Origin of the sequence: Streptomyces sp. CoH27 (assembly GCF_020181035.1) — a bacterium.
GTDB classification, from domain to species: Bacteria; Actinomycetota; Actinomycetes; order Streptomycetales; family Streptomycetaceae; genus Streptomyces; species Streptomyces camelliae.
In genome coordinates, this window is sequence record NZ_JAIQYY010000011.1 from 254,658 (window position 1) to 301,289 (window position 46,632).

The 46,632-nt window shown below is 71.8% G+C and carries 40 protein-coding genes and 1 pseudogene; 21 read left to right on the plus strand and 20 right to left on the minus strand.

Annotated features, from left to right (window positions below):
• Positions 1-473: 473 nt before the first annotated feature.
• The 6 genes and pseudogenes from LE548_RS20525 to LE548_RS20550 form a co-directional block, all read right to left on the minus strand.
• Positions 474-1,043, minus strand: a complete 570-nt coding sequence (locus tag LE548_RS20525; RefSeq protein WP_225098353.1) for a hypothetical protein — start codon at positions 1,041-1,043, stop codon at positions 474-476.
• Positions 1,044-1,139: 96 nt separating this feature from the next.
• Entirely contained in the window at positions 1,140-2,378 is a 1,239-nt protein-coding gene (locus LE548_RS20530; protein WP_225098354.1) for an MFS transporter, read from the minus strand.
• 22 nt (positions 2,379-2,400) lie between these two features.
• Positions 2,401-3,818 (minus strand): annotated as a pseudogene (locus tag LE548_RS20535) (CitMHS family transporter).
• A 124-nt stretch (positions 3,819-3,942) separates the two neighbouring features.
• Positions 3,943-6,174 carry a molybdopterin oxidoreductase family protein gene (locus LE548_RS20540; protein ID WP_225098355.1) on the minus strand — a complete coding sequence of 744 codons (2,232 nt, stop codon included), beginning with the start codon at positions 6,172-6,174 and terminating at the stop codon, positions 3,943-3,945.
• A gap of 102 nt (positions 6,175-6,276) precedes the next feature.
• Positions 6,277-6,894, minus strand: a complete 618-nt coding sequence (locus tag LE548_RS20545) for a TetR/AcrR family transcriptional regulator (protein ID WP_225098356.1) — start codon at positions 6,892-6,894, stop codon at positions 6,277-6,279.
• 65 nt (positions 6,895-6,959) lie between these two features.
• A complete protein-coding gene (locus LE548_RS20550) occupies positions 6,960-7,574 on the minus strand; it encodes a hypothetical protein (RefSeq protein ID WP_225098357.1) in 615 nt (204 codons plus the stop codon).
• A 162-nt stretch (positions 7,575-7,736) separates the two neighbouring features.
• Between LE548_RS20550 and hmgA the strand changes: the two genes are divergently transcribed.
• From hmgA to LE548_RS20565, 3 genes are read left to right on the plus strand one after another with little or no spacing between them, the layout of a single operon-like run.
• Positions 7,737-9,047: a homogentisate 1,2-dioxygenase gene (gene hmgA / locus LE548_RS20555; RefSeq protein ID WP_225098358.1), complete on the plus strand. Its 1,311-nt coding sequence runs from the start codon at positions 7,737-7,739 to the stop codon at positions 9,045-9,047.
• Positions 9,048-9,092: 45 nt separating this feature from the next.
• Positions 9,093-9,842, plus strand: a complete 750-nt coding sequence (locus LE548_RS20560) for a GntR family transcriptional regulator (RefSeq protein WP_225098359.1) — start codon at positions 9,093-9,095, stop codon at positions 9,840-9,842.
• Between the two features lie 25 nt (positions 9,843-9,867).
• Positions 9,868-11,022 (plus strand): type ISP restriction/modification enzyme, encoded by a 1,155-nt coding sequence (locus LE548_RS20565; protein ID WP_225098360.1) that lies wholly within the window; start codon positions 9,868-9,870, stop codon positions 11,020-11,022.
• On the opposite strand, the gene LE548_RS20570 is transcribed toward LE548_RS20565, so the two are convergent.
• Both LE548_RS20570 and LE548_RS20575 read right to left on the minus strand, forming a co-directional pair.
• Positions 11,004-11,546, minus strand: a complete 543-nt coding sequence (locus LE548_RS20570; RefSeq protein WP_225098361.1) for a nucleotidyltransferase domain-containing protein — start codon at positions 11,544-11,546, stop codon at positions 11,004-11,006. The genes LE548_RS20565 and LE548_RS20570 overlap by 19 nt on opposite strands.
• A complete protein-coding gene (locus tag LE548_RS20575) occupies positions 11,543-12,265 on the minus strand; it encodes a TetR/AcrR family transcriptional regulator (RefSeq protein ID WP_225098362.1) in 723 nt (240 codons plus the stop codon). The genes LE548_RS20570 and LE548_RS20575 overlap by 4 nt, the downstream gene beginning before the upstream one ends.
• A 63-nt stretch (positions 12,266-12,328) precedes the next feature.
• Here LE548_RS20575 and LE548_RS20580 point away from each other — a divergent pair, with 63 nt between their 5' ends.
• The 3 genes from LE548_RS20580 to LE548_RS20590 are packed head-to-tail and all read left to right on the plus strand — an operon-like array spanning position 12,329 to position 15,331.
• A complete protein-coding gene (locus tag LE548_RS20580) occupies positions 12,329-13,285 on the plus strand; it encodes an ATP-binding cassette domain-containing protein (protein ID WP_225098363.1) in 957 nt (318 codons plus the stop codon).
• Positions 13,282-14,061 (plus strand): ABC transporter permease, encoded by a 780-nt coding sequence (locus LE548_RS20585; protein ID WP_225098364.1) that lies wholly within the window; start codon positions 13,282-13,284, stop codon positions 14,059-14,061. The genes LE548_RS20580 and LE548_RS20585 overlap by 4 nt, the downstream gene beginning before the upstream one ends.
• A gap of 46 nt (positions 14,062-14,107) precedes the next feature.
• Positions 14,108-15,331, plus strand: a complete 1,224-nt coding sequence (locus tag LE548_RS20590) for a CaiB/BaiF CoA transferase family protein (RefSeq protein ID WP_374116145.1) — start codon at positions 14,108-14,110, stop codon at positions 15,329-15,331.
• A gap of 73 nt (positions 15,332-15,404) precedes the next feature.
• Here LE548_RS20590 and LE548_RS20595 read toward each other — a convergent pair whose 3' ends face one another.
• The 3 genes from LE548_RS20595 to LE548_RS20605 all read right to left on the minus strand — a co-directional run bounded on the left by LE548_RS20595 (position 15,405) and on the right by LE548_RS20605 (position 17,227).
• Positions 15,405-15,686 (minus strand): hypothetical protein, encoded by a 282-nt coding sequence (locus LE548_RS20595; protein ID WP_225098365.1) that lies wholly within the window; start codon positions 15,684-15,686, stop codon positions 15,405-15,407.
• Positions 15,687-15,812: 126 nt separating this feature from the next.
• Positions 15,813-16,637, minus strand: a complete 825-nt coding sequence (locus LE548_RS20600; RefSeq protein WP_225098366.1) for an anti-sigma factor domain-containing protein — start codon at positions 16,635-16,637, stop codon at positions 15,813-15,815.
• Positions 16,634-17,227, minus strand: a complete 594-nt coding sequence (locus LE548_RS20605) for a sigma-70 family RNA polymerase sigma factor (RefSeq protein WP_225098367.1) — start codon at positions 17,225-17,227, stop codon at positions 16,634-16,636. The genes LE548_RS20600 and LE548_RS20605 overlap by 4 nt, the downstream gene beginning before the upstream one ends.
• Positions 17,228-17,393: 166 nt before the next feature.
• Between LE548_RS20605 and LE548_RS20610 the strand changes: the two genes are divergently transcribed.
• The 4 genes from LE548_RS20610 (at position 17,394) to LE548_RS20625 (ending at position 24,139) form a co-directional block, all read left to right on the plus strand.
• Entirely contained in the window at positions 17,394-18,938 is a 1,545-nt protein-coding gene (locus tag LE548_RS20610) for a DUF4331 domain-containing protein (RefSeq protein ID WP_225098368.1), read from the plus strand.
• Between the two features lie 98 nt (positions 18,939-19,036).
• Positions 19,037-20,962 carry a lipopolysaccharide assembly protein LapB gene (locus LE548_RS20615; protein ID WP_225098369.1) on the plus strand — a complete coding sequence of 642 codons (1,926 nt, stop codon included), beginning with the start codon at positions 19,037-19,039 and terminating at the stop codon, positions 20,960-20,962.
• Complete coding sequence (locus LE548_RS20620) at positions 20,959-22,497, plus strand: nickel/cobalt transporter (protein ID WP_225098370.1); 1,539 nt, start codon at positions 20,959-20,961, stop codon at positions 22,495-22,497. The genes LE548_RS20615 and LE548_RS20620 overlap by 4 nt, the downstream gene beginning before the upstream one ends.
• Before the next feature lie 43 nt (positions 22,498-22,540).
• Positions 22,541-24,139: a serine/threonine-protein kinase gene (locus tag LE548_RS20625; protein WP_225098371.1), complete on the plus strand. Its 1,599-nt coding sequence runs from the start codon at positions 22,541-22,543 to the stop codon at positions 24,137-24,139.
• Positions 24,140-24,177: 38 nt separating this feature from the next.
• Here the strand turns inward: LE548_RS20625 and LE548_RS20630 are convergent, their stop codons facing one another.
• Positions 24,178-24,981, minus strand: a complete 804-nt coding sequence (locus tag LE548_RS20630; protein ID WP_225098372.1) for an SGNH/GDSL hydrolase family protein — start codon at positions 24,979-24,981, stop codon at positions 24,178-24,180.
• Between the two features lie 264 nt (positions 24,982-25,245).
• Here LE548_RS20630 and LE548_RS20635 point away from each other — a divergent pair, with 264 nt between their 5' ends.
• The 5 genes from LE548_RS20635 to LE548_RS20655 all read left to right on the plus strand — a co-directional run bounded on the left by LE548_RS20635 (position 25,246) and on the right by LE548_RS20655 (position 32,427).
• The gene (locus LE548_RS20635; protein WP_225098373.1) at positions 25,246-25,656 is read left to right on the plus strand and encodes a hypothetical protein; all 411 of its coding nucleotides are present in this window, start codon (positions 25,246-25,248) and stop codon (positions 25,654-25,656) included.
• 395 nt (positions 25,657-26,051) lie between these two features.
• Positions 26,052-26,873: a glycosyltransferase family 2 protein gene (locus LE548_RS20640; RefSeq protein ID WP_225098374.1), complete on the plus strand. Its 822-nt coding sequence runs from the start codon at positions 26,052-26,054 to the stop codon at positions 26,871-26,873.
• Positions 26,870-27,859, plus strand: coding sequence for a glycosyltransferase family 2 protein (locus tag LE548_RS20645; RefSeq protein WP_225098375.1), 990 nt, complete (start codon positions 26,870-26,872; stop codon positions 27,857-27,859). Before LE548_RS20640 ends, LE548_RS20645 begins: the two co-directional genes overlap by 4 nt.
• Positions 27,852-28,661: a polysaccharide deacetylase family protein gene (locus LE548_RS20650; RefSeq protein ID WP_225098376.1), complete on the plus strand. Its 810-nt coding sequence runs from the start codon at positions 27,852-27,854 to the stop codon at positions 28,659-28,661. Before LE548_RS20645 ends, LE548_RS20650 begins: the two co-directional genes overlap by 8 nt.
• A complete protein-coding gene (locus tag LE548_RS20655) occupies positions 28,654-32,427 on the plus strand; it encodes a lipopolysaccharide biosynthesis protein (RefSeq protein ID WP_225098377.1) in 3,774 nt (1,257 codons plus the stop codon). The genes LE548_RS20650 and LE548_RS20655 overlap by 8 nt, the downstream gene beginning before the upstream one ends.
• Positions 32,428-32,448: 21 nt before the next feature.
• Here the strand turns inward: LE548_RS20655 and LE548_RS20660 are convergent, their stop codons facing one another.
• Positions 32,449-33,867 carry a xylan 1,4-beta-xylosidase gene (locus LE548_RS20660; protein ID WP_225098378.1) on the minus strand — a complete coding sequence of 473 codons (1,419 nt, stop codon included), beginning with the start codon at positions 33,865-33,867 and terminating at the stop codon, positions 32,449-32,451.
• 109 nt (positions 33,868-33,976) lie between these two features.
• On the opposite strand from LE548_RS20660, the gene LE548_RS20665 reads away from it, so the two are divergent.
• A complete protein-coding gene (locus LE548_RS20665) occupies positions 33,977-35,071 on the plus strand; it encodes a DUF5925 domain-containing protein (RefSeq protein ID WP_225098379.1) in 1,095 nt (364 codons plus the stop codon).
• A 15-nt stretch (positions 35,072-35,086) separates the two neighbouring features.
• Positions 35,087-35,857: a DUF72 domain-containing protein gene (locus tag LE548_RS20670; RefSeq protein WP_225098380.1), complete on the plus strand. Its 771-nt coding sequence runs from the start codon at positions 35,087-35,089 to the stop codon at positions 35,855-35,857.
• Between the two features lie 101 nt (positions 35,858-35,958).
• Here LE548_RS20670 and LE548_RS20675 read toward each other — a convergent pair whose 3' ends face one another.
• Positions 35,959-36,327, minus strand: coding sequence for a GntR family transcriptional regulator (locus LE548_RS20675; RefSeq protein ID WP_225098381.1), 369 nt, complete (start codon positions 36,325-36,327; stop codon positions 35,959-35,961).
• A gap of 84 nt (positions 36,328-36,411) precedes the next feature.
• Here LE548_RS20675 and LE548_RS20680 point away from each other — a divergent pair, with 84 nt between their 5' ends.
• Complete coding sequence (locus LE548_RS20680) at positions 36,412-37,341, plus strand: GNAT family N-acetyltransferase (RefSeq protein ID WP_225098382.1); 930 nt, start codon at positions 36,412-36,414, stop codon at positions 37,339-37,341.
• On the plus strand, positions 37,322-37,822 hold the full coding sequence (locus tag LE548_RS20685) for a DUF402 domain-containing protein (RefSeq protein ID WP_225098383.1): 501 nt from the start codon (positions 37,322-37,324) through the stop codon (positions 37,820-37,822). The genes LE548_RS20680 and LE548_RS20685 overlap by 20 nt, the downstream gene beginning before the upstream one ends.
• A 17-nt stretch (positions 37,823-37,839) precedes the next feature.
• Here LE548_RS20685 and LE548_RS20690 read toward each other — a convergent pair whose 3' ends face one another.
• Entirely contained in the window at positions 37,840-38,463 is a 624-nt protein-coding gene (locus LE548_RS20690; protein WP_225098384.1) for a bifunctional 2-polyprenyl-6-hydroxyphenol methylase/3-demethylubiquinol 3-O-methyltransferase UbiG, read from the minus strand.
• A 111-nt stretch (positions 38,464-38,574) separates the two neighbouring features.
• On the opposite strand from LE548_RS20690, the gene LE548_RS45505 reads away from it, so the two are divergent.
• Entirely contained in the window at positions 38,575-38,709 is a 135-nt protein-coding gene (locus LE548_RS45505) for a hypothetical protein (protein ID WP_263636313.1), read from the plus strand.
• Positions 38,710-38,976: 267 nt separating this feature from the next.
• On the opposite strand, the gene LE548_RS20695 is transcribed toward LE548_RS45505, so the two are convergent.
• Both LE548_RS20695 and LE548_RS20700 read right to left on the minus strand, forming a co-directional pair.
• On the minus strand, positions 38,977-39,840 hold the full coding sequence (locus LE548_RS20695; RefSeq protein WP_225098385.1) for a triacylglycerol lipase: 864 nt from the start codon (positions 39,838-39,840) through the stop codon (positions 38,977-38,979).
• A 168-nt stretch (positions 39,841-40,008) separates the two neighbouring features.
• A complete protein-coding gene (locus tag LE548_RS20700) occupies positions 40,009-40,455 on the minus strand; it encodes a MarR family winged helix-turn-helix transcriptional regulator (protein ID WP_225098386.1) in 447 nt (148 codons plus the stop codon).
• 97 nt (positions 40,456-40,552) lie between these two features.
• Here LE548_RS20700 and LE548_RS20705 point away from each other — a divergent pair, with 97 nt between their 5' ends.
• Positions 40,553-40,927: a cupin domain-containing protein gene (locus LE548_RS20705; protein ID WP_225098387.1), complete on the plus strand. Its 375-nt coding sequence runs from the start codon at positions 40,553-40,555 to the stop codon at positions 40,925-40,927.
• A gap of 291 nt (positions 40,928-41,218) precedes the next feature.
• Here the strand turns inward: LE548_RS20705 and LE548_RS20710 are convergent, their stop codons facing one another.
• The 3 genes from LE548_RS20710 to LE548_RS20720 all read right to left on the minus strand — a co-directional run.
• Positions 41,219-42,193 (minus strand): hypothetical protein, encoded by a 975-nt coding sequence (locus LE548_RS20710; RefSeq protein ID WP_225098388.1) that lies wholly within the window; start codon positions 42,191-42,193, stop codon positions 41,219-41,221.
• Entirely contained in the window at positions 42,190-45,636 is a 3,447-nt protein-coding gene (locus LE548_RS20715; protein WP_225098446.1) for a DNA polymerase III subunit alpha, read from the minus strand. Before LE548_RS20715 ends, LE548_RS20710 begins: the two co-directional genes overlap by 4 nt.
• 200 nt (positions 45,637-45,836) lie before the next feature.
• Positions 45,837-46,632: S1 family peptidase (locus LE548_RS20720; protein ID WP_225098389.1), on the minus strand; the 796-nt coding region annotated here is incomplete at its 5' end.

Here is a 46,632-nt window from a genome sequence, read left to right on the forward strand (position 1 = left end):
CGCCGTCACGGGCGGGCGCGCCGACTCGACCAGAGACACCAGACCGGACGGAGACGGCGCCCCAGCCAGAAGCAGCCACACGCGCAGCCGTAGGCGGAGCCACAGCCGTACGCCCGGCAGGCACGTCGGACCGGACGGGCGCGCCGTCACGGGCGGAAGCGGCGCTCCGGCCGGCGGCGGTGCGCCCGGCGGCCGACCGAACCGAAGCGGTGCGCAGGGCCGAGCCACCCCGCCCGACGGAGCCACCGGAATCGGCCGAAGCCCTCGACCCGGCCGCCCCACGCCGTGCGCCGTGTGAAGCGCCCGAGTCACCCCGCCGGCCCGAGCCCGCCCGGCCGGGCGGGCCGCCGGAGCCGGCCAAGGGCCCCGAGTCGGCCGGGCGGTCGAGGCCGGGTCGGCCGACGAGGTCGGTCGGTGACCCCGGGTCGGGTGGGGCGTCCGGGCGCGGGGGTGGCGAGGGCCTGCGAGGGTGGTTACGCGGCACCATGCGAGCGGCGGCGGAGGCGGAACCAGACCGCTGTGCCGACGGCGGCCAGGCCCACGGCGGCGGCGCCGACGACCGGGGTGAAGGCCTCGCTGCGGGCCAGGCCGCCCGCACCGGCCGGCGGGCCGCCGTTCGGCCTGCCCACCGTGTTCGAGCAGTGGATGCTCAGGATCTTGCTCTTGGCCGCGCCGGTGACGCCCGGGACGTTCCAGCTGAGTTTGTACTGACCGCCGGGCAGCACCAGGTTGGCGCTGATCGCGGTGCCCGTGGGCAGGGCGAGGGTGCCGGAGAGCGAGGTGTTGGGGAGGGCGGTGGCGGAGACAGCGGCCTGGGGGACAATGTTCCAGGTGACCGTCTGGTTCGGGGTGAAGTTGGTGGCGTCCAGGTAGAAACGGCACAGCTTTGCCTGGTTGGGTTGCGCACCGGCTACCGCGCCCAGTACGTGGACGCTGATGTCGGCGGTCGGCGCGGCCACGGCCGGTCCGCCCAGGAAGACGGTTCCCGTGAGGGTGAGGGCCGACCAGGCGGCGGCGCGACGGGGCAGGGACGGCGTCGGCATGAACCACACTCCGAATCAGGCGATTTACATACAAGTTGCGTCACCTGACTCTGTGTCACCTACGCACCCCTCGCCCGGAAGCGGCACCGCGCGTCCTCAGATATCGCCCTTCCGGCTCAACGGCGATCGCGCCCTCCACCGTGCCCCCGCCGCCGCCTGCCGCCCCTCCCCCGGCGTCCGCGACCGGACCGCCACCCCCGCCGACACCAGCAGCAACGCCCCCAGCATCACGAACGGCGCCGCCACACCCGCCACCCCGGCGACCAGACCGGCGGCGGCCGGGGCGGCGACCTGACCGAGCCGGTTGCCGGTCAGGCGCAGGGCGAGCGCGGTGGAGCGGGCCTCGTCGGGCGCGGCCTGCACCACGGTCGTCATCGACAGCGGCTGGCCCACCCCGAGGCAGAAGCCGAGCAGCGTGAGGAGTACGCCGAGCGCCCACACCGGCACCAGAAGGGCGATCCCGGCGCACAGCAGCGCCGCCAGGAAGCAGGTCACGGTGAGCAGCGCGGGCCGGCCCAGCAGCCGGAGCAGCGGGGTGAGGACCAGGCGGCAGGCGATCGTCGCCCCGGCGCGCAGGCTCAGCAGTACGCCGATCAGCGACGGGGCGATGCCGCGGTGCTCGCCGACGACGGGAAGGTACGCGGTGAGGATGTCCGTGGCGGAGAGGACCGACAGGCTGATCAGCATGCCCGCGGGGACGCCCCGGGCGCCCAGGATGCGGCCGACCGGGACCCGGTCGCCTTGCGGGGCGCGGGACGTGACCGTCGTACGGTCCTCGATGCGCCACAGCGAGGTGAAGGCGACGGCCGCCCCCGCGCCCGCCGCCACGAGGGCGCCGGCGCTGCTGCGCGCCATGTCGGGGCCGCTGATCAACGCGCCGGCGGCCACCGGGCCGAGGAGTTGGCCCAGGGATGCGCCGATGGTGAAGTGGCCGAAGTTGCGGTCCTGTTCGTGCGGCGCGGACTGGCGGGCGACGAGCGACTGGGCGCCGATGACGAAGCAGAGGTGGCCGAGGCCCATCACCCCGCTCCAGACCGCCATCGCCCAGAGGGAGTTCACCACTCCGCTGAGCGCACAGCCGCCGGAGATGAGGACCACGCCCGCCGGGAGCAGGGGCGCGCACCGTCCGTGGTCGGTACGCCGGCCGAGCGGTACGGCGGCGAAGAGGGGCAGCAGGGCGTACACGCCGGCGATGACACCCACCGCCCGCTCGTCGGCGCCGAGCGCGAGGGCCCGGTAGGAGACGGCGGGCCGGGCCATCGACACCGCCCCCTGCGCGAAGCCGAAGGCGAGGACGAGGCGCAGCAGCCAGCCGCGGTTCCCACCGGGCGCCATGGACCGTTCCCTTCCTGGAGGTTCAGATGATGCCGAAGAGGATTCCTGCCCCGAGCACGACCAGCGATGTCAGGGCGGCCCACTTGACCACGAACCGGGTGTGGTCGCCGAACTCCACCTTGGCCATGCCGACCAGCACGTAGACGGCCGGGACGAGCGGGCTGGACATGTGCAGGGGCTGGCCGATGATCGAGGCGCGGGCGATCTCCAGCGTGGACACGCCGTGCGCCTGGCCGGCCTCGGCGAGCACCGGAAGGATGCCGAAGTAGAAGCCGTCGTTGGACATGAAGTACGTGAGCGGGATGCTCAGCACACCGGTGGCGAGGGCCATGTGCGGGCCCATGCCGGCGGGGATGCCGTCCACCAGCCACTTCGCCATGTGGTCGACCATGCCGGTGCCCTGGAGCACGCCGGTGAAGACGGCGGCGGCGAAGACCATGCCGGCGACGTTGAGGACGTTCTCGGCGTGGGCGGCGATCCGGGCCTTCTGGTCGGGCATCCGGGGGAAGTCGACGGTCAGGGCGAGGGCGGCGCCGAGCAGGAACAGCACCGGGATCGGCAGCCACTCCATGATCATGGCGGTGAGCAGGGTGACGGTGAGCAGCGCGTTGAACCAGTACAGCCTGGGGCGGAGCGTCGCACGGTGGGGGTCGAGTCCCTGGAAGCCCTCGGGCTCCTCGGGCAGACCGGCGCCGGAGGCCGAACCCCCGGTGTGTGCCCGCGACGTGTCGGAGCCGGCGCCGACGAGAACGGACTCCCTCTCCTCCACCCGGACCTCGTCCAGCGTGAGGACGCCGAGCCGCTTGCGTTCGCGGCGGCCGAGGACGTACGAGAGGACCAGGACGAACAGCAGGCCCATGGCCAGGGCCGGAATCATCGGCACGAAGATGTCGCTCGCGTCGACCTTCAGCGCGGTCGCGGCGGTGGGGGTCCCCCCGCGCGAGCGAAGCCGAGCGTGGGGGAGGTCGGGCCGCCCCACGGCAGCGTGTTCATCACTCCGTTGGCCATGGCGGCCACACCGGTCATCACGACCAGGGACATCTTCAGGCGCTTGTACAGCGGGTACATCGCCGAGACGGTGATCATGAAGGTGGTGGAGCCGTCGCCGTCCAGGGAGACGATCGCGGCGAGGACCGCCGTGCCGACGACGATGCGCAGCGGATCGGCCTTGCAGAACCTCAGGATGCCCCGCACGATCGGGTCGAAGAGGCCGACGTCGATCATCACGCCGAAGTAGACGATCGCGAACATGAGCATCGCCGCGGTGGGCGCGAGGCTGGTGACTCCGTCGATGACGTAGTCGCCGAGCTGGGCGCCCTTGCCGACGAACACACAGAAGAGTGCGGGGATCAGCACGAGCGCCGCGATCGGCGACATCTTCTTCAGCATGATCAGGACCAGGAAGGTCGCGATCATGGCGAAGCCGAGGATGGTGAGCATGAGTGGATACCTAACGTTCGCCCTTGAACATCCCACCTGGGGGTCGGCGGTGCGATGACGTTAGGTCCGTTCAAACGGCGTCAACAAGACGTTGACGTGCGAGCAATAAGCGCAGAATTCCAGGTCACAGGCTTGCGGTGAGCTGGACGGGGATGCCGTTCAGGACAGCGTTGCCGGACAGCGGGTCGAGTTGGCTGCCGTCGAGGAGCTGGTTGACGTTGACGCCGGGGCTGCCGGAGGCGTGCCCGAGGCGGGTGCCGGGGCGGTCGTGGCCCCAGCCGTGCGGCAGGCTCACCACCCCGGGCCGGACCCCGTCGGTCACCTCGGCGGGGGCCACCACTTCTCCCCCGGCGCCCTTGACGCGTACGTCCGCCCCGTCCCGGACGCCGAGCCGGGCCGCGTCCTCGGGGTGGATGTGCAGGGTGCAGCGGTTGGAGCCGCCGGTGAGGGCGGGCACGTTGTGCATCCAGCTGTTGTTGGAGCGCAGATGGCGGCGGCCGACGAGGACCAGTCCGGCGGGGCGTTCGCGCAGCGCCGCGCGGAGCCGGGGCAGGTCGGCGGCGAGCGGCTCGGGCAGCAGCTCGACCTTGCCGCTGCGGGTCTTCAGCGGCTGCGGCAGCCGTGGGCGCAGCGGGCCGAGGTCGATGCCGTGCGGGTGGGCGAGCAGCTCGGCAAGGCTCAGCCCGTCGGGCCGTACGCCGAAGCCGTCGCCGTAGGGGCCGAGGCGCAGCATCATGTCCAGCCGGCGCTCGGGGCCGCTCTCGCCGGTGAGCCGGGCCGCGAGTTCCTTCGGGTCACGGCCGTACACGGGCGAGTGCTCCTCCTGTACGGCCTTGCCGAGGGTCTGCTCGATGACCAGGGTGTCCACGGCTGCCGGGTCGGCGCCGTGCATGCCGGTGGCCGCGAGGATCAGCCGGGCGAGGATCTCGCTCTCGGCCATGCGGCCGGGCTCCAGCGGGACGGCGGGGCGGGTGTAGCGGACCTGGTTGCGCACGGCGAGGGTGTTGAAGGCGAAGTCGTGGTGCGGGCTCTGGGACGGTGGGGGCGGGGGCAGCACGACGTGGGCGTGGCGCGAGGTCTCGTTGAGGTACGGGTCGACGCTGACCATGAAGTCCAGGGACTCCAGGGCCTTGTCGAGGCGGTCGCCGTCGGGTGCGGACAGCACCGGGTTGGCGGCGACGGCGATCAGCGCGCGGACCGGTTCGCCTCGGCCGGTGACGGTGTCGATCTCCTCCGCCAGAGCGGAGAGCGGCAACTCGCCCTTGGCCTCGGGAAGGTGCCGTACCCGGGAGTGCCAGCGGCCGAGGGTGAAGCCGTGGCCGGGGCCCGCCGGGCGCGGGGTCTTGTCGGTGGCGGCCTGCGGGAAGAGGGCGCCGCCGGGCCGGTCGAGGTTGCCGGTGAGGATGTTGAGCACGTCGACCAGCCAGCTCGCCAGGGTGCCGTGCGGGACGGTGCAGCTGCCGATGCGGGCGTAGACGGCTGCGGTGGGGGCGGCGGCCAGTTCGCGGGCGAGGGTGCGGATGAGGTCCGCGTCGAGGTCACAGGCCTCGGACACGGCCTCGGGCGTGAAGTCGCCGAGTGCGTCCTGGAGTTCGGCGACGTCCGTGACGTGCGGGGCGAGGTGCGCGAGGTCGGCCAGGTCCTCCGCGAAGAGGGTGTGCGCCATCGCGGCGAGCAGCAGGGCGTCGGTGCCGGGCCGGATCGCCAGGTGCCGGTCGGCGAGTTTCGCCGTGCGGGTGCGGCGCGGGTCCACCACGGTCAGGTGTCCGCCGCGGGCCTTGAGCGCCTTGAGCTTGCCCGGGAAGTCGGGGGCGGTGCACAGACTGCCGTTGGACTCCAGCGGGTTGGCGCCGATGAGGAGCAGATGGTCGGTGCGGTCCAGGTCGGGCACCGGGATGGCGTAGGCGTCACCGAAGAGCAGCCCGCTGGAGACGTGCTTGGGCATCTGGTCGACCGTGGAGGCGGTGAACAGGCTGCGGGTGCGCAGGGCGGCGATCAGGACCGGCGGATAGAGCGCGCCGGCCACGGTGTGGACGTTGGGATTGCCGAGGACCACGCCGACGGCGTCGGGGCCGTGCCCCTCCACGACCGGGCGGAGCCCTGCGGCCACCGCGTCGAAGGCCTCCTGCCAACTCGCCTCGCGCAGACGGCCGTTCTCCCGGACGAGCGGGGTGCGCAGCCGGTCGGGGTCGCCGTCGACGGCCCCGAAGGAGGCGCCCTTGGGGCAGATGAAGCCCTTGCTGAAGACGTCCTCGCGGTCACCGCGGGCGCCGGTGACCCGGGTGCCCTCGATGGTGAGGGTCAGCCCGCAGGTGGCCTCGCACAGGGGGCAGATTCGCAGGGCGGTGCGGGACACGGGTCCTCCCAGGGACGGGGCGCGGGCAGCTGGTCCGGGCCGCCGAGCATACCGACCGGTACGCATGGAGGGGAGACCCCGTGTGCGACTTCCCGGGCGGACTCAGTCCAGCACGCGCGCCAGATACGCCCGCAGCAGCTCGCGCGTCTCGGCGATGATCGCCTCGTCACCCTCCGGATCCGTGCGGAAGGCCAGCTGGACGAGGGTGTCGGCGCTCTCCACGGCGACCAGGAAGACCCGGCGCAGATCCTCGTCCGGGGTGCGGCCGACATACCCGGAGAGCAGCCGGATCAGCCGGTCGGCGACCCGGGTGTTGGGTTCGGCATGGCGGGTGCCGACCGGTATCTGATTGCCGAAGTCGACCAGCGAGAAGCCGGGCGCCGTGCGTTTCATGGCGAGATACTCGTCCAGGACGGCGTCCATCGCGGCCCGCCAGTCCCCCGCGCGCGCCTGCTTCAGCCGCTCGGTGACGCGCTCGGTGTAGCGCTCCAGGTTGCGCTGGGCAAGGGCGTCGGCCATCTGCCGCTTGTTGCCGAAGAAGCGGTAGACGGAGCCGATGGGCACACCGGCGCGCAGCGCGACCGCGCGGGTGCTCAGGTCGTCGTAGCCGACCTCGTCGAGGAGTTCGGCGCAGGCGTCGAGGATCCTGGTCAGCCGTTCGGCGCTGCGGCGCTGAACGGGCGCACGGCGGAGCGATGTCGCGTGGGGCACGGGCTTCATGATGCCTCTCCGCCTGCGGTCCGGTGAACCTCACCCTCCTCTACGGAAAACAGTGGTCGATGCACTCATCGCACCGGGGAGCCGCCCATCGTGGGCGCGGCCGACGCCCCGGGACTCCGCGTGGGCGTGTGCGTGGGGCTCTGCACGGGGGCGGTGGGGGTGGAGGCCGGCGCGGGATCCGGGTCCGACACGGTGATGTCGGCGGTGCTCTGGACCGGCTTGCCGTGGACGGCCCACGCGGTGCCGTCGTCGGCGTACAGGCGCGCGGTCACGTGGTGGGTGCCGTGCGGGACGAGGCGGCCGGGCAGGTGGTAGTCCGGGGTGCGCAGCCGGGCGGCCTCACGGCCGTCGACGAAGAGGTACGCGAGCCCGCGCCCGGCGACCGCCGTGCGGCCGGCGCCGGGCCCGGAGCAGCGGAAGTGGCGGAAGGCCAGGCGCACGTCCCAGCCGTCGCGCGGGTCCGGCGTCACCTCGACACCGACCTCGGGTGCGTCCTTCCGGTCGACCTCGCGCAGATGCCGGCCGGACTCGTCGGTGTCGTCCAGGACCTTGCCGACCGGCGAGGGCGACTGCGCGCTCGCCCGGGAGTGACCGGTCGCGCAGCCGGCCGCTCCGAGCGGCAGCAGGACGCACACCGCGAGCGCGGCGAGGGTGCTGCGGATCCACGACGTCGACGGCATGCCCGCGAGAGTAGAACAACGTTCCGGTCGGCCGGATCCACCTGAAGTCGGGTTCCGGCCAGGCCGTGCGCTCCCCCTGAGGGAGTAGGCGATCTCCTCTTGCGCCCACCCCCGCACATTCCTACGGTGATACATAGGAATCAGGAGCGCAAGGGAGCGATCATGAGCGGGGACACGCGGAAGACCGCCGCGGGACTGTCGTATCTGACCGGGTTCGGCAACGAACACGCCTCGGAGGCGGTGCCGGGCTCCCTGCCCGAGGGCCGCAACTCGCCTCAGCGCGCGCCGCTCGGCCTCTACGCGGAGCAGCTGAGCGGCTCGGCGTTCACCGAGCCCCGGGCCCACAACCGTCGCTCCTGGCTCTACCGCATCCGCCCGTCGGCCGCTCACCCCGCGTTCACCCGCACCGGCAACGGCGCGATCCGTACGGCACCCTTCACCGAAGCCGTGCCCGACCCCAACCGGCTGCGCTGGAACCCGCTGCCCGAGCCGCCCGCCGGTACGGACTTCCTCGCCGGTCTGTGGACGCTCGGCGGCAACGGCGACGCGACCCAGCGCACCGGTATGGCCGTGCACCTGTACCACGCCAACGCCTCGATGGAGCGGGTCTTCTCCGACGCCGACGGGGAGCTGCTGATCATGCCGGAGCGCGGCGGAGTGCTGCTGCACACGGAGTTCGGCCTGCTCGCCGTGGAGCCGTCCCAGGTGGCGCTGATCCCGCGTGGGGTGCGCTTCCGTGTGCTGCTGCTGGATGATTCCTCCCGGGGTTATGTGTGCGAGAACTACGGTGCCCCCTTCCGCCTCCCCGACCTCGGCCCGATCGGCGCCAACGGGCTGGCCAACGCCCGGGACTTCCGGGCACCGGTCGCCGCGTACGAGGACGTGGCGGGCCCGGTGGAGGTGGTGAACAAGTTCTGCGGCAACCTCTGGACGGCGGTCTACGACCACTCCCCGCTCGACGTGGTCGCCTGGCACGGCAACCATGTGCCGTACGTCTATGACCTCCGCCGGTTCAATGTGATCGGCACCATCTCCTACGACCACCCGGACCCGTCCATCTTCACGGTCCTGACCTCCCCGTCCGACACCCCCGGTCTGGCCGGTGTCGACTTCGTCGTCTTCGCGCCGCGCTGGCTGGTGGGCGAGGACACCTTCCGGCCGCCGTACTTCCACCGGAACGTGATGAGCGAGTACATGGGCCTGATCGAGGGCGCCTACGACGCCAAGGCGGAGGGCTTCGTGCCGGGCGGTGGCTCACTGCACAACATGATGTCGGCGCACGGCCCGGACCGGGAGACCTTCGACCGGGCGAGCGCGGCCGAGCTGAAGCCGCAGAAGATCGACGACGGGCTGGCCTTCATGTTCGAGACCCGCTGGCCGGTGACCCTCACCCCGCAGGCGGCGGGCGCCGATCACCTCCAGCAGCGCTACGACGACGTGTGGCGGGGACTTGAGCCCCACTTCCGCGCGTGACACCTCTGTTGCGCCTGATGTTCATCGAAAGGTACGGATAGCCGTGTGACCTCCTTCGCCCCGGACTCGATCGTCCTGAACCGCAAGCTGCCGCTCTGGTACCAGGTGTCGCAGTCGCTGCGCGCCTCGATACTCGGCCGCTCGCCCGAGGACCCGCTGCGGCTGCCCACCGAGGAGCAGCTGGCGGAGCACTACGGGGTGAGCGTGCTGACCATGCGGCAGGCGCTGAAGGAACTGGAGGACGAGGGGCTGATCAGCCGGCACCGGCGGCGCGGCACGTTCATCGAGCCCGGCGTCCGGCGGGGCGCCCCGGTGCGGCTGCTGGGCTCGGTGGACGCCATCGTGGCCCAGCAGTCCGGCATGACGACCGAGCTGCTGGACCACGGCACGGTGCCGGTACCGGCACCCTTCGCCGAGTACTTCCCGGATCTCGCGGAAGTGGCGACGTACCATCGGCTGCGCAGCGACGAGAAGACCGGCGAGCCGACGAACCACGCCGTCAACCACATCCGCCCCGAACTGGCCGCCCGCGTCGACCTGGAGGACCTGATCCGCTGGCCGATGACGAAGGTGCTGCGGGACGTGGTCGGGGCGGACATCAGCCGCATCACGGACACGGTCGAGGCCCGCCTCGCCGACCCGGACACCGCCCGCCTCCTCCAAGTCCCGCTGCTCAGCCCGATCCTGCACTACACGGGTGTGACGTACGACACCGAGGGGAGGGTGCTGGACGTGGCGGTGATCCACTATCGAGGGGACCGGTTCTCCTTCACCGTCACCCTGGAGGCGACCTGATCCCGGGTCCCGTTCAGGCCTTACCATGCCCTGCGTGACGTACGACGACGCTCCGCTGCTGGCGGACCTCATGCCGTGGTCCGTCGCACCGCTGCGGCCGGGCCGTGCCTGGCCGGCGGCGCCCGACGCGGCTTCGCTGAAGGCCCGCTGGAACGCGCTGCTGAAGGCCGAAGGCGCCGAGCGGCGGGCCCTGTTCGAGCCGAGCCGGGCCCGTACCCTCGACTCGGCGGTAGGCCAGTTGCCGGGCCAGCCGACCGGCACGGAGCGGCTGGCCCGCGCCGAGGGCCCGTGCGCGGAGCCGGTGCGGGTGCTGGCGGCACCCTTCGACGAACAGTGGCTGATCCCGGATCACCGGCTGATCGACACGGCCCGCCCGGAGCTGTGGCGGGTGGCGGACGAGCGGCAGGTGTTCGTCGTGGAGACGGCCGACGAGGCCACGCCCCTGCTGGCGACCTCGCTCCTGCCCACCCTCCGCACGGGCCGCGTCCGCCCGCTGTTCCGCCGCCCGAACGGCACGGAACCCAACCTCGCCCCAGGCCTGTCGGACCACCTCGCCGACCGCCTCGGCATCCTGCCCACGCCACCGGATCTGCTGGCCTGGATCCTGGCGACGGTCCGCCCGGATCTCACCGTCCCGCTCACCGCGGACGCCGACGTGTGGGGCCGGGGCACGGAGTTGGGCCACCGCATGCTGTGGCTGCTGCGCCGCGACGGTGAACGCCCCAAGCTGCCCGGCGGCCGGCGGCCGTACGTCCGCGCGCCCCTGCCGAGCCTCCCCCTCACTCTGCACTACGACCCGGAGGAGGAGACCCTGCACCTGGACGAGGGCCGCATCTCCCCCGTCCCGCCGCAGGCCTGGGAGTACGAGGTGGCCGGAGTCCGGGTCCTGGAGGCCTGGTTCGCGGCCCGTACGACCCCGTCCGACGCCGGCACGCTCACGGCGATCCGCCCGGCGACCTGGCCGCAGCCCTGGACGTCGGAGCTGCTGGAGCTGATCACGGTCCTGGCCCTGCTGGCCGAACTTCGGCCCCTGCGCGCCGAGTTGAAGATCCCGGCCCCGATCACGGCGGCCGACCTGCGCCAGGTGGGCGTTCTGCCGGTGCCGGGCGCGTCCCGGCGTCCCGCGTCGGTCCTGGACCATCACGAGGAGGGTCCGGAGGGTCAGTTCGCGCTGCTCTGACGGCCCCGCAGGGCAGCCTCCAGCCGGGCGATGTCCGCGGCGTCCTTGGCCCGGCGCGGCCGGGACGGATCCCAGACGGGCATCATGCGCTTGATCTCGATCTGGGCGAGCGGGCTGACGATCGGCGCCTCGATGTCCCCGATCCGGCCCGGCCCGGCGTCCAGCAGTCCGTCCGGCCACGCAGTACCGGCCCAGGGGCCACCCGCGACGACCACGCGCCCCGCCGCATCCCGGTCGACCAGGGTGAAGCTGCTGTCCAGCCCGTCCTTGGCGAAGTCGAGCTGGAGACCGGCGGGCGGCCCGGGGACGGGCGTGTGACCGAGTGCGGTGAGGACACCGGCGAGGGCAGCCGCGTCCTTGGCCCAGGCGAACCAGTCGATGTCGCCGTGCTCCCGGGTGACCTCCCCGAGGAAGAAGTCCATGGCCCAGCCGCCTCGCAGCCAGAGAGGGATGCCATGCCGGCGGGCCGCCTCCAAGGTCTGTCCGATGAGGGTGAGCTGACGCCCGCCGCGTTCCTGGTTCACCGCTTGTCGCTGCCTGGGGTGAAGCCGTCGAGGACCCGCCCCAACGCCCGCTCGAAGACCGCCTCCAGGTCGATCGGCCCCGCATCCTCCGCGAACGCCGCCGCCATCCTCGGATACGCACCGGAGGCGACCTGCCCCCCGAGGTAAGCGATCCGCGCCGCGTTCTCCTCGTCCTCCGACCACGGCAGCGCCCGCACCCGCTCCGCCGTGTCGAGCTCATTGCGGACGTACGTCGTCACCACGCCGTTCAGCATCGCGATGAGCTCCAGCTTGGTGCCGTACGACGCCTCCAGCGGATCCAGACAGGCCAGGCAGTGCTCCAGATAGCGCAGGGCATGCGGGCTGAAGCCGTAGACCGGGGACATCAGGCGCGGCACCCAGGGATGCCGGTGCATCAGCGCCCGCGTGTCGCGCGCCACCCGGATCAGGTCGGCCCGCCAGTCCCCGCTCGGCTCCCACGGGACGTGTTCCGCGCTGACCGCGTCCACCATCAGCTCGTACAGGTCCTCCTTGCGGGGGACGTAGTTGTACAGCGACATGGTGCCGCAGCCCAGCTCGGCCGCGACGTGCCGCATCGACACCGCGTCGAGCCCCCGCTCGTCGGCGATCCGGACGGCGGCGGCCGCGATGTCGTCGCGGGTGTACGCCGGCTTCGGCCCCCGCCCGGTGCGCTCGGGGCGCGCCCAGATCACCTCGGGGACGGCCCCTCGGACTGCCATCGGTCATCACCTCGTTCACCATCCTAGTTACGTACGCCGTACGTAGTGCGCTATGGTCGAGCCATGACTTCTACGTACGCTGTACTCAGTGAAGGGCTGGAGAAGCGCTTCGGCGCTGTTCACGCCCTGCGCGGGCTGGATCTGGCGGTGGCCCGGGGGACGGTCTGCGGGCTGCTCGGCCCGAACGGCGCCGGGAAGACGACGGCCGTACGGCTGCTGACGACACTGCTGCGGCCGGACGCCGGCTCGGCGCGGGTCGCCGGGCACGACCTGGTGCGGGAGGCGGCCGCCGTGCGGAGCCGGATCGGGGTCACCGGGCAGTACGCCTCGGTGGACGGCGACCTCACCGGCCGGGAGAACCTGCGGCTGTTCGCCCGGCTGCACCGGGTGCGCGGACCGGTCGTGCGGGCCGACGAGTTGCTGGAGCGCTTCGGGCTGACCGAGGCGGCCGGCCGTAAGGCCTCGACCTACTCGGGCGGCATGCGGCGCCGGCTGGATCTGGCCGCGAGTCTGATCCGCCGGCCCGAGGTGCTCTTCCTCGACGAGCCGACCACCGGCCTCGACCCGGCCAGCCGCACCCGCATCTGGCAGGCGGTGCGCGAGCTGAAGGCGGCCGGCACGACCGTGCTGCTGACCACGCAGTATCTGGAGGAGGCCGACCAACTCGCCGACGACGTCGTCCTGGTGGACCAGGGGCGGGTCGCCCTCAGCGGCTCCCCCGCCGAACTCAAGGCGCTCGTCGGGTCGTTTGCTCAGGCCGTGGTCGCGGACGGGGACGCACTGCCGAAGGCGGCGGCCGTGCTGGATCAACTCACGGGCAGCGAGCCGGTGTTCGACCGGGACCGGAACTCCGTCGGCGCGGTCACCACCGACCCGACGCTGACCCTGCCGCGCCTGGTGCGCGAACTCGACGCGGCGGGCGTGCCGTTGCTCGATGCGAGCCTGCGTCCGCCCACCCTCGACGACGCCTTCCTCCGGCTCACCGAGGGGTCCACGCACCGCAAGGAGTGCGTCGCATGAGCGCGTTGGCGTACGACGGTCTGGCGATGACCGGACGGCAGCTGCGCCGGGTACGGAACAGTCCGGGCCTGGCGATCCTGACCCAGCTGATGCCGGTCAACATGCTGCTGTTCTTCGGCTATGTCTTCGGCAGCGCGCTGGCGATGCCCGGCCGCGAGTACCGCGCGTTCCTGGTACCCGGACTGCTGGTCGCGACCGCGGCCGGCGGGCTGATGACCGGCATGTTCCAGGCCGCCGCGGACACGCACCGCGGGGTGATGGACCGGTTCCGGACGATGCCGGTGAGCCGGGCCGCCGTACCCGTCGGGCAAGCCGTGGCCGACCTCGTGGTCACGGCGATCGGCACCGTGCCGCTGCTGCTGGTGGGGCTCGCGGTGGGGTGGCGGATCGAGGGGTCCGCGGCCGAGGCCGCCGGCGCCGTGGGGCTGCTGCTGCTCTTCCGGTTCGCCTGCACCTGCGCCGGGATCTTTCTGGGCCTGCTCACCCGCAGCGAGGACGCGGCCGGCCAGCTCGGCGCCTCCTCCTTCGTGCTGCCCCTGCTGTCCGACGCCTACATTCCGACGGACCACCTCCCGGGCTGGCTGCGCACCCTGGCCGAGTGGAACCCGATCAGCGCGGTGACCACGGCCCTGCGGGACCTCTTCGGCAACGCGCCCGTGCCGCACGGCGCCGCCTGGCCGGTGGCGCATCCGGTCGCCGGGTCGCTGGCCTGGGGCCTCGCCCTCGTCGCCGTGTTCCTGCCGCTGGCCGTACGCCGGTACAGCCGCGGCGAGTGACCCGGCACTGCTGACAAAGCCGCCGCTCAAGGGCATGATCCCGGCCATGGATCAGCCCACGCGTCAGCCCATGGACGAGCAGCAGCCCCTGCCCCTGGAGGGCATCACCGTCGTCGCCGTCGAACAGGCCGTGTCCGCGCCCTTCGCGACCCGGCAGCTCGCCGACCTGGGGGCCAGGGTCATCAAGGTGGAGCGGGTCGACGGCGGCGATTTCGCGCGCGGCTACGACACGGCGGCCCGCGGTCTCGCCTCGCACTTCGTGTGGTGCAACCGCGGCAAGGAGTCCCTCGCGCTGGACCTGAAGGACCCGCGTGGCCTGGCCGTCGTACGGCGGCTGATCGCGGACGCGGACGTGTTCGTGCAGAACCTCGCACACGGGGCGGCGGCCCGGCTCGGCCTCGACGCGGCCACCCTGTGCGCCGCGCACCCGAGGCTGATCGCCGTGGACATCTCCGGCTACGGCGGCTCGGGACCGTACGCGGACAAGCGGGCGTACGACATGCTCGTGCAGTGCGAGGCGGGGCTGGTGTCGGTGACCGGGACGCCGGAGCAGCCGGTGAAGGCGGGGATCCCGGCGGCGGACATCGCGGCGGCCATGTACGCGTTCTCGGGCGTCCTGGCGGCCCTCGTGCGGCGCGGGACGACCGGGCGGGGCGGGGCGGTGGAGGTGTCCATGCTGGAGGCGCTCGCCGAGTGGGTGGGGCATCCGCTCCACCATGCGCTGCACGGCGGCGAGCCGCCCGCGCGCACCGGGCTCGCGCACGCCGTCATCGCGCCGTACGACGCCTATCCGACGGCGGACGGCGGGCGGGTCCTGCTGTCCGTGCAGAACGACCGGGAGTGGCGGCGGCTGGCCGAACAGGTCATAGAACGCCCCGAATTGGGGATGGATCAGATGTATGCGACGAACGCGTCACGCGTCGCGAACCGGGGGAAGACGGACGCGTTGGTGGCGCGGGCGCTCGGTGTGCTGGATGCCGAGGAGGCAATGACCCGGCTGGAGAAGGCGGGCATCGCCTGTGCCCGGCTCCGGGATCTGCACGAGCTGGCGGCGCATCCGCAGCTGGCGGCCCGGGAGCGGTGGCGTCAGGTGGGGTCGCCGGCCGGGCCGCTGAAGGCGCTGCTGCCTCCCATCACGCTGCCGGGCGGGGACGAGGCACGGATGGGTGATGTGCCCGCGCTCGGACAGCACACCGAAGCGCTGCTGCGTGCCGTGGGGATGGCGGACGACGAGATCGCAGCGATGCGCCGGGACGGTGTGGCGGCCTGAGCACGGGCACCCCGGAAGGGCTCCAGGGGGCGTCGCGGGTTCGGCGACGGCTCAGCGGACGGGCACGGCCCGCTCAGTGGCCGCGCCCGTGCCCGCCGAACAGCGAGCGGCGCAGCCGGCGCAGGGGTGCGAACAGGGAGACGCGGCTGACCCGCTTGCCCCGGTCGCTGCGCTGGTGTGCGGTGTCACGCGCCGTCAGCTCACGCATCAGCGAGGTCGCCTCGACCGTCTTCTGCTGCGGTATGGCGGGACCCGCCAGCACCGACAGATGACGGTCGAGACGCGAACTGGTCGCGCTGCTCCCGCAGGTGATCGCAGGGACCCTGGCCCTGCTGCGCACTGTTATCTGCTCCATGTCACTCCCCACCCGTACGAGTCCACCCGGCCCGGGCAGAGTAACCCTATCGCCCCAGGGCGGCACGCGTGTATCTCGGCCACAGGATTCACCTTCCCCATAAGGCGGTTGACCATCCTTCTTTGACTACTCTCCGAATCCGACCGATTTCAGGGTGAGTTGGACAATGGGCTGGCTGGTGGGTTGCGCCGAGCCGCCGTCAGGCTCGACGGTCACGGCGAGTGACGTCGAGCCGGTGTCGAGCCCCTTTGCGACCAAGGGCGTGTCGCCCGCGAAGAGCCCGAGGGAGCGCGGCTGCGCGCGGGGGCGCATGAGCCAGAGCTGGTGGACGCGGCCGCCGGCCGGGGTGCCGTATCCGCTGAGGGTGACGACGGCTTCCCGCTCCGCGGCGGAAGCGATCACTCCGATCCCGCGGCCGCGGGCGTCCTTGCCGGTCACGGCGCGGGCGTCGGGAGCGGCCAGAACGTGGGCGATCTCACGTGCCCGTACCTGTGCGGCGTCGAGCCGGTCCTGTGTGCGCTGCGCCTGCACCGCGAAGAGGGAGGCGACGACGAGGGCCGCCGTCGCGGTGACCGTGGCGAGCGGCACGAAGAAGGGGCGCGTGCGGGGCGTACGGGAGCGTCCCGGGGGTGGCTGGGTGCCCCAGACGTGCGGCGGCAGCTGCGGCGCGCGCCTGCGCGTCGGTTCCTGGACCGAGGCCGGCTCCTGCGGGGTCGTGCGTACGGCGGCCAGCACCCGGTCCCGCAGGGCGGCCGGCGCGGGGGCGGCCGTGGACCAGGCGAGCCGCACCGCGTCCTCGGCCAGTCCCCGGGTCTCGGCCGCGCAGCGGTCGCAGTCCCGCAGATGCTTCTCGAACCGGCGCCGCTCGCCCGGTTCGAGGGCGTCGAGCGCGTAGGGCGCGGCGAGGGAGTGCAGGTCCGCGCCGCCCATCAGCCTGCCGAGGATGCTCATGCGGCGCCTCCCAGGCACTGGCGCAGCCGGGTGAGTCCGTCGCGCATCCGCGTCTTGACGGTGCCGAGCGGCAGCGAGAGCCGTTCGGCGACCTCGCGGTAGGTGTAGCCGTCGTAGTAGGCGAGGGTCACGGACTGGCGTTGCAGGTCCGTGAGCCGCTTCAGACAGCGGCGCACCCACTCGCGCTCCAGCCCCGCCTCGACCTCCTCGGCGACCTGGTCGAACGCGGGCTCCCCGGCGCGCAGGGCCTCCCGCTGCTCGCGTTCGCCGGCCGCGCGGGCGCTGCGCACCCGGTCGACGGCGCGGCGGTGGGCGAGGGTGAGGATCCAGGACAGCGCGCTGCCCCGGCCGGGGTCGAACCGGGCGGCGGACCGCCAGGTCTCCAACAGCACTTCCTGGGCCACCTCCTCGGACTGGGCGGGGTCGCGCACCACCCGTCGGACCAGTCCGTACACCGGACCGGACACCAGGGCGTACAGGTCCTCGAACGCCCTGTGGTCCCCGCCCGCGACCAGCACCAGCAGCTCGTCCGCCTGTACGCCGGCCCCATCGCCGTGACCACAGCCGGCCTTTCCCCGTGCTCCACGCATCCGCACGAACGCCCACCTCCCGCCCGTGATACGGATCAGCGGGCCGAAAACGCGGGTCGGGAAGAACCCAAAAATTTTTTCCGGCCGACCAAGCCGATCGGCGCCGTCGCTCCGTATACCCGTCCGTCAACGGCAAGTCGGCACTGAGTACGGACGGACAGACGGCATGACACCTCTCTTCTCCAAAAGCGGCAGGAGCGGCACGGGACGCACGGGCCTGGTCACGCTCCTGTGCGCCGCGCTGGCGGCCGGCGGGCTCACCGCCGCGGGCGTCGCCTCGCTGGCACCCGGGACGGCCTCCGCCTCCTCCCACCGGGAGGCCCCGCTGATCTCGGGCACACCGCAGTACGACAACACCGACGTGTACGCGTTCGTCAGCCCGGACAAGCCCGACACGACGACGGTCGTGGCGAACTGGATCCCGTTCGAGGAGCCGTCGGGCGGCCCGAACTTCTACACGTTCGCCGACGACGCCCAGTACGACATCCACGTCGACAACAACGGTGACGCGCACGACGATCTGGTCTTCCGCTACACCTTCAAGACCCACACGAAGAACGGCAACACGTTCCTCTACAACACCGGTGTGGTGAAGAGCCTCGACGACCCGAACCTCAACATCACGCAGACCTACGACATCGATCTGCTCCGGTTCAAGCACGACCGGGTGGCGTACCGGACCAGGCTCGCGGAGGACGTGCCGGTGGCGCCGTCGAACGTCGGCAAGGCCTCCATGCCGGACTACGCCAAGCTGCGCTATCAGGCCATCTACAAGACCCCGGGCGGCGCCACGACCTTCGCCGGGCAGGCGGCCGACCCGTTCTTCGCCGACCTGCGCGTCTTCGACCTGCTGTACGGCGGCAACCTCAGCGAGGTCGGCAACAACACCCTCAAGGGCTACAACGTCAACACCATCGCGCTGCAGGTGCCGAACGACCTGATCCGCGAGTCGTCGAAGCAGCCGGTCGTCGGCATCTGGTCCACCACCCAGCGCCGCAACGCCCAGGGCTACTACACCCAGGTATCGCGGCTGGGCAACCCGCTGGTCAACGAGGTCGTCAACCCGCAGAAGGACAAGGACAGGTTCAACGCCTCGCAGCCCGCGTACGACGGCCAGTTCCTGAACAATGTCACCCACCCCGAACTGCCGAAGCTCATCGAGCAGATCTACAAGATCAAGGCGCCGAGCGAGCCGCGCAACGACCTCGTCGACGTGTTCCTCAAGGGCGTCAAGGGCCTCAACCAGCCGCCGTACGTGCGACCTTCGGAGGAGCTGCGTCTGAACACCTCCATCAAACCGAGCATGCACCCCAAGCGGCTCGGCGTCCTGGACGGCGACAAAGCGGGCTTCCCGAACGGTCGTCGCCTCACCGACGACGTGGTGGACGAGGCGCTCCAGGTGATGGAGGGCGCGCTGGTCGGCATGAAGAACGACTTGGGTGACGGGGTCGACAAGGCCGACGGGACCTTCGAGAAGTCCTTCCCGTACGTCGCCGAGCCCAACTCCGGTTCGCACGGCCCGCTCGCCAAGGGCACGACCGCGGGCACGGACGTGCGCAGCCAGCTCGGCGACGCCCTCCAGCCGGCCGGCTCCGGCACGTCCGACAACACCGTGCTGATCGCCGCCTCGGCGGCCTCGGGCGCGGCCGGGACCCTGCTGCTCGGCACGGCCTTCGCCTGGTGGCGCCGGCGCGTGCAGCGCCCGTACTGAGCGCCGCCCCACCCCCAGACCGGCGCGGCCCGTACCCCCCTCCCCCACGGCGGGCCGCGCCTCCCACACCACCAGCGCAGCAGACGCGAGGAGAGGGCATGGGCCCGCGCGCGAAGGACGAGGACGAGGTCGAGGTCGAGATGGACGGCAGCAGGGTGAACAGGGCCGACGACACGACACCGGGACCGGCCCCTGCCGGCACCGGTGAGCGCTCCGCCGCCGGGACACCACCGTGCCAGGATTCACGGGAGGCCTCTTCCGGAGATACGGGCACGACCGACGACACCGGCGAGCCGTCGGCTCCCACCTCGCACGAGCACACCCTCCGCGACACCGGTCCCTCGGCCACCGAGGAGCCGTCGGCGGTCGGCTCCGCCGAGCCCGCGCCCAGCGACTCCGGCGACCGCTCACCCTCCGGGTCCGCCGAGCACTCGTCCCACGGCGCCGAAATCTCCTCAGCCCCCCGATCCGCCGAGCCCACACCCAGCGACCCCGGCGACCGCTCACCCTCCGGGTCCACCGCGCACCCGCCCCACGACGCCGAAATCTCCCCAGCCTCCCGATCCACCGAGCCCACACCCAGCAACCCCGAGGACCGCTCACCCTCCGGGTCCTCCGCGCACCCGCCCCTGGGCCCCGACGCCCCCTCCGCCGCCGATCCCGACGGGCGTGTCGCCGCCGTGCACCGGGTCGCCGCTGCCGGGCGGCGCTGGCGGGCGCTTCAACTCGGGGGCTCCGCAATGCTGTTGGCGCTCGCGCTCACCGGCGGGGCGATCGCCGTCGGTGCCGACCGGTCGCCCGCGTCCGTGGCGGCGGCCTCCAGCGCCGTCGATCCCGGGGTCCTGGGCAGTGGGAATCTGGACGCGAGCATCGCCGCGCTCCAGGCGCATCTGCGGACCCAGCCGAAGGACTCCGGCAGCTGGGCCACGCTCGGTCTTGCCTACGTCGAGCAGGCGCGGACCAAGGGCGACCCGTCCCGGTATCCGCAGGCGGACAAGGCGCTGAGCCGGTCCCTGGCGCTGACCCCGGACAACGACCAGGCCCTGGCCGGCCGGGCCGCGCTCGCCGCCGCCCGGCACGACTTCGCGGACGCCCTGACCTACGCGGACCTAGCCCTGCGGCAGAACCCGTACAGCGAGCGCGCGCTGTCCTCCCGTATCGACGCCCTGGTCGAGCTCGGCCGGTACCCCGAGGCGTCGCAGGCCGCCGAGACCGCCGACACGCGCAAGCCGGGCGTCCCGGTCTTCACGCGGTACGCGTATGTGCACGAGCTGCGCGGGGACGTGACGACCGCCCGCCGGGTCCTCCAGCAGGCGCTGTCCTCCGCCACCACGCCCGGCGACATCGCCTACGTGTCCACCCAGCTCGGCCAACTCGCCTGGAACCAGGGCGACTACAGGACCGCCCTCACCTCCTACGCCCGTGCCCTCGCCGCCGACGACACCTATCTGCCCGCGCTGGAGGGCCAGGCCCGGGCGCAGGCCGCGAGCGGTGACCGGGCCGCGGCGATCAAGGGCATGGAGACCGTGGTGTCCCGCTATCCGCTGCCGGGCCCGCTCGTCGAGCTGGGCGAGCTGTACGAGGCCCGGGGCGCGGCCGGCGACCGGGCCCGGGCGAAGGAGCAGTACGCCCTGGTGGAGGCCTGGATCTCACTGGCCCGCGCCAACGGCGTGAACGCCGATCTGGACACCGCGCTGGCCGCCGCCGACCACGGTGACAAGGCGGCCGCCCTGCGCGCGGCCCGCGCCGAATGGGCCCGCCGGCACACCGTGCACACCGCGGACGCGCTGGCCTGGGCGCTGCACGTCAACGGCCAGGACGCGCAGGCCCTCGGGTACGCCCGCCAGGCCACCGCCACCGGCTACCGCAACGCCGCCTTCCTCTACCACCGCGGCATGATCGAGCTGGCCACCGGCCACCGCACGGCCGGCCGCGCCTCCCTGGCCTCCGCCCTGAAACTGAACCCCGGCTTCTCCCCCTTGGGTGCGGCCGAGGCCCGCAAGGCGCTGGAGGCCACGAAGTGAAACGGCGTCTGGCGTGCCTCCTGCTCGCGGTGTGCGGCCTCGTCCTCCTGCCCGCCACCGGGGCGAGCGCGCATCCCCTGGGCAACTTCACCGTCAACCGGTACGACGGCCTCGTCGCCGCACCCGGTCAGCTCCGGGTCGACCACGTCGAGGACCTGGCCGAGATTCCGGCGACCCAGGCCAAGCCGGACATCGAGCGACTGGGGATGCCCGAGTGGGCCCGCCGGCGCTGCACACAGGACGCCCGCGGCAGCTCGGTGACCGTGGCCGGACGCCCGGCTCCCCTCACCGTGCGGGACAGCCGGGCCACCCTGCGGCCCGGCCAGGCGGGGCTCAACACCCTGCGCGTGCAGTGCCGTTGGACCGCGCCGCTTCCGCGGACCGGCTCGCTCACCCTCGGCTTCCACGCCACGACGAACTGGTCCGGACCCGGCTGGCGGGAGATCACCGCGCGCGGCGACCGGATGACCCTCACCACGTCGGACGTGCCGAAGACCTCCGTCTCGCACGAACTCACCACCTATCCCAAGGACTTGCTGTCGTCCCCGGCCGACACCTCCACCGCGTCGCTGCGGGTGCGCCCCGGCGGCCCCGCCCTCACCGAGGAACAGCAGGACGCACCCGCCGAGGCCGTACTGCCCCGGGGCGTCGACCGCTGGACGCGGGCCCTGGACGGCCTGGTGGCCCGGCATGACCTCACGCTCGGCTTCGCCGCCCTCGCGCTGCTCGTCGCGGTGGTCCTCGGCGCCCTGCACGCCCTCGCGCCGGGGCACGGCAAGACCCTGATGGCGGCCACGGCGGCGGCACGCGGCGGCCGGGCCGGGCTCCGGGACGTCCTGCCGCTGGCCGCGTCCGTCACCGTCACCCACACCCTCGGCGTCGTCGCCCTGGGCCTCCTCGTCACCGCCGGCTCCGCCGCGACCCCCTCGGTGATCGCCTGGCTCGGCATCGCCAGCGGCGCCCTGGTGCTGGCGGCGGGCGTGAACCTCGTACGGCGGGCGTGGCGCAACCGGGAGCACGGGCACGTTCACGAGCACGATCACGCCCATGAGGAGTCGCGGGTACGCGAGTTGGCCGGTGTGGGCGCACATCATGGGCCCGCCCACCATCATGATCACCACCATCATCATCACCACCATCACGGTGTCGAACACACTCACGGCGGCCATACCCACACCCACCCCACCGCCCCCACCCTCCGCGGCACGATCCTGCTCGGCTTCGCCGGCGGACTCGTGCCCAGCCCCTCCGCCGTGGTCGTGCTCGTCGGCGCCACCGCGCTGGGCAAGGCCTGGTTCGGGCTGCTGCTCGTCGTGGCCTACGGCGCCGGACTCGCGCTGACGCTCACCGCGGCCGGGGTCGCCGTGGTCAGGCTGGGCACCGAGGCGTCCCGGGTGCTGGAGCGGCGCCCGCGCTGGACCGCACACCCCGTGGCCGCGCTGGTGCGCCGCACCCTGCCGCTCGTGTCGGCGCTCACCGTCCTGGCCCTGGGTGCCGGATTGGTGCTCAAGGGGGCCGCAACCGCCCTCGGCTGAGCTACGTTTATGGAGAAATCACGCGACATGCCTGGGGGCGCCCGTGTCCGGAGAACCGGCCCGCGACCGTGTGATCGCGGGCCGCTACCGTCTGCTGTCCCCGCTGGGCGAGGGCGGCATGGGCACCGTATGGCGGGCCCGGGACGAGGTGCTGCACCGGGAGGTGGCCGTCAAGGAGGTGCGGGCGCCGGCCGGGCTGCCCCCGGCCGACGTCGAGCGGATGTACGCCCGCCTGGAGCGGGAGGCCCGGGCGGCGGCCCGGGTCGCGAACCGCAACGCGGTCACGGTGTACGACGTGGCGTCGGAGGGCGGCCGGCCCTGGATCGTGATGGAGCTGGTGCGCGGCCTGTCGCTGGCCGACCGGCTGGAGGCGGAGGGCCCGATGCCGCCGCAGCGCGCCGCGCACATCGGCGCCGAGGTGCTGTCCGCACTGCGCGCCGCGCACGCCGCCGGGGTGCTGCACCGGGATGTGAAGCCGGCCAACGTGCTGCTCGCCAACGACGGCCGGGTGGTGCTGACCGACTTCGGGATCGCCTCGGTCGAGGGCAGCTCGGCGATCACCATGACCGGCGAGGTGGTCGGCTCGCCCGAATTCCTCGCCCCGGAGCGGGCGTTGGGGCGCACTCCGGGACCGGAGTCGGATCTGTGGTCGCTGGGCGTGCTGCTGTACACGGCCGTCGAAGGTGCCTCCCCGTTCCGGTACGACACCCCGCTCAGCACGCTGCGGGCCGTGGTGGACGAGGAGCCGCCGCCGCCGCGCCGGGCCGGCCCGCTGGCGCCCGTCATCGAGGGGCTGCTGCGCAAGGACCCCGCCGAGCGGCTCGGTGCCGAACGGGCGGAGCACGAGCTGCGGCTCGTCGCGGCTGGGGGTACTCCCGCTGAGGGAGGGACACCCCTCACGGCACCGCCACCGGATCCGTCCGCGTACGCCCCGACGGTCGTGGCACCGCGTCAACAGCCGTATCCCACACCGCCCTTGCCTGCACCGGCTCCGCTCGCCGAGCCACCCGAACGCAACCGTCGCGTGGGGGTCGTGCTGGTGGCGGGCTTCCTCGTGATCGCCCTCGCGCTGGCGGGGCTGGCGTACGCGCTGACGCACCGCGACAGCGGGAGCGGCAAAGCGGGCAGCGGTCCGAGCACCACGACGGTGTCCTCCCGCGCGCCGAGCGGCAGCACCGACTCGGACACCAAGACCCCGACGAGCACGCCGACGAGCACGCAGCCGGCCCAGTCCGTGCAGGTCACCGTGGCGGGCGAGCACACCACGTACTCCGGGACCTGTCCGCCGCCGACGGCTCAGTCACCGTCCTTCACAGCGACCTTCACCGTGGGCCGGCTGCCCGCTCAGGTGGAGTACCGCTGGGTGGTGACGCATGGGTCCGTGTCCGATCCCGGATGGAAGACGCTGTCCTTCCCGGACGGGGGCGGGAGGACCCAGCAGGTCCGGGTGAGCGTGACCGCGTCCTCCGGCAGCGTCACGACGGAGGACCGGATCACTGTGAAGGTACGTGGTCCGGTGAGGACCACGTCGAACTCCGTGCCGTTCTCGGTCGCCTGTGTGACGGCGACGGCGACGGAGACCCCGACCGGCGGGGCCTCCGCATCCGCTTCCGCTTCGAGCTCCTACGGAAATTCACCCTGACGGGCGAACCCGGTCAAGCCTGATGTCGCCTGAACGGGTTATGCGTTGTTCGTGAACACCGGCAGATAGCCGCCGGAGTGACCGGCCGCGGTGGGGTGGTACGACTCGCTGATGTCGAGCCAGTTCACGCTGTGCAGCCACGAGCTGCCGGAGCAGATCTCGTGGGTGGAGAAGGCGGTGCGGACGTCGGCGAAGACGAAGCCGTGGGCCGCGGCGCGGGTCTGGATGGCGGCGTCCATGTAGTCGGCGGCGTCGTTGATCGCGGAGCGCTTGGTGTCGGACAGGCCCAGGCAGGTCTGTCCGAGCAGGTAGAAGCGGGGATAACTGAGCACGACCACCCGGGCGTTGGGAGCCTTCGCGCTGATCGCGTTGTAGACGTTGTCGAGCTTGCCGGGGAGCGTGGAGTCGACGTACGCCTTGGCGGTGTTGATGCGGCTGATGCAGTCGCTGTCGGACTGCAGCACGCAGGTCGTCATGACGTTGGAGAACCCGGCGTCGTTGCCGCCGATCGTGATGGACACGAGCGAGGTGCCGGCGCCGAGCGAGCCGAGCTGGTTGCTGATGACGTCGTCCGTCGTGGCGCCGGAGCAGGCGTTGAAGGCGAACGACGACGGGGAGTGGGCCGCGTTCCACAGGTACGGGTACGCGTTGGTGCTGCGGTCGCAGCTGCCGCTGGAGCTGATGTAGCTGCCCGCTCCCACTCCGGAGGAGTAGGAGTCACCGAGCGCCACATAGCCGCCGGTTGCCGCTGTCGAGGCCTGGGCCGCCGTGGCCGTGCCGAGTCCGAGGCCGGCGGCGAGGAGGAGCGAGGTCACGAATCCGGTAAGTCTGAAACGACTCATGGTGCCTCCCTATAGCAGGATCTCTGCCTATAACCGTCGTAGCGCCTACGCGCGTTGACCGGAAGTGTCCATGCCAAAACTTTCCAAGCCTCAACTAGATCGGCCCTGGAATTTCACCCGACCACGTCTTGCGTGCACTCGGCAGCCGTGTTGACCGCGAGTCAGCTCCGCCGCCCCGGCCGTCTTGACGGCCCGCATCGGCCTGCGCCACATTGCAGTCCGACATCCCGCGCGTCGGGGTCATATCGGGGGGCACAGTCGCCAATGCAGACCTTACGCATCAAGTCACGTTCATCGGACGGCGCCACCGAGGACCCCGAAGGGGCACGGACAGGACCGGGGAGGGACCTGTCGCCGCTGCTCGCGGGGGCCGCGACCGCCATAGCGGCGGTCGGCGCACTGCTCGCGCTCACCGACTCCGGCTCACCGCTGCGCGGTCCGTGCACGCTGTTCTTCCTGCTCGCCGCGCCGGCCGTGGCGATCGGCGCGCTCCTGCGCGGGCTGGAACCCTTCGGCCGCACACTCGCCGCCCTTGCGGGCTCGGTGGTTCTGAACATGCTGGTCGCCCAAGGCATGCTGGCCGTACACCGCTGGTCGGTGCATGGCGGGGTGGTGGCCGTGGGCTCGCTCAGCCTGTTGCTGCTCCTGCCGGCCCTCCTACGTAAAAGTGAGTAACTCCGGCCAAAGTTATGTAACGGCCAAACAAACAAAAACGTGAGACTGATATCCAGGTCTTGCTCATCTGGTTCAATCGTCAATACCGTCATTAGATCTCACCCGCATCGGTCCGTCAGCACGCGGTTCAGGGGAGGGCTCAGGGCCGTGACGTTCCGGCGTGGGGCGCGGTAGGGGGGTGCCGTACTCGGTGACCACACTGGTGACCGAGTCGTGCCGCGCGACCGGCTGCCCTTTTTTCTTCTCCGATCGGCAGACCGGCCAGCTTTGACAGCTCATCCCATGGGTACGGAGATCCGCTCACCGTGCCATGGATGAGAAACCCCCCTTTCGAACCGGACACAAAGCCGGGCTGCCCAGGGGCGGGCGGTCCGCCGGACGAGAGGGATACGACCATGAGTTCCGTCCTGCACCCGCCGAGTTCGGGGCAAGATCCATTGCTGGCGGCCCAATTCCGGCCCATCTCCTCCCACCTGGCGATCACCCCGCCGGTGAGCGTGGTGATTCCCGCGATGAATGAGGCGGAGAATCTCCCCTACGTCTTCAAGACGCTTCCGGACTGGATACACGAAGTCGTTCTTGTGGACGGCAATTCCACGGACGACACCGTCGACGTCGCCCGCTCGCTGTGGCCGCAGGTCAGAGTCGTCGAGCAGCGTGGCAAGGGCAAGGGGGACGCCCTGACCACCGGGTTCGAGGCGTGCACCGGCGACATCATCGTGATGGTCGACGCGGACGGCTCGGCCGACGGCGGCGAGATCGTGAGTTACGTCTCCGCGCTCGTCTCCGGCGCCGACTTCGCCAAGGGCTCCCGCTTCGCCAACGGCGGCGGCACCGACGACATGACCTTCATCCGCAAGCTCGGCAACTGGGCGCTGTGCACGGTCGTCAACCGCAAGTTCGGCGCCCGGTACACCGACCTGTGCTACGGCTACAACGCCTTCTGGCGGCACTGCCTCGACAAGATCGAGCTCGACTGCACCGGCTTCGAGGTCGAGACGCTGATGAACATCAGAGTGGTCAAGGCGGGGCTCAAGGTGCAGGAGATCCCGAGCCACGAGTACCTCCGCATCCACGGCACCAGCAATCTGCGCGCCGTACGCGACGGGCTCCGGGTGCTCAAGGTCATCCTCAAGGAGCGCTCCAACCGGCGTGAGCTGCGCCGTCAGGAACACCACTCGCCGATGCTCGACGCGGTCCGGGGAGAGGTGTCTTGAGAGATCCCGGCATCTCCGTCGTGATCTGCGTGTACACCGAGGACCGCTGGGAGGACATCCTCGCGGCGGTCTCCTCGGTGGCCGCGCAGTCGTACCCCGCGCTGGAGACGCTCCTGGTCGTGGACCACAACCCGGCCCTGAGGGACCGGCTGGCCCGCGAGTACAAGGAGACCGAGGGCGTCCGGGTGCTGCCCAACGCGGGCCCGCGCGGCCTGTCCGCCGGCCGCAACACCGGCATCGCCGCATCCCACGGCGAGGTGATCGCCTTCCTGGACGACGACGCCGTGGCCGAACGCGACTGGCTGCGCCACTTCGCCGAGGGCTACGCCGACCCGCGCGTCATGGCGGTCGGCGGCCGTACGGTGCCGATCTGGGCCTCGGGCCGGCGGCCGGCCTGGTTCCCGGAGGAGTTCGACTGGGTGGTGGGCTGCACCTACAAGGGGCTGCCGCCCGGCCGGGTCCGGGTCCGCAACGTCCTGGGCGGAAACGCTTCCTTCCGGCGCACGGCGTTCGACGCGGCGGGCGGCTTCGCCACCGGCATCGGCCGCGACGGCGACCGCCGCCCGCTCGGCTGCGAGGAGACGGAGCTGTGCATCCGCCTCACCCGCGCCCGGCCCGACGCCGTCCTGCTCATCGACGACCGAGCGGTGATCCACCACCGGGTGCCCGCACCCCGCGAGCACTTCGCCTACTTCCGCACCCGCGCCTACGCCGAGGGCCTGTCCAAGGCGCTGGTGGCGAAGAGCGTCGGCGCGGGCAAGGGGCTGGAGTCCGAACGCCGGTACACCACACGGGTGTTGCCCGCCGGGGTCGCTCGTGGCCTGCGGGACGCCCTGCTGGCCCGGCCGGGCGGCGCGGGGCGCGCGGGCGCGATCGTCGCCGGGGTGCTGAGCGCCGCCGGCGGCTATGCGGTGGGCAACATGAGGGCGCGGCGGAACGGTACGACGTTTGCGGCGGCCCCGATCGCAGGGGGTACCCATGAGTGACACCCCCGTGCCCATTCTCATGTACCACTCCGTCGCCACCGCCCCCAACGACGCCACCCGCGCCCTGTCCGTCGCGCCGGAGGCGTTCGCCGAACAGATGGCGCTCATCGGCGACCTGGGCCTGACCCCGCTGACCACCGCCGACCTCGCGGTCCGCTGGCGCACCGGCCGCCCGCTGCCCACCCGGCCGGTGCTGATCACCTTCGACGACGGCTACGAGGGTGTGCACCGGCATGCGCTGCCCGTGCTCGCCAAGCACGCCTTCCCGGCCACGCTGTTCGTCTCCACCGGCTGGATCCGGGGCGCGTACGACACCGGAGGCGGCCTGGACGCCATGCTCGACTGGCGGCAGGTGCGCGAACTGGCCGCCGCCGGCGTCGAGATCGGCGGCCACAGCCACACCCATCCGCAGCTCGACCAGCTCGGCGACGACGAGCTGCGCGCCGAGCTGGACCGCTGCACCGAGATCGTCTCCGGCGAACTCGGCGCCCGGCCGGTGTCGTTCGCCTACCCGTACGGCTACTCCAGCCGCCGGGTCCGCCAAGCGGTGCGCACGAGCGGCTACGCCCAGGCACTCGCCGTCGGCAACGCCCTCGCCCGCCGCCGCCAGGGGCCGTACGCGCTCGAACGGGTCACGGTCCGGCGGGCCACGGGCGTCGAGGAGTTCGAGCGACTGCTCCAAGGCCGGGCCGTCGCCCGCACCTTCGCCAGGGACCGCGCCCTCACCAAGGGCTACGCCCTCGTCCGCAGAGCCCGACAGCTCCGCCAGGTCCGCCGGAAGGCCATCCGCTCCCGTGTCTGACACGACCACCACCACCGAGGCAACGACGACCGACACCGCGGCGCCCGGCAGGTCCGGGCGCCGCCTGAAGCTGCCCGGGACGGGCCGCTCCCGGGCCGGCGGCAGCCCGCTGTTCCGCAACGCCTACGCGCTGATGCTCAACACCGGCATCAGCGCCGTCCTCGGGCTCGGCTTCTGGCTGGCCGCGGCACGCTACTACTCCGAGTCGGCGGTCGGGCAGGGCTCGGCCGCCATCGCCGCGATGAAGTTCCTCGCCGGGCTCACCGCGGTCACCCTGACCGGCGCGCTGGCCCGCTTCATCCCGGTCGCCGGGAAGCACACCGGCAAGCTCATCTTCCGTACCTACGCGGGCAGTTCGCTGGTGGTGGCGGTCGCGGCGGGCGTCTTCCTGCTCACCCTGGACGCCTGGGGGCCGTCGTACCGCTTCCTGCACGGCACCCTCAACGGGCTCGGCTTCATCGCCGCCGTCATGGCCTGGAACCTGCTCACCCTCCAGGACGGTGTGCTGACCGGGCTGCGCAGCGCGACCTGGGTGCCGGTGGGCAACACCGTGTTCTCCGCCGTGAAGCTGGCTCTGCTCGCCGCGTTCGCCGTCGCCATCCCCACCACCGGTGTCTTCGTGTCCTGGGTGGCCGCGATCGCCACCTCGGTGGTGCCGCTGGGCTGGCTGGTGTTCCGGCGACTGGTCCCCCGGCACGTCGAGGCCACCGAGGGCCGCGCGGAGCCGCCGACGCTGAGACAGGTCGGCAGGTTCCTGGCCGGGGACTACACCGGATCGCTGTTCTCCCTCGCGGTGATCTACCTCGTGCCGGTGATCGTCGCCTCCCAGGTCAGCTCCGCGCAGAACGCGTACTTCTACATCGCCACCACCATCGGCGGCACGACCGACCTGCTCGCCATCAACATGGGTGCCTCCCTCACCGTCGAGGGCTCGCACGACCCGGACCGCCTCGCCGCCCACACCCGGGCCGCGCTGAGGCGGATGGCCCGGATCATGCTGCCGATCGCGGCCCTGCTGATCGTCGGCGCGCCCTGGATCCTCGGCGTGTTCGGTGCCGGTTACGCGGACGCGGCGACCCCGCTGCTGCGCTGGCTCGCCGTCGGCTCGGTGCTGCGGGTCGTGATCGAGACGTACTTCGCGGTACTGCGCGCGCGTAGCCGTACCGGCGGACTCGCCTTGTTCCAGGGCCTGCTGTGCGTGCTGGTACTGGGTTCGACCCTGCTGCTCCTACCCCGGATGGGGCTGACCGGCGCGGGTGTCGCCGAGGCCGGCAGCCTCGCGGTGATCGCCGCGATCGCCGCGCCGCGGCTGTGGCGGACGATCCGGACCGCCCCTGCCGCCGTGGCCGACGCGGCGGCACCCGACGGGGATCTCGCCGACCTGGGCCCGGCCCTGAGCCCTACGCCGCGCCGGCCCGGCCCGGCCTGGGCGCTGGACAACGACACCCTGGCCCTCGGCATCCACGTCGACTTCGACCATGTGGAGCGCCGCCCGGACGTCCGCCCGGGGCCCGGTACCCCGCCCGCCGGAACGCCGCTGCCCGCACTGGGACTCCCGGTGGAAGAACGCGAACCGAGTAGCGAGGCCTCGCTGGGCCCGGCCGAGGCCGCGCTGCTGCGGGATGCAGAGGCGGCAGAGGTCGACGCGCCGTTCACGACGGGGGAACTGGACGCATCCCTCGCCGGGACAGACGTACCGGACGAAGCCGTGCCCGAGGACCTTCCACCTCAAGTGCCCGACCCTCAAAGGCTGTTGCCGACCCGCTCCGGAGTCGTCCTCGGCTGCCTGCTGATCGCCGCGCTGCTGCTGTACTGGGTGCCCGCGCTGCGCCTCGGCGAGGCCGATCTGGACCGGATGGGCGGGCTCGGGCTGATCTCGGTGCTCCCGCTGCCGACACTGGCCGGGGCCGGGCTGCTGATCACGGTCTTCGCCGCGCTGCTGTGGCTGCGCCGCGAGCACCGGGCACTGCTGCTGCTCACCCTGCTCGCCACGGTCGTCTCGCTGCACGCGCTGCCGGCCGTGATCGAGACCGAACCACGCTTCCCGACGGCCTGGCAGCACCTGGGCTTCCTCGACTACATCGACCGCACCGGCTCCGCCGTACCGGACCTGGACGCCCGCTGGAGCTGGCCGGGGTTCTTCGCGGTGGCCGCGTTCGTCGGCCGGGCCTGCGGGATCACCGACTTCACCGAGGTCATCCGCTGGTGGCCGACGGCCATCCAACTCGCCTACCTGGCACCGATGTTCCTGCTGACCCGCTCGCTGCGGGCGGGCTGGCGGGCGAAGTGGACCGGCGTCTGGCTGTTCGTGCTGTGCGGCTGGGTCGGCCAGGACTACTTCTCCCCGCAGGGCTTCACCTATCTGCTGTATCTGATGTTCGTGGCGATCCTGCTGGTCTGGTTCCGCCCGCCGCACGTGATCTGGTCGAAGTTCCGTCCCGGCGAGGCCGAGGTGGAACCGGCCGACCGCCGCCAACGAGCGGTCCTGCTCCTGGTGTTGATCGGCCTGTACGCGGCGAGCGTGCCCGCCCACCAGCTCACCCCGTTCATCATGCTCGGCGTGCTCACGGCCCTGGTCCTGCTCGGCCGGTCCGAACTGCGCGGCCTGCCCCTGCTGTTCGCGGTCCTGGTCGCCGTATGGGTCGGCTTCATGGCCGAGCCGTACTGGTCCGGGCACTTCAACGACCTGTTCGGCGGGGTCGGCGGGGTCGGCAGCAATGTCTCGACCTCCGTCTCCGGCCGTATCCAGGGCGGCAGTTCGACCCACAAGCTGGTGCTGTACGTCCGGGTGCTGCTGGCCGGCTCGGTGCTGGCGCTCGCCTGCTGGGGCTGGTGGCGCCGCCGCTTCCACCGCTACCGCGAACGCTCGCTGCTGGTACTGACCTTCGTGCCGTTCTTCGGCTTCGGCATGCAGTCGTACGGCGGTGAGATGGCGCTGCGCGTCTTCATGTTCGCGGTGCCGGGCGCGGCCCTGCTCGGCGCGCTCGCCCTCTTCCCGCGCGCCGGCGCCACCACGAAGGAACGCGAGAAGGACCGGCTGAGCCTCGCCCCGCTGGCCGCGCTGCTCGCCGGGCTGCTGCTGATGGGCGGCTTCCTGGTGGCCCGCTGGGGCAACGAGTCGTTCGAGCGGACCCGGCCCGGCGAGGTCGCGGCCATGAACTGGGTGTACGCCCACGACAAGCCGACGGTACGGCTGCTGTGGCCGACCCAGGACACGGTGAACGACGTGACCCCGGCGATGCCGTGGGGTGCGCGGGACATGGAGCGGGTGAACTACGTGCCCACCCTGGCCCCGACGGATCCGGTGCTGGTGTCGGGCCTGGTCAAGGCGTTGAAGGACGCCGGCCCGAACTCGTATCTGATGATCAGCCGCAGTCAGGTCACCTACCTTGAGATGGACGCGGGCTACCCCACGACCTGGGAGCACCGGCTGATCGAGAACCTGGACGACCGGCAGGACCTGACGAAGGCCTACGTCAACGACGACGTCACCGTCTACGCCCTGCGGGAGCGGCCGGCGGGGGCGGTGCCGAAGCCGAACCCGGGGCCGATCGGTCCGCTGGTGACCTGGACCCCGTGGTCGGTGGTCGGTGCGCTGGCCGCCGTCGTGCTGATCCTGCTGCTGGCCGCGCGGGAGGTGGTCCGGGTCGCGATCCGGCCCGGCGTACGCCAGCTGCGGCTGCTCCAGGGATCGTTCTGGTTCGCGCTGCCGCTGCTGGCGGTGGTGCTGGCCTCGCTGGCGCAGCGGTTCATGACGATGAAATGAGCGGTGGCGGGGTGGGGTGGTTCAGCGGTCGAGCCACTTCACCTCGTACGGCCCCAAGTCGAACCGTCTGCCGCCGACCTGTGCGCTGATGGTCCGGTTCTGCGTGTTGACCACGAGGACGGTTCTGCTGCTCGCCAGCACCCGGACGTTCGGCACGTCATCGGGCGCGACCTGGACCGTCTCGTACGCCGTTCCCGGCGGGAACGCCTTCGCGAACCGGGACACCAGGTCGTACATGGGCAATTCCCGGCCGCCGTCGGCGCCGGCGGTCGGTGTCCACAGACAGCCGGCGCAGCCGCTGCCCGACTTCTCCTCCGGGTTCCAGTAGAAGCCGGAGTCGGCGCCGCCCTTCACCAGGGCGATCATCCCGGTGGCCTGCACGGCGACGCGGTGCGGTTCGGTCCAGCCCGTGCGGTTGTCATTGCCGTCGCCGGGCTCGACGTAGTACTCCGCCCACCACAGCGGCAGGTCATGGGTCTGCCGCCGGATCCACTGGCCGACGGCGGTGAGCTTGTCGGTGGCGGCGAACTCGTTCGGCAGCAGGTCGTCGTCGCGGGTGTAGCTGGAGCCGTCGACCACGGCGAAGTCGGCGCCGGTCCTGTGCGCGTTCCAGTAGGCGAAGGCGTCCAGCACCCGCTGGTCCATGGCACCCCAGGGGCCCTTCACGGTGCCCGAGGCGTTCTGGTCACGCGCGTCGACACTGTCCATGACCAGGTACGGCCCGCCGACCATGATGTCCCGGTCGACCTTCTTCAGCGCCGCGTACACCAGGTTGTACAGCCGGGTGTAACCCTCGTAGTCCCAGCGGGACTTGGCGTCGCTCCAGAAGCCCTTGAACTCGTTCCAGACGATGAAGTGCTTCACGTCCGGGTAGCGCCGGGCGACGGTCGCGGCGAGGTCGGCGAAGTCCTGGTAGTGGTCGGGGGTGGGGGCGGTCTCCAGGGCGGCCTGGCTCCAGTTCGTGTGGTCCACCCCGGCCCGGCCGCCCTTCATCCAGTCCGGGGCGCAGCACAGGGTGATCACCGGGGTGCCGCCGGAGGCGCGCACGAAGTCGATACGGCGGTCCAGGGCGGCGAAGTCGTAGTGCCCCTGGACCGGTTCGGGATTGTCCGCACCCCAGCCCATGATGTGCTGGTTCTGCGCCATGCCGCGGTCCTGCGCGAGCAGCCGCTCCAGGCGCGTGGTGGCCGCGGTGTCGCCCTCGTCCGCGCTGTACTGGGTGTGTGTGAAGCCCCAGCCGACGTACGGCTCCGGTGTGGCACTCGGGTCGGCGGGGGTGCCGTGCACCTTGGCGCCGTCGGGGGTGGTGCCGGTGGTGCGGGGACCGCCGGACAGCGCGCCGAACAGGGTCACCACCAGGGCGAGCGCGACCGCGCCGACGCCGAGCAGGGCGGTGAGCCGCCACCGCCGAGTATCCGAATCCCACCCATGACGTCCCATCAAGGACAACATTAAGGGTGGAGGGACGGGGTCCGGCAGGCTTTGGGAAGACCGGGAACAAACGGAGAATTGCCGTGCGCGGAGCGCATCCGTGGCGGATCATGGCGGCATGTCTGCGAACCCACACGACGCTCTGCCGATCCGGCTCCACGTCGACGACTCCGACTCGCCGTCCGACGTCGTCGACGCGCTGTTCCTCGGCCGCTTCGCGACGGGCGAGCAGCCGTACTCGCACGCGGCGAACATCGACCGGGTCCGCTCCGGCGCGACCCTGCTGCCCGACGGTGCCCGCGTGCTGCGCGCCGCCCGCGACGACGACCGCAGCGCGACCCTCGCCGAGGGCGACGGCTGGACCCTGCTGGTCTCCCGCTGGAACCGGGGCGCGGACGTCACGGTCACCGCGACCAGCTCCGAACTGGCCAAGCGGATCCTCGACCAGGCCACGGACGGCGCGGCCGACGAGCCCGAACCGCAGCCCGAGAACGTGACCATGGGTTTCTGGTACGTCTCGCCCCGGCGCGGCCCGCACCGCACCACCCGCCAGATCTCCGCGGGCACCTGGGACGAGGTCCGGCCCAACTACTCGGCGCCGGTGGCGGAGGCGATGGACCGCCTGATGGAGACGACCCCGGAGGACATCGCCGGCCGCCTCCTGCTGCTGCACGGCCCGCCCGGCACCGGCAAGACCTCCGCGCTGCGCACACTCGCCCGCTCCTGGCGCGAGTGGTGCCAGGTCGACTGTGTCCTGGACCCGGAGCGGCTCTTCTCCGACGTCGGCTATCTGATGGACATCGCGATCGGCGAGGAGGACGGCGCGGGCAAGGGCCGCTGGCGGCTGCTCCTGCTGGAGGACTGCGACGAGCTGATCCGCGGCGAGGCCAAGCACACGGCGGGCCAGGCCCTGTCCCGGCTGCTGAACCTCACCGACGGCCTGCTCGGCCAGGGCCGGAACGTCCTGGTCGGGGTCACCACCAACGAGGACCTGGAGCGCCTGCATCCGGCCGTGGTCCGCCCCGGCCGCTGTCTGGCCCGGATCGAGGTGGGGCCGCTGAGCCACCGGGAGGCCGTGCACTGGCTGGGCACCGAGGAGGGCATCGGCCGCGAGGGCGCCACCCTGGCCGAGCTGTACGCGCTGCGCCGGGGCACGGCCCCGACGTCGGTGCCGGGGGCCCGGGACAGCGCGGACGCGGGGCTGTACCTGTAGTGCTTTGATGGTGCTGTGACCTTGTTCGTCGGTACCTCCGGCTGGCAGTACAAGGACTGGCGGGACCTCGTCTATCCGCCCGGGGTCCCGGCCCGGCTGTGGCTGGAGGAGTACACCCGCCTGTTCGCGACGGTGGAGATCAACAACGCGTTCTACCGGCTGCCCTCCCGCGAGAACTTCGCGGCCTGGCGCGACCGGGTCCCGGACGACTTCGTGGTCGCGGTCAAGGCGAGCCGCTATCTGACCCACATCAAGCGTCTGAAGGAGCCCGAGGAGCCCGTCCACCGCCTGATGAGCCACGCGGCGGGCCTCGGCGACCGCCTGGGCCCGGTCCTCCTCCAGCTCCCGCCGACCCTGCGCGTCGACGCCGCCCTCCTGGACGCCTGCCTGGCCTGCTTCCCGTCCGGTACGAGGGTCGCCGTGGAACCCCGCCACGACTCCTGGTGGACACCTCAGGTGCGGGAGGTGCTGTCGGCGAGGGGCGCGGCCCTGTGCTGGGCGGACGTACAGGCCCGCCCGGTGATCCCGCTGTGGCGCACCGCCGACTGGGGCTACGTCCGCTTCCACGAGGGCCGCGCCACCCCCTGGCCCCGCTACGGCCGCCGCTCCCTGGAGACCTGGGTGGACCGCATCGCGACGACCTGGCGCAAGGGGGAGGACGCGTACGCGTACTTCAACAACGACCCGGGCGGGGCGGCGGTGCGGGACGCGGTGGTGTTCGGGAGGGCGGCGGAGCGGGCGGGCCTGGCGGTGACGCGGTTCCCGGAGCTCGCGAAACGTTCTTGACCAGGTCCGCGCCGCCGACTCCGGCCCGCCGCGCCGGCGCTCGGCCACGACGGCGCGGTCCGGCGGTGCCGAACCCTCCGCGGCGAAAACGCGACGACCTCCTACTCCCCGTAAGCCGCCCGCAGGGCATCCCGCACGGCAGCCAGCGCCTCCCCCTCCCCCAGCCCCAGCCGCCGCACCCGCTCGACGTACGCCTGTGCGGCCGAGGAAGCCTCACGTACCGCGGCCGAGCCGGCGGCGGCCACGAACGTGCCGTTGCGCCCCCGCGTCTCGATCACCCCGTCGGTCTCCAGCGCCCGGTAGGCCTTGGCCACGGTGTTCACGGCGAGCCCCAGGGACTCGGCCAGCCCCCGCACGGTCGGCAGCCGGTACCCCACGGGCAGCACCCCGGACCGCGCCTGCTCGGAGATCTGCGCCCGCACCTGCTCGTACGGGGGCGCACTGTCATCGATACGGATCTTCAGGCTCACGGCCCGATTGTCCCGCACCCGCCGGACGACGCCCGCGGAAAAATGACGGGCATCCCGGTGCGTCTGCCCGTACGGTCCCCTGTCATGACAGTGATCGTGCGCGATCTGCGCCCCGGTGACCGGTCCGACGTCGAGGATTTCGCACGGGTACGGCATCTCGCCCTCCCCTACATCCTGTGGACCCCCGAAGCCATCCTCCACAGGGCCACCCGCTCGCACCCCGAGGCCCGGTACCGGTCCCTCGTGGCAGAGGAGGACGGCGAGGTCATCGGCACCGCCCAGGTGCTGCTGGCGCACGACAGCCCCGAACCCGGCCAGGGCATGCTCAGCATCTACGTCCGCCCGGACCGGACCCGGCGCGGTGCCGGTGAGCTGCTGGTCCGGGCCGCCGAGGAGCATCTGACGGCCCACGGGGCGACGAAGCTGTTCGCCTGGGTCCTGGACGAGCCCGCGAACCGCGCCTTCGCCGAGAAACGCGGCTACCGGTCCGGCCGCTCCGCCCACTTCCTGCGGCTGGACCTGGCCGAGGCCGCGCTGCCGCCGCTGCCCGCTCCCCCGCCGGGTGTCGAGCTGCGCACGGCCGCGGACTTCGCCGACGACCCGCGCCCGCTGTTCCGGCTGGACGCGGAGACGGTGGCGGACGAACCGAGCGATGTCGACGCCGAGTTCACCGACTACGAGGCCTGGATCGAGGAGACCTGGCAGCACCCGCTGCTCGACCGCGAGCTGACCACGGTCGTGCTGGCCGAGGGCCGCCCGGTGGCCTTCAGCGTGGCGTACACCGACGGCGGCACGCGGTACGTCACCGCGATGACGGGCACCGCGCGCGACTTCCGCGGGCGCGGCCTGGCGAAGCTCGCCAAGACCGACTCGCTGCACCGCGCCCGCGCCGCCGGCCACACCGAGGCGCACACGGGCAACGACACCGGCAACGGCCCGATGCTCGCGATCAACAAGTCCCTCGGTTACGAAATCTGTGCGACGGAGGTCCGTTATGTCCGCGAACTCGGCTGAGCCGACGACCGAGTTGGAGATCTTGCTGGTCAAGGCGGGCCGTACGAAGATCCGTTACCCGGCCGAGCTGCTCCACGACGACGGCACCCGCGTCGCCGTGCGCGCGCCGTGGGCGGGCGCCGGGGTCCGGGACTTCGGCTTCGTCCGGTTCGAGCCGGGGGATGTCTTCACCGAGTACTACTGGCGGGACCGCTGGTACTCGGTGAAGGAGGTCCGCGCCGGGGACGGCACCCTGAAGGGCTGGTACTGCGACATCACCCGGCCGGCCGCGCGCACCGGCGCCGAGCTGGTCGTGGAGGACCTCGACCTGGACCTGTGGCGCTCCGCCGACGGCACGGACGTACGACGGCTGGACGAGGACGAGTTCGCCGCGAGCGGGCTGCCGCGGACGGATCCCGAGGCGGCGACCGCCGCGGTGGCCGCCCTCGACGCACTGGAGAGGCTGGCCCGCTCCGGCGGCTTCGGCGAGCTGCTGTCCTGACCCGCGCCCCCGGCGCCTCACACCGTCGCCACCACCGCGTACCGCTCGTCGTCCACCGCCTTGCCCCACAGCATCGGGTCACCGGACAGTCGCTCGACGCGCACGTCGGCGCTCAGCCGTGCGAGCAGGGCGGTGAGCCGCTCGGCGGGTATGCCGACGGGGTTCAGGGTCCCCCACACGCCCTCGACCAGCACGAACCGCCCTCCGGGCCGCAGCAGGTCCCGCCAGTGCCGCAGCACCCGGTCGGGGGCGGGCAGCGCCCACAGCACATGCCGTACGAGGACGGTGTCGTAGCGCTGCTCGCCCACCGGCGGAGCCGCGGCGTCCCCGCGCAGGATCACGGCGGCCCGCCCGGCAAGCTTGGCGCGGGCCCGCTCGACCATCGCCGGGGACGAGTCGACGCCCGTGACCCGGTGGCCCTGCTCCGCCGCGAGGAGTGACAGGCTGCCGGTGCCGCAGCCGAGGTCGAGGACGTCGGCGGGGCGCTCGGGCAGCCAGGTACGCAGTCTGGCGGCCCAGGCGGCGCGGACTCCGGGATCGCGCAGACCATGGTCCGGCTCGTCGTCGAAACCGGCGGCCTCGGCGTCCCAGTCGACGTCGTAGGCGGCCGGCGCAACCACTCGGTCGTTCGCGTTCGTCATACCCGAAGAGTGACACCCGCCACTGACAATCCGGCTCCGATGAGGAACTCTCCCCACAAGCGTCTGCCTCCGTGACAACACGGAACCCGGCAGATGCTGAAGGAGGCAGCCATGCGCCGCGCAACCGTGCAGAAGCCCCTGAAGAGAACGGACAGCCGCCGGATCCGCGAAGAGGCGGAGGAACGCCCCGCGGGGCGTCCGGAGGTGCGCAAGGACATCGCCCGCACTTGGTGGCCGGACAGCTGATCAGACCCGTCGTTTCCGGTATCAGACCCCTGACCTCAGGCAAGCGCACGCGCGCGTGCGTCCACGAACTCCAGCAGACGCCGTCCCGGCCCCTTGCCGTGCGCGTCGGCCATGTGGTCCGCCTCCATCTTCCTCAGCGCAGTCCGAGCACACCCTTAACGCCACCATAAGGATCTCCCTCACCCGTCCCCAGCAGGCGATTTCACGGTTTCCTGGAGTCCCGGGGCCTGCCCGGCGGCTCAGGTCGGACAGGCCCCGGAAGGCACGTCAGCTGAAGGCCGACGCGCAGGTGGTGGCGCTCGCGTGGGCCGTGTCCAGCGCGTTGGCCACCTCGTGGAAGGCGATGCGGTCGAACAGGCCGATCGCCACGTGCTCGGTGAGGTCGAGCGGGCACAGGTCCTGGAGCAGGACGTTGTGGACGTCCGAGCCGCTCAGGTACTGGCTCTGCCAGGGCGTGGCCACCTCGTCGTACTTGGTGGCGATGACCGTGTAGTGCACTCCGGGGACGGCGTCGCCGCCCGCGTTGAGCTTGGTGAGGAAGTCGGAGCCCGGGATCTGGTCGGCGAGGCCGGGGGTGGTGGCCTTGATCAGGTCCCCGGCGCCGGGGAAGTACGGCAGCAGGCTGGTGAGGCCGCTGAGGGTGGCGCCGTGGTTGTCGGGGGCGAGGCCGACGAGGGCGTTCACCTTGGCGGCGCCGCCGAGGAACTTCAGGTAGTAGCGGGGCATCATGCCGCCCTGGGAGTGCCCGACGAGGTCGGCCTTGGCGGCGCCGGTCGCGGCGAGCACCTTGTCGACGAAGGCGGACAGCTGCCCGGCCGACTGGTCGATGGGGCCGAGGCCGTAGAAGAGGGGGACACCGGAGAGCTGTCCGTAGTCGAGGGAGAAGACGCAGTATCCGCGGGCCTCCAGATAGGGGGCGAGCGAGAGCCAGTTGTCGACCGAGTTGCCCAGGGTGCCGTGCACCAGGACGACCGGGCGGGGATGGTCGGCGGAGGGCTTGCAGGACCAGTCGTTCCAGCCGGTGCTCGGCGCGCTGTCGGCCGCGTGGGCGGTGGCGGCGGGTACGGCGGCGACGGCGGCGGTGAGCAGGAGCGCGGCGAGGGGTCTGAGAACTCGCTTCCAGGGCAGCATCGGGTGATCTCCTTGCGGCTCAAGGGAGGTGCGACGGCCTAACCCTGTGATCCGGATCACGAGGATGCTGTTCACTCGTCAAGTTACGGGCGAGTAGCGCAAGTGTGAAGTTACGCGCCAGTAAAAACTTCCAGTGCTAGTAGAGCGGCACCGGAACCCGACAGGCCGTCACCAGGCGGGCCTGACAGGACCGTACGGAGCGATGCGCGCCAACCGCTCCCCCAACACGCGCACTTCACCCTCACCCAGCAGATCGGCCCAACGCCCCACGACTTCGGCCGCCGCCTCCTCCGCCGCCCGGGTGCAGGCCCACCCGCGCTCGGTGAGCACGACCAACCGGGCCCGCGCGTCCTTCGGATGCGGCCGGCGCTCGGCGTACCCCTTGCGCACGACCTCGTCCACCAGCTGACTCGCGGCCTGCTTGGTCACCCCGAGATGCGCGGCGAGGTCGCCGACGGTGGCGCCGTCCGGGGCGAGCCGCGCGAAGGCGAAGCCGTGGGCGGGCCGCAGATCGGTGAACCCGCGGGCCAGGACGCCGTCATGAATGCGTTGCGTGAGGTCACCCGCGGCGGCGAGCAGCGCGGCGGACAGGGCCATGGCTTCGGAGTTCTGCACGAGGGCATTGAAACACCCTTGACACATTGGTCAAGCAGCTTGACCATATAGTCAAGCGACTTGACTACAAGCCTCCCTCCGAACGGAGACCACACCCATGCCCGTAGTCCGTTCCGCCCAGGCCGTCTCCCACGAGATCCACGGCGCCCGCTTCGTCTCGTACGCCACCCCGCTCACCGGAAGCAAGGAACTGTGCGCCTGGCGCGGCGAGATCCCCCCGGGGACCAAGGCACCCGCCCACACCGTCACCCGGGAGGAGATCTTCCATCTGCTCGTCGGCGAGCTGCTGATGACCCTCGACGATCACACCGAGCGGATCACGGCGGGTGACACGGTGATCGTCAACGCCGGTACGACCCTGGCCGTGGAGAACCCGACGGACCACACCGCACTGTCCTGGGTCACCACCTCCGTGGGCCTGGAGGCGGAACTGGCCGACGGCACGCGCATCACTCCGCCGTGGGCCAACTGACCGTTCCTGTGGACCACCACCGGCGGTACGGCGGGATCGGTGACCGCGACCAGCCCCGAAGCTAGTGCCGCGGCAGGCAACGTTTGCCCGTCAAGGAGCGGCGTCCGGTGCGTGCTCTGGGGGTCCCCCCGGCCGAAGGCTGGGGGAGTGCCGGCCGGAAGCCCTCGTACTGGACGTACTTGGGCTTTCGGCCGGTGCGGCGAGTGGGGGTACCCCCTCTGGGGGAGCGTGCAGGGCGTCGCGACGGGGCGAACGTTGCCTGTTGCGGCACTAGCCACCTGGCGCCCGCCCTCACGCCGCCAGCGTCCCCGGCATCACCGCTCTCGGCCCGAACTTCGCCCGCGCGCGGTCCGCGACCTCCTCGATGCGGCGGACCTTCTCGTCCACGGGGTCGAAGGTGAGCTGGTGGGAGGCCTGGTCGGCGGGGGTCAGGCCCTCGGCGCGCAGGGCGAGGGCACGGACCCGGGCACGCTGGAGGCTGAGCGCCTCGTACATGCCGTAGGCCGCCTTCGTCAGGGCCGCCGAGTGCGCGGTCGGCTCCTTCAAGGTGCGGCTGCGGGTGGTCGAGGACCGGTCGGCGTAGCGCACGGTGAGCGTCAGCGTGCGGCAGACCTTCTCCACCGCGCGCAGCCGGGCGCCCAGCTCCTCGGCGGCCGACAGCAGTGCTCTGCGATGCCGGTCGGGGTCCAACTCGTCACGCTCGAAGGGCCGTTCGGTGACCAGCGACCGCGAGACGGCATTCGGCACGACCCGGCCGCGGTCGATGCCGCTCGCCCTCTCCCACAGCTCGCGGCCCGCCCTCGCGCCGATCAGCCGCTGGAGCGTGGACAGCGGCGCGGCGGCGACCAGCCCCAGGGTGTCCAGGCCGTACTCGCACAGGGTGCGGGCGGTCGCCGCACCGACGCCGGGCAGCGCGGACACGGGCCGCTCGGCGAGGAACCCGGCGATGCCCTCCGGTTCCCCGGGCACGACACACGTCACCCCGGGCCGGGCGTCGCGCAGCGCCACGCGGGCCAGCATCGGCCCCGGACCGGCGCCGATCGCACAGTCGACGCCGTACAGCGCGAGGGCCCGCACCCGGATCACCGAGGCCAGCTCCACCGCGTCGCGCCCGAAGTACCGCTCGGCACCGCGCAGATCGGCCAGCGCCCCGTCCGGGGGCAGCGCCTCGACCACGGGGGTGAAGTCCTCCAGCAACCCGAGCAGTCCCGGCAGGGCCGCCTCGTACATCGGCGGCAGCTGGAAACGTACGCAGAGAATGGTCATCCCGCACTCCCCGGACTCTGGTGCCACAACTTCCGTATCGCCGAAGGCCCTTGTGCGGCCTCCTGACCCGCGGGCCGCAGATCGGCCCACGGATGCATCTCGTATCCGGTGGGCAGATGAATCCGCCGGCCACCCGTCGCATCGCCACCGTCACCGCCACCGCCATCACCGCTCCCGGCCACCGGCTCCGCGAGCCGGGCGGCCACCACGTCCAGACCGCCCTCGGCACGCAGCTCGACCAGCTCGGCGAGATTCCAGGCGGCAGAACCCACCACGCTCAGACTCCGCGGCCCGCGCCGCTGCACCACGCCCCGCACCAGCAGCAGCCACGAGTGGAAGACCGTGTGCGCGCAGGCGTCGTGCGAGTCGTCGAAGAACGCCAGATCGACCAGCCCCGTGCCGTCGTCCAGGGTGGAGAAGATGACCCTCTTGCCGGACCGGATCGGCGGCGTCTGGGTGGCCGCCTTGGCGCCCGCGACCAGCACGGTCTCCCCGTGCCGGGCCTCACGCAGCCGGCGCGCGGAGACCACGCCCAGCTCCTTGAGGAACTCCCGGTGGTCGTCCATGAGATTCCGCGAGGCGTCCATGGACAGCACACCCAGCTCGGCACTGAGCCGCTCGGCCGACGTGAGGTCGGGCAGCCCGGCCGAAGCGGTCTTCCGTCCACCGGCCAAGGGCAGTTGACCGCCACCCGCACCCCGGGCACCTCGGTGAAGCTCGGTCAAGTGCAGTTGCAGATCACGCCGGTTGGCCCCGAAGGCGTCCAACGCCCCGACCTGGGCGAGCCTTTGGGCCAGTGGCCGACTGGGCCGCCCTCGCTCCCAGAAGTCCACCAGGGAGGAGTACGGCTGACCGCCCTCGATCCTCTTCGCCTCGACCTCGCTGATGCCGTGCACATCGCTCAGAGCGAGCCGCAACCCCCACACACCAGACTCGGACACCAGTTCGATCCGATGGGCGACCCCGGACACATTGACGTCCAACGGCAGGATCGGCACCCCCCGCCGCCGCGCATCGGCCAGCAGCAGCCGCTTCGGATACATCCCCGGATCATGCGTGAGCAGCCCGGCGTAGAAAGCGGCCGGGTGATGAGCCTTCAGCCAGGCCGACTGATACGTGGGTACGGCGAAGGCGACGGCGTGCGCCTTGCAGAACCCGTACGACCCGAAGGCCTCGACGATCTCCCACGTCCGCCGAATGGTTTCCGCGTCATACCCGTTGGCCGCCGCACACTGCGCGAACCACACCTTGATCCGCCCCTGCGACTCCGGATCGGACAGCCCCCGCCGCACCCGGTCGGCCTCGCCCCGCCCACACCCGGTCATGATGGCGACGATGTCGATGACCTGCTCATGAAAGACGACAACGCCGTACGTCCCCCGCAACGGACGCTCCAGGTCCGGATGCGGATACCGCACCGGCGCCCGCCCGTGCCGCGCCTCGATGAACGGCCGCACCATGTCGGCGGCGACGGGCCCCGGCCGGAACAGCGAAATATCGATGACCAGGTCATGAAACGTACTCGGTTGCAGCCGCCCCACCAGATCCCGCTGCCCCGGAGACTCGATCTGGAAGCACCCCAGGGTCTCGGCGGACCGGATCAACCGATACGTCTCCTCGTCCCCCGCCGGCACCGCGTCCAGGTCGATCCGCTCCCCGGTGACCCGCTCCACCTCGGCAAGGGCATGCGCCATCGCCGACTGCATCCGCACGCCCAGCACATCGAGCTTGAGCAGCCCGAGATCCTCCACATCCTCCTTGTCGAACTGAGACATCGGCAGCCCCTCGCCACTGGTGGGCACCACGGGCGTACGCGCGAGCAGCGAGGCATCGGACAACAACACCCCGCACGGATGCATGGCGACCCCGCGAGGCAAGGCGTCCAGCGCCTCGACGAGCTCCCACAACCGCCCGAACCTCTCCCGCTCCCCCGCCAGCTGCCGCAGCTCGGGCAGCTCGTCCAGGGCGGCCCGCGCATCCCGGGCCCGGATGTGCGGGAAGGACTTGGCAACCCGGTCGATCTCACCGGGATCCATCGACAGGGCGGCACCCACGTCCCGGATGGCATGCCGCACCCGATAGGTCTCCGGCATGGAAACGGTGGCGACCCGCTCCTCGCCGAACCGCCCGATGATCGCCCGGTACACCTCAAGCCGCCGAGCGGACTCCACATCGATGTCGATATCGGGCAGCACGACGCGCTCCTTCGACAGGAACCGCTCCATCAGCAGCCCGTGCTCGACCGGATCAGCGTTCGCGATACCCAGAAGATGGTTCACCAACGACCCCGCCCCGGACCCCCGGGCGGCCACCCGAATACCCATCTCCCTTACGTCATCGACAACTTGAGCGACCGTCAGAAAGTAAGAAGCGAAGCCGTGATGGCCGATGATGTCCAGCTCGTGATGCATCCGCTCCCAGTACGCACGCCTCCCCCCATACCCGAGCCGCACCATCCCCGCCACCGCCCGCGAGGCGAGGGCCCGCTGGGCGGTGCGCCGCCCGGCACCGACGAGATACGCCTCGGGAAAGTGAACCGTACCCATCCCGAGGTCGTCCTCGGGATCGACCAGGCACTCGGCGGCCGTCGCCCGGGTCTGCTCCAGCAGCCGATGAGCGGTGTCCCGCCGATAGCCGGCGGCCTCCACCACCCGCTCGGCGACCCGCAGCATGTCCCCCGCCCCCTTGAGCCAGGCCTCCCCGGAGTCCAGCTCCTTCCCCGGATCGATCGGCACCAGCCGCCGAGCGGCATCCAGCACATCGGCGACCGGCCCCATCCCGGGATCGGCGTACCGGACGGCGTTGCTGAGCACAGGCCGCACCCCCTGCTCGGCGGCGAAGCCGACGGTACGGGCGGCCAGCCGCAGCGAACCGGGACCCGTGCCCGTACGCCCGTGCCACACGGCCTCCAGCCGCAACGCGTCCCCATAGACCTCGCGCCAGGGAGCGAGGAGCTTCACCGCGCGATCGGGCCGCCCGGCCGCCAGGGCACGCCCCACATCGGACCCGGGCCCGAGCAGCACGGTCAGCCCGTCGCCGTGATTGTCGGCCCAGGCCAGCCGAGGGGTGTCCGCACCCCGGTGCGCGGCCGTGACGAGCCGGCACAGATCGGCCCAGCCCCGACCCCCGTCGCGAGCGAGATAGGTGACCCGGGGCATCGACTCATCGACGAAGGCACCACCACGAACCGGGGCAGGGCGGCGCTTCTCACTCCGTAGCGCCTCCGCCGGAACCACCGCAAGACCCACCCCGAAAACCGGCCGCACCCCCACCCGCGCACAGGCCTTGGCGAAGCGCACGACCCCCGCGACGGTGTCACGATCCGTAAGGGCCAGCACATCCATACCCCGCTCCGAGGCACGCTCGGCCAGCCGCTCCGGATGGGATGCCCCATACCTCAGGGAGAACCCGGAGACGGTGCGCAGATGCGCGAAGCCCGGCACACGCACCTCCCGCACTCGAACATCAGTTCCCTACTTCCACCCCCACCATACCTCCATTCCCGAACATATGTACGACACCCGCTGCGGTCCTGGTGAGCGGGTGTTTATGCAGGTCGGAGCCCCCCCCCCCGGGCCCAGGGGCAGATGAAAGCCCCCGCGCCCAAAACGATGCGGGGGCTTTCGACGATGACCCGGAACCGCTACGGCAGAGTGACCCCGTAGTAACTGAGCGCCTCGGTCACGGGCTGGAAGAAGGTCGTACCACCGGAGGTGCAGTCACCGCTGCCACCGGAGGTCAGCCCGTACGCCACGGTCCCGGCGTACAGCGGACCACCGCTGTCACCGCCCTCGGCGCAGACGGTGGTCTGGATCAGACCCGAAACGATGTCCCCGCTGCCGTAGTTGACGGTGGCGTTCAGCGCGGTGACCCGCCCGCTGTGCGTACCGGTGGTGGACCCGCGCCGGTAGACGGTCGTCCCCACGGACGGCGTGGCCGCACTGGTGATGGACTGGCTGCCCACCGAACTCGGATGCGAGATCGAGGAGTTGGTGTAGCGCACCAGGGCGAAGTCATTGCCCGGGAAGCTGTAGCCGACGTTGGTTCCGAGCACCGTGGTGTGGCTGGAATTGCTGTACCAGGTCGAGGCCACCTGACCGCAGTGCCCGGCGGTGAGGAAGTAGTACGTGCTGCCGCTGTGCACGTTGAACCCGAGCGAGCAGCGGTAGGAGCCACCGTAGATGGCGTCCCCGCCGGTGATCAGCTTGTTGAACTTGCCAGGGGTGTGCTTGACGGTGAGCGCGCCCGCCTGGGCACCGGCCTGCCGCTTGATCTTGGCGATCTCGGCCTGGGACACGGTGCTGTCGACGGTGACCACGACACGCCCGGTCTTGCTGTCGACCGCCCAGGCCGTACCGGGTACGTCGGCCTGACGGACGGAGTCGCTCGCCTTGGTGAGCTGGGTCGCGCTGAACGTGTGGGCGTCGCCGGCGTTCGCC

Bases quoted from the DNA above. Each gene is read 5' to 3' on its own strand.
- LE548_RS20630 (WP_225098372.1), bottom strand. From the start codon at position 24,981: ATGAGTCGTTTCAGACTTACCGGATTCGTGACCTCGCTCCTCCTCGCC.
- LE548_RS20680 (WP_225098382.1), top strand. From the start codon at position 36,412: ATGACAGTGATCGTGCGCGATCTGCGCCCCGGTGACCGGTCCGACGTC.
- LE548_RS20610 (WP_225098368.1), top strand. From the start codon at position 17,394: ATGACACCTCTCTTCTCCAAAAGCGGCAGGAGCGGCACGGGACGCACG.
- LE548_RS20635 (WP_225098373.1), top strand. From the start codon at position 25,246: ATGCAGACCTTACGCATCAAGTCACGTTCATCGGACGGCGCCACCGAG.
- LE548_RS20685 (WP_225098383.1), top strand. From the start codon at position 37,322: ATGTCCGCGAACTCGGCTGAGCCGACGACCGAGTTGGAGATCTTGCTG.
- LE548_RS20615 (WP_225098369.1), top strand. From the start codon at position 19,037: ATGGGCCCGCGCGCGAAGGACGAGGACGAGGTCGAGGTCGAGATGGAC.
- LE548_RS20580 (WP_225098363.1), top strand. From the start codon at position 12,329: ATGACTTCTACGTACGCTGTACTCAGTGAAGGGCTGGAGAAGCGCTTC.
- LE548_RS20525 (WP_225098353.1), bottom strand. From the start codon at position 1,043: ATGCCGACGCCGTCCCTGCCCCGTCGCGCCGCCGCCTGGTCGGCCCTC.
- LE548_RS20650 (WP_225098376.1), top strand. From the start codon at position 27,852: ATGAGTGACACCCCCGTGCCCATTCTCATGTACCACTCCGTCGCCACC.
- LE548_RS20705 (WP_225098387.1), top strand. From the start codon at position 40,553: ATGCCCGTAGTCCGTTCCGCCCAGGCCGTCTCCCACGAGATCCACGGC.
- LE548_RS20565 (WP_225098360.1), top strand. From the start codon at position 9,868: ATGCCCTGCGTGACGTACGACGACGCTCCGCTGCTGGCGGACCTCATG.
- LE548_RS45505 (WP_263636313.1), top strand. From the start codon at position 38,575: ATGCGCCGCGCAACCGTGCAGAAGCCCCTGAAGAGAACGGACAGCCGC.
- LE548_RS20690 (WP_225098384.1), bottom strand. From the start codon at position 38,463: ATGACGAACGCGAACGACCGAGTGGTTGCGCCGGCCGCCTACGACGTC.
- LE548_RS20585 (WP_225098364.1), top strand. From the start codon at position 13,282: ATGAGCGCGTTGGCGTACGACGGTCTGGCGATGACCGGACGGCAGCTG.
- LE548_RS20695 (WP_225098385.1), bottom strand. From the start codon at position 39,840: ATGCTGCCCTGGAAGCGAGTTCTCAGACCCCTCGCCGCGCTCCTGCTC.
- LE548_RS20640 (WP_225098374.1), top strand. From the start codon at position 26,052: ATGAGTTCCGTCCTGCACCCGCCGAGTTCGGGGCAAGATCCATTGCTG.
- LE548_RS20590 (WP_374116145.1), top strand. From the start codon at position 14,108: ATGGATCAGCCCACGCGTCAGCCCATGGACGAGCAGCAGCCCCTGCCC.
- LE548_RS20600 (WP_225098366.1), bottom strand. From the start codon at position 16,637: ATGAGCATCCTCGGCAGGCTGATGGGCGGCGCGGACCTGCACTCCCTC.
- LE548_RS20575 (WP_225098362.1), bottom strand. From the start codon at position 12,265: ATGGCAGTCCGAGGGGCCGTCCCCGAGGTGATCTGGGCGCGCCCCGAG.
- LE548_RS20660 (WP_225098378.1), bottom strand. From the start codon at position 33,867: ATGGGACGTCATGGGTGGGATTCGGATACTCGGCGGTGGCGGCTCACC.
- LE548_RS20595 (WP_225098365.1), bottom strand. From the start codon at position 15,686: ATGGAGCAGATAACAGTGCGCAGCAGGGCCAGGGTCCCTGCGATCACC.
- LE548_RS20710 (WP_225098388.1), bottom strand. From the start codon at position 42,193: ATGACCATTCTCTGCGTACGTTTCCAGCTGCCGCCGATGTACGAGGCG.
- LE548_RS20545 (WP_225098356.1), bottom strand. From the start codon at position 6,894: ATGAAGCCCGTGCCCCACGCGACATCGCTCCGCCGTGCGCCCGTTCAG.
- LE548_RS20550 (WP_225098357.1), bottom strand. From the start codon at position 7,574: ATGCCGTCGACGTCGTGGATCCGCAGCACCCTCGCCGCGCTCGCGGTG.
- LE548_RS20530 (WP_225098354.1), bottom strand. From the start codon at position 2,378: ATGGCGCCCGGTGGGAACCGCGGCTGGCTGCTGCGCCTCGTCCTCGCC.
- LE548_RS20665 (WP_225098379.1), top strand. From the start codon at position 33,977: ATGTCTGCGAACCCACACGACGCTCTGCCGATCCGGCTCCACGTCGAC.
- hmgA (WP_225098358.1), top strand. From the start codon at position 7,737: ATGAGCGGGGACACGCGGAAGACCGCCGCGGGACTGTCGTATCTGACC.
- LE548_RS20605 (WP_225098367.1), bottom strand. From the start codon at position 17,227: ATGCGTGGAGCACGGGGAAAGGCCGGCTGTGGTCACGGCGATGGGGCC.